Source organism: Ensifer sp. (assembly GCF_035999185.1).
GTDB lineage: Bacteria > Pseudomonadota > Alphaproteobacteria > Rhizobiales > Rhizobiaceae > Ensifer.
The window spans coordinates 114693-171371 of the sequence record NZ_DASYHB010000170.1 but is presented as its reverse complement, the minus strand read 5'-3'; the positions used below and the strand labels follow the sequence as shown (position 1 = coordinate 171371).

Annotated in this window: 53 protein-coding genes (2 of these 53 running past the window's edge); 28 read left to right on the top strand and 25 right to left on the bottom strand. The window is 63.1% G+C overall.

The genetic code is table 11. From position 1 onward, the window contains the following. Together VGO04_RS22250 and VGO04_RS22245 are read left to right on the top strand one after the other, a co-directional pair. Positions 1-492, top strand: the 3' portion of a protein-coding gene (locus VGO04_RS22250; protein ID WP_327498125.1) for a LysR substrate-binding domain-containing protein. It extends 426 nt beyond the left edge of the window; 492 of the gene's 918 nt are visible here — the last part of the coding sequence; its start codon lies beyond the left edge, outside the window; the stop codon is at positions 490-492. 242 nt (positions 493-734) lie between these two features. Further along, positions 735-1028: a hypothetical protein gene (locus tag VGO04_RS22245; RefSeq protein ID WP_327498124.1), complete on the top strand. Its 294-nt coding sequence runs from the start codon at positions 735-737 to the stop codon at positions 1026-1028. A gap of 87 nt (positions 1029-1115) precedes the next feature. Here VGO04_RS22245 and VGO04_RS22240 read toward each other — a convergent pair whose 3' ends face one another. Further along, positions 1116-1814 carry an aspartate/glutamate racemase family protein gene (locus tag VGO04_RS22240; protein WP_327498123.1) on the bottom strand — a complete coding sequence of 233 codons (699 nt, stop codon included), beginning with the start codon at positions 1812-1814 and terminating at the stop codon, positions 1116-1118. 245 nt (positions 1815-2059) lie between these two features. On the opposite strand from VGO04_RS22240, the gene VGO04_RS22235 reads away from it, so the two are divergent. The 5 genes from VGO04_RS22235 (at position 2060) to VGO04_RS22215 (ending at position 7276) form a co-directional block, all read left to right on the top strand. Continuing rightward, entirely contained in the window at positions 2060-3589 is a 1530-nt protein-coding gene (locus tag VGO04_RS22235) for an ABC transporter substrate-binding protein (protein ID WP_327498122.1), read from the top strand. A gap of 123 nt (positions 3590-3712) precedes the next feature. Beyond that, positions 3713-4654 (top strand): ABC transporter permease, encoded by a 942-nt coding sequence (locus VGO04_RS22230; RefSeq protein WP_327498121.1) that lies wholly within the window; start codon positions 3713-3715, stop codon positions 4652-4654. Continuing rightward, positions 4654-5523 (top strand): ABC transporter permease, encoded by an 870-nt coding sequence (locus VGO04_RS22225; RefSeq protein WP_327498120.1) that lies wholly within the window; start codon positions 4654-4656, stop codon positions 5521-5523. The genes VGO04_RS22230 and VGO04_RS22225 overlap by 1 nt, the downstream gene beginning before the upstream one ends. Before the next feature lie 3 nt (positions 5524-5526). Next, positions 5527-6738 (top strand): amidohydrolase/deacetylase family metallohydrolase, encoded by a 1212-nt coding sequence (locus VGO04_RS22220; RefSeq protein WP_327498119.1) that lies wholly within the window; start codon positions 5527-5529, stop codon positions 6736-6738. 46 nt (positions 6739-6784) lie between these two features. Next, positions 6785-7276, top strand: coding sequence for a RidA family protein (locus VGO04_RS22215; protein ID WP_327498288.1), 492 nt, complete (start codon positions 6785-6787; stop codon positions 7274-7276). A gap of 15 nt (positions 7277-7291) precedes the next feature. Here the strand turns inward: VGO04_RS22215 and VGO04_RS22210 are convergent, their stop codons facing one another. Beyond that, positions 7292-8029, bottom strand: a complete 738-nt coding sequence (locus VGO04_RS22210; RefSeq protein WP_327498287.1) for an IclR family transcriptional regulator — start codon at positions 8027-8029, stop codon at positions 7292-7294. A 286-nt stretch (positions 8030-8315) separates the two neighbouring features. Between VGO04_RS22210 and VGO04_RS22205 the strand changes: the two genes are divergently transcribed. Continuing rightward, positions 8316-9515: an aminotransferase class V-fold PLP-dependent enzyme gene (locus VGO04_RS22205; protein WP_327498118.1), complete on the top strand. Its 1200-nt coding sequence runs from the start codon at positions 8316-8318 to the stop codon at positions 9513-9515. A gap of 48 nt (positions 9516-9563) precedes the next feature. Continuing rightward, positions 9564-11399 carry an ABC transporter ATP-binding protein gene (locus VGO04_RS22200; protein WP_327498117.1) on the top strand — a complete coding sequence of 612 codons (1836 nt, stop codon included), beginning with the start codon at positions 9564-9566 and terminating at the stop codon, positions 11397-11399. 92 nt (positions 11400-11491) lie between these two features. Here the strand turns inward: VGO04_RS22200 and VGO04_RS22195 are convergent, their stop codons facing one another. Then, positions 11492-11968: an Lrp/AsnC family transcriptional regulator gene (locus VGO04_RS22195; protein ID WP_327498116.1), complete on the bottom strand. Its 477-nt coding sequence runs from the start codon at positions 11966-11968 to the stop codon at positions 11492-11494. A gap of 142 nt (positions 11969-12110) precedes the next feature. Here VGO04_RS22195 and VGO04_RS22190 point away from each other — a divergent pair, with 142 nt between their 5' ends. From VGO04_RS22190 to VGO04_RS22170, 5 genes are all read left to right on the top strand, one after another. Next, positions 12111-13130: a 1-aminocyclopropane-1-carboxylate deaminase gene (locus VGO04_RS22190; RefSeq protein WP_327498115.1), complete on the top strand. Its 1020-nt coding sequence runs from the start codon at positions 12111-12113 to the stop codon at positions 13128-13130. A 51-nt stretch (positions 13131-13181) separates the two neighbouring features. Further along, entirely contained in the window at positions 13182-15569 is a 2388-nt protein-coding gene (locus VGO04_RS22185; RefSeq protein WP_327498114.1) for a 1-deoxy-D-xylulose-5-phosphate synthase N-terminal domain-containing protein, read from the top strand. A 160-nt stretch (positions 15570-15729) separates the two neighbouring features. After that, complete coding sequence (locus VGO04_RS22180; protein WP_327498113.1) at positions 15730-16485, top strand: alpha/beta hydrolase; 756 nt, start codon at positions 15730-15732, stop codon at positions 16483-16485. A gap of 230 nt (positions 16486-16715) precedes the next feature. Next, positions 16716-17900: a glycoside hydrolase family 5 protein gene (locus tag VGO04_RS22175; RefSeq protein ID WP_327498112.1), complete on the top strand. Its 1185-nt coding sequence runs from the start codon at positions 16716-16718 to the stop codon at positions 17898-17900. Between the two features lie 117 nt (positions 17901-18017). Next, entirely contained in the window at positions 18018-19838 is a 1821-nt protein-coding gene (locus VGO04_RS22170) for an adenylate/guanylate cyclase domain-containing protein (RefSeq protein ID WP_327498111.1), read from the top strand. Between the two features lie 81 nt (positions 19839-19919). Here the strand turns inward: VGO04_RS22170 and VGO04_RS22165 are convergent, their stop codons facing one another. The 10 genes from VGO04_RS22165 to VGO04_RS22120 form a co-directional block, all read right to left on the bottom strand. Further along, positions 19920-20765: a sugar phosphate isomerase/epimerase family protein gene (locus VGO04_RS22165; RefSeq protein WP_327498110.1), complete on the bottom strand. Its 846-nt coding sequence runs from the start codon at positions 20763-20765 to the stop codon at positions 19920-19922. Further along, entirely contained in the window at positions 20762-22072 is a 1311-nt protein-coding gene (locus VGO04_RS22160) for a DUF6005 family protein (protein ID WP_327498109.1), read from the bottom strand. The genes VGO04_RS22165 and VGO04_RS22160 overlap by 4 nt, the downstream gene beginning before the upstream one ends. Then, complete coding sequence (locus VGO04_RS22155; protein ID WP_327498108.1) at positions 22069-23349, bottom strand: AMP-binding protein; 1281 nt, start codon at positions 23347-23349, stop codon at positions 22069-22071. Before VGO04_RS22155 ends, VGO04_RS22160 begins: the two co-directional genes overlap by 4 nt. Continuing rightward, on the bottom strand, positions 23346-25079 hold the full coding sequence (locus VGO04_RS22150) for an IucA/IucC family protein (protein WP_327498107.1): 1734 nt from the start codon (positions 25077-25079) through the stop codon (positions 23346-23348). The genes VGO04_RS22155 and VGO04_RS22150 overlap by 4 nt, the downstream gene beginning before the upstream one ends. Beyond that, a complete protein-coding gene (locus tag VGO04_RS22145; RefSeq protein WP_327498106.1) occupies positions 25063-26847 on the bottom strand; it encodes an IucA/IucC family protein in 1785 nt (594 codons plus the stop codon). Before VGO04_RS22145 ends, VGO04_RS22150 begins: the two co-directional genes overlap by 17 nt. A 105-nt stretch (positions 26848-26952) precedes the next feature. Further along, entirely contained in the window at positions 26953-27243 is a 291-nt protein-coding gene (locus VGO04_RS22140; protein ID WP_327498105.1) for a DUF2218 domain-containing protein, read from the bottom strand. A 111-nt stretch (positions 27244-27354) separates the two neighbouring features. After that, positions 27355-29664 (bottom strand): TonB-dependent receptor, encoded by a 2310-nt coding sequence (locus VGO04_RS22135; protein WP_327498104.1) that lies wholly within the window; start codon positions 29662-29664, stop codon positions 27355-27357. Between the two features lie 116 nt (positions 29665-29780). Then, entirely contained in the window at positions 29781-30782 is a 1002-nt protein-coding gene (locus tag VGO04_RS22130) for a FecR family protein (RefSeq protein ID WP_327498103.1), read from the bottom strand. A 104-nt stretch (positions 30783-30886) separates the two neighbouring features. After that, positions 30887-31411 carry an RNA polymerase sigma factor gene (locus tag VGO04_RS22125; protein ID WP_327498102.1) on the bottom strand — a complete coding sequence of 175 codons (525 nt, stop codon included), beginning with the start codon at positions 31409-31411 and terminating at the stop codon, positions 30887-30889. Positions 31412-31573: 162 nt separating this feature from the next. Continuing rightward, complete coding sequence (locus VGO04_RS22120) at positions 31574-32506, bottom strand: LysR family transcriptional regulator (RefSeq protein WP_327498101.1); 933 nt, start codon at positions 32504-32506, stop codon at positions 31574-31576. 97 nt (positions 32507-32603) lie between these two features. Between VGO04_RS22120 and VGO04_RS22115 the strand changes: the two genes are divergently transcribed. Continuing rightward, positions 32604-34019: an aldehyde dehydrogenase family protein gene (locus VGO04_RS22115; protein WP_327498100.1), complete on the top strand. Its 1416-nt coding sequence runs from the start codon at positions 32604-32606 to the stop codon at positions 34017-34019. A 162-nt stretch (positions 34020-34181) separates the two neighbouring features. On the opposite strand, the gene VGO04_RS22110 is transcribed toward VGO04_RS22115, so the two are convergent. Continuing rightward, positions 34182-35150 carry a TerC family protein gene (locus VGO04_RS22110; protein WP_414650584.1) on the bottom strand — a complete coding sequence of 323 codons (969 nt, stop codon included), beginning with the start codon at positions 35148-35150 and terminating at the stop codon, positions 34182-34184. 269 nt (positions 35151-35419) lie between these two features. Here VGO04_RS22110 and VGO04_RS22105 point away from each other — a divergent pair, with 269 nt between their 5' ends. The 4 genes from VGO04_RS22105 to VGO04_RS22090 all read left to right on the top strand — a co-directional run bounded on the left by VGO04_RS22105 (position 35420) and on the right by VGO04_RS22090 (position 37627). Next, positions 35420-35749 (top strand): hypothetical protein, encoded by a 330-nt coding sequence (locus tag VGO04_RS22105; RefSeq protein WP_327498098.1) that lies wholly within the window; start codon positions 35420-35422, stop codon positions 35747-35749. Positions 35750-35771: 22 nt separating this feature from the next. After that, a complete protein-coding gene (locus VGO04_RS22100; RefSeq protein ID WP_327498097.1) occupies positions 35772-36194 on the top strand; it encodes a GNAT family N-acetyltransferase in 423 nt (140 codons plus the stop codon). A 130-nt stretch (positions 36195-36324) separates the two neighbouring features. Next, positions 36325-37239, top strand: a complete 915-nt coding sequence (gene yghU / locus VGO04_RS22095) for a glutathione-dependent disulfide-bond oxidoreductase (RefSeq protein WP_327498096.1) — start codon at positions 36325-36327, stop codon at positions 37237-37239. A gap of 10 nt (positions 37240-37249) precedes the next feature. After that, complete coding sequence (locus VGO04_RS22090) at positions 37250-37627, top strand: hypothetical protein (RefSeq protein WP_327498095.1); 378 nt, start codon at positions 37250-37252, stop codon at positions 37625-37627. A 72-nt stretch (positions 37628-37699) separates the two neighbouring features. Here the strand turns inward: VGO04_RS22090 and VGO04_RS22085 are convergent, their stop codons facing one another. After that, complete coding sequence (locus VGO04_RS22085) at positions 37700-38431, bottom strand: glutathione S-transferase family protein (protein WP_327498094.1); 732 nt, start codon at positions 38429-38431, stop codon at positions 37700-37702. 132 nt (positions 38432-38563) lie between these two features. Then, on the bottom strand, positions 38564-39334 hold the full coding sequence (locus tag VGO04_RS22080; RefSeq protein ID WP_327498093.1) for an SDR family oxidoreductase: 771 nt from the start codon (positions 39332-39334) through the stop codon (positions 38564-38566). 254 nt (positions 39335-39588) lie between these two features. Here VGO04_RS22080 and VGO04_RS22075 point away from each other — a divergent pair, with 254 nt between their 5' ends. After that, positions 39589-40062, top strand: coding sequence for a VOC family protein (locus VGO04_RS22075; protein ID WP_327498092.1), 474 nt, complete (start codon positions 39589-39591; stop codon positions 40060-40062). Between the two features lie 124 nt (positions 40063-40186). On the opposite strand, the gene VGO04_RS22070 is transcribed toward VGO04_RS22075, so the two are convergent. Further along, complete coding sequence (locus VGO04_RS22070; RefSeq protein WP_414650583.1) at positions 40187-40879, bottom strand: type 1 glutamine amidotransferase domain-containing protein; 693 nt, start codon at positions 40877-40879, stop codon at positions 40187-40189. A 116-nt stretch (positions 40880-40995) separates the two neighbouring features. On the opposite strand from VGO04_RS22070, the gene VGO04_RS22065 reads away from it, so the two are divergent. Continuing rightward, complete coding sequence (locus tag VGO04_RS22065) at positions 40996-41883, top strand: LysR family transcriptional regulator (RefSeq protein WP_327498090.1); 888 nt, start codon at positions 40996-40998, stop codon at positions 41881-41883. Positions 41884-41949: 66 nt separating this feature from the next. Here the strand turns inward: VGO04_RS22065 and VGO04_RS22060 are convergent, their stop codons facing one another. The 6 genes from VGO04_RS22060 to VGO04_RS22035 all read right to left on the bottom strand — a co-directional run bounded on the left by VGO04_RS22060 (position 41950) and on the right by VGO04_RS22035 (position 47568). Beyond that, entirely contained in the window at positions 41950-42177 is a 228-nt protein-coding gene (locus tag VGO04_RS22060) for a hypothetical protein (protein WP_327498089.1), read from the bottom strand. 45 nt (positions 42178-42222) lie between these two features. Then, complete coding sequence (locus VGO04_RS22055) at positions 42223-42633, bottom strand: SRPBCC domain-containing protein (protein WP_327498088.1); 411 nt, start codon at positions 42631-42633, stop codon at positions 42223-42225. After that, on the bottom strand, positions 42630-42953 hold the full coding sequence (locus tag VGO04_RS22050) for a metalloregulator ArsR/SmtB family transcription factor (protein WP_327498087.1): 324 nt from the start codon (positions 42951-42953) through the stop codon (positions 42630-42632). The genes VGO04_RS22055 and VGO04_RS22050 overlap by 4 nt, the downstream gene beginning before the upstream one ends. A 208-nt stretch (positions 42954-43161) precedes the next feature. Further along, a complete protein-coding gene (locus VGO04_RS22045; RefSeq protein WP_327498086.1) occupies positions 43162-43740 on the bottom strand; it encodes a flavin reductase family protein in 579 nt (192 codons plus the stop codon). Positions 43741-43999: 259 nt separating this feature from the next. Next, a complete protein-coding gene (locus tag VGO04_RS22040) occupies positions 44000-44539 on the bottom strand; it encodes an invasion associated locus B family protein (protein ID WP_327498085.1) in 540 nt (179 codons plus the stop codon). Continuing rightward, the gene (locus VGO04_RS22035; RefSeq protein ID WP_327498084.1) at positions 44539-47568 is read right to left on the bottom strand and encodes an autotransporter domain-containing protein; all 3030 of its coding nucleotides are present in this window, start codon (positions 47566-47568) and stop codon (positions 44539-44541) included. Before VGO04_RS22035 ends, VGO04_RS22040 begins: the two co-directional genes overlap by 1 nt. Positions 47569-47830: 262 nt before the next feature. Here VGO04_RS22035 and VGO04_RS22030 point away from each other — a divergent pair, with 262 nt between their 5' ends. From VGO04_RS22030 to VGO04_RS22020, 3 genes are all read left to right on the top strand, one after another. Next, positions 47831-48925: a sensor histidine kinase gene (locus tag VGO04_RS22030; RefSeq protein WP_327498083.1), complete on the top strand. Its 1095-nt coding sequence runs from the start codon at positions 47831-47833 to the stop codon at positions 48923-48925. A 126-nt stretch (positions 48926-49051) separates the two neighbouring features. Beyond that, on the top strand, positions 49052-50146 hold the full coding sequence (locus VGO04_RS22025) for a sensor histidine kinase (protein WP_327498082.1): 1095 nt from the start codon (positions 49052-49054) through the stop codon (positions 50144-50146). Continuing rightward, the gene (locus VGO04_RS22020) at positions 50143-50946 is read left to right on the top strand and encodes a LytTR family DNA-binding domain-containing protein (protein WP_327498081.1); all 804 of its coding nucleotides are present in this window, start codon (positions 50143-50145) and stop codon (positions 50944-50946) included. Before VGO04_RS22025 ends, VGO04_RS22020 begins: the two co-directional genes overlap by 4 nt. A 12-nt stretch (positions 50947-50958) precedes the next feature. On the opposite strand, the gene VGO04_RS22015 is transcribed toward VGO04_RS22020, so the two are convergent. Next, entirely contained in the window at positions 50959-51852 is an 894-nt protein-coding gene (locus VGO04_RS22015; protein WP_327498080.1) for a LysR family transcriptional regulator, read from the bottom strand. Positions 51853-51996: 144 nt separating this feature from the next. Between VGO04_RS22015 and VGO04_RS22010 the strand changes: the two genes are divergently transcribed. From VGO04_RS22010 to VGO04_RS22000, 3 genes are all read left to right on the top strand, one after another. Beyond that, on the top strand, positions 51997-52608 hold the full coding sequence (locus tag VGO04_RS22010) for a glutathione S-transferase (RefSeq protein ID WP_327498079.1): 612 nt from the start codon (positions 51997-51999) through the stop codon (positions 52606-52608). A gap of 60 nt (positions 52609-52668) precedes the next feature. Beyond that, complete coding sequence (locus tag VGO04_RS22005; RefSeq protein WP_327498078.1) at positions 52669-54735, top strand: pyridoxamine 5'-phosphate oxidase family protein; 2067 nt, start codon at positions 52669-52671, stop codon at positions 54733-54735. Positions 54736-54802: 67 nt separating this feature from the next. Next, positions 54803-56023 carry an adenylate/guanylate cyclase domain-containing protein gene (locus VGO04_RS22000; protein ID WP_327498077.1) on the top strand — a complete coding sequence of 407 codons (1221 nt, stop codon included), beginning with the start codon at positions 54803-54805 and terminating at the stop codon, positions 56021-56023. Between the two features lie 4 nt (positions 56024-56027). Here VGO04_RS22000 and VGO04_RS21995 read toward each other — a convergent pair whose 3' ends face one another. Then, entirely contained in the window at positions 56028-56327 is a 300-nt protein-coding gene (locus VGO04_RS21995) for a DUF6074 family protein (RefSeq protein ID WP_327498076.1), read from the bottom strand. Between the two features lie 335 nt (positions 56328-56662). On the opposite strand from VGO04_RS21995, the gene VGO04_RS21990 reads away from it, so the two are divergent. After that, a protein-coding gene (locus VGO04_RS21990) for an ABC transporter ATP-binding protein (RefSeq protein WP_327498075.1) crosses the window boundary here: on the top strand, positions 56663-56679 show its beginning. The gene runs 1702 nt beyond the window's last position; 17 of the gene's 1719 nt are visible here — the first part of the coding sequence; the start codon lies at positions 56663-56665; the stop codon falls past the right edge of the window.

Below are 56679 nucleotides of genomic sequence, written 5' to 3'. Positions count from 1 at the left end.
ATCCGCGTCCGGTTTCCGCCGCTCGAAAAAAGCGATCTCGTCATGCGCAAGCTCGACGACAGTTCGCAGTATCTCGTCGCCCGACCGGGCTTTCTCAAGGAACCGATCCAGTCGCCCGAACAGCTGGCGGGACTGCCAAGCCTTGCCTGGACCTCGGCCACCCACACCTACGAATGGCGCCTCGAATGCTCCAACGGTGAACGGGCGGTCGTCCGCCACGCGCCGCGCTTCCTGACGGACGACATGGCGGCGTTGCGCGAAGCCGCACTCGACGGAGCGGGTATCGTGCAATTGCCGACGATGATGATCTGGAAGGATCTGGCCGCAGGCACCTTGGTCCCGGTGCTGCCCGGGTGGCGGCCGGCATCCGGTGTCGTGCACGCCGTGTTTCCTTCGCGGCGCGGACTGCTTCCCTCCGTTCGCACGTTCATCGACTTCCTCGCGCAGGAATGCGCCGCCGAGCGCCTGGCGATCGACAAGAGCCTCGCCTGAGCCAAGGTATCACGCGAAATTTGCCGGCCGAGCGGAACCCTGCTCAAGTTTGCGCGTTTGCGACCCATGCAGGGGATGCATAGTAGCCATACCTTGCATCCGACGCCTTGCTTGACGATTTATAACTGCAGAAGCCGCGTTCGACGCCGGCTCCCTTCATTGATCCAATCACAGTCGTAGACGTCTTCCCCGGCTTATGGCCGGCGCAGCCGGTTTCGACCTGAACAACAGGGAAGGTAATCATGCAGCATTCAGACAAGACGCTCGACGCCAAGACACTCGAGGCCATGACGCTTCACGAGCGCTCGAACATGATGGCACTGGTCGTGGACGCGCTCGAGGCGACGGCCGAGAAGGCCTACGAGATCGGCGACGACAAGTTCGCCGAGAACTCGATCAGCCTGGCCAATATCATCATCAGCTGTGCCGACGACCTGGTGGTCGGCGACCTGCCGGCGGCCGAGCTGCTTTTGCAGCAGGGCATCGCTCTGCTCAGCCTGTTTCAGGGCGAGCCGCGCGAGTCTACGTTGCACTAGCGCAATCCGGCAACGCGAAACACGCCGCCACGACCGTGGCGGCGTCTTGCCTCTCCGCTTTCGGCGTTGGTCCGGTTTGTCGCGGGATCAGGCCCCCTCAAGCGCGAAATCGACCGCAGCCAGCGCGTGGATCTCCGTCGTGTCGAAGACCGGCACCGGGCTGTCAGCCTGTGAAATCAACAGCATGATTTCGGTGCACCCCATGATCACCGCTTCGGCGCCCTCAGCGACGAGCCTTGAGATGACCGCGCGATAAGCGTCCCTTGATGCGTCCTTCACAATGCCGGCAACAAGTTCGCGGTAGATGATCTCGTGCACCTTGGCGCGATCATCCGCCCCCGGCACGAGCACCTCGAGGCCGAATTTCTCCGTCAGGCGCCCCTTGTAGAAATCCTGCTCCATTGTGAACGCCGTTCCGAGCAGGCCGACTTTTCGAATTCCCGCAACCTTGATCTTCTGCGCCGTCGGGTCGGCGATGTGCAAGAGCGGGATCGACACGGCCGCCGAAACCTCGTCCGCCATCTTGTGCATGGTGTTGGTGCAGATCATCAGGAAATCAGCGCCGCCGGCTTCCAGCCGACGTGCCGCCGCGATCATCTCTTCCGTCAGCGCCGGCCAGTCGCCGTGATGCTGGAGCCGCTCGATCTCGCCGAAGTCCATCGACCACATCAGAGACTTGGCCGAATGCACGCCGCCCAAGCGGTCGCGCACCGTCTCGTTGATGATGCGGTAGTATTCGGCCGAGCTCTCCCAGCTCATGCCGCCAATCAGCCCGATAACCTTCACCTGACGTCTCCTCCTGCAGTCACCCCGAGGTAGCAAATCGGCGCCGATGGCGAAAGCGCCCGCAAGCCGAAAGAACCACACGCCGCGCGGTTGCGGCGGCCACCCCGTCCGCTTGCGTAAGCGGCCCCCTACTAAAGTCCATGACACGACGACGACAAGCGGTTGACATTTTCAGCTTCGTGCCGTTTTATATTCCAAAATAAAGAACGACATAGCATAACTATGGAATATGAGGAGGAGAAAATATGAAACAAGCTAAATTTGCATTGCTTATCGGAACGGCACTTGTGGCATCGGCATCGTTCGCCTTCGCCCAGGAAAAGGGTGGCGTCATCAACGTCGCGACCGTCGGCGAACCGCCGACACTCGACCCGATGGCCTCGACCGCCGATCTCGTCGGTATCGTCTCGCAGCACATCTTCGAGACGCTCTACACCTTCGACAAGGACTGGAAGCCGACGCCGCTTCTGGCGGCGGCACTTCCCGAGATCAGCGCCGACGGCAAGGCCTACACGATCAAGCTGCGTTCCGGCGTCAAGTTCCACGACGGCACCGATCTTGACAGCAAGGACGTCGTCGCCTCGCTCGAGCGCTGGACCAAGGTCGCCTCGCGCGGCAAGCAGACGGCAACGACGATTTCCGGCATCGAGGCGGTCGACCCGCTGACGGTGAAGATCTCGCTCGCCACCCCTTACGCACCGCTCGTGTCGCTCCTCGCCTTCAACAACTCGGCGGCCATCGTGCTTCCTTCGGAGAAGCAGGCCGAGCCGATGACCGACTTCGTCGGCACCGGTCCCTACCAGCTGAAAGAACGCAAGGCGGACCAGTATATCCAGCTGACCCGCTACGACGCCTACAAGTCGCCGGAAGGCGAAGCGAACGGCTATGGCGGCGCCCGCCATCAATACGCCGACGAAATCCGCTTCGTGCCGGTCCCGGACCCGAACACGCGCGTCGAGGCGGCCGTCTCCGGCCAGTATGATTACGTCGACTCGCTGCCAGTCGAATCCTTCGAGCGTGTAAAGGGCTCGAGCGCATCTGATCCCGTGATGCTGCAGCCCTTCGGCTGGCCGGTCTTCGTCTTGAACTCCGGCAACGGCATGACCAAGAACCTCGACCTGCGCAAGGCGATCCGCGCTTCGCTCAGCACGGAAGACATGATGGCCGCCGCCTTCGGCAGCACCGACTTCTATGCGCTCGACGCCGCTCTCTACCCGTCGCAGTTTGCCTGGCGGACCGATGCCGGCACCGAAGGCGCCTACAACATCGCCGACCCGGAAAAGGCTGGCGAACTGTTGAAAGCTGCCGGCTACAAGGGTGAGCCGCTGCGCATCCTGACCAGCCGCCAGTACGAGTTCCACTACAAGATGGCGCAGGTCGCCGCCGAGTACCTGAAGCTTGCCGGTTTCACCGTCGATCTGCAGGTGGTGGACTGGGCAACGCTCACCCAGCGTCGCGCCGACCCGACGCTTTGGGACATCTACATCACCCACAGCCCCTTCCTGCCGGAACCGGCGCTGATCGGCATGATGTCGACCAAGGCCCCCGGCAACTGGGACACACCTGCCCGCGCCAAGGCGGTCGATGCCTTCAACGCCGAATCCGATCCGGCAAAGCGTGTCGCCCTTTGGGCCGATGTTCAGAAGGTGATCTTCGAGGAAGTGCCCTTCATCAAGATCGGCGACTTCAATGCGCTTTCGGCGAAGTCGAAGTCGCTTGACGGCGTCTCGCCGGCGCCGTGGCCGTACTTCTGGAACGCTTCGATCAAGAAGTAAGCTCCCCCCTCCCAAGGGACTTCGGCGGATGCCCGACCTCTGGTCCGGCGTCCGCCTGAAGGGGCGCGTCGCTCCCGCCTCCACCGTCGCGGCGGGGCGCTCAAGGAAAGGTTCGAGGCCACCATGTTACGCTACATTTTCCAGCGACTGATGGGCATGATCGTCGTCATGGCGATCGTCGTGACCATCGTCTTCGTCATCGTCCGCGTAACCCCAGGCGACCCGGCCGCCGTCATGCTCGGCCCGGAAGCGACCCAGGAGGATATTGCGGAACTGCGCACCCGGCTCGGCCTCGACCAGTCGCTTGGCCTGCAATATGTCTACTATGTCGGCCAGCTGCTTCAGGGCGATCTCGGCCAGTCGATCTTCCTTAACCAACCGGTCACGTCAGCGCTCGCCGAGCGCGCCGAACCGACCTTCTTCCTGACACTGTTCTCCATCCTGATCGCCTGTGCGATCGCGCTGCCGATCGGCATCTACGCGGCCTATCGGCGCGGCTCCTTCGTCGATCAGGCGGCAACGACGCTGGCGATGCTGGCTGCGAGCATTCCGAGCTTCTGGCTCGGCCTTATCCTGATCCAGGTGTTTGCCGTGCGTTTCGGCTGGTTCCCGGTCTCCGGCTATGGTGGCCCCGGATCCTCCTTCACCGAGCGCATGTACCACCTCACCCTGCCGGCGATCGCGCTCGGCGTCGTCTCGTCCGCCCTGATCCTGCGCTTTACCCGCGCCTCGATGCTCGACGTGCTCGGCGACGACTTCATCCGCACGGCCCGCGCCAAGGGTCTCGGCGAACGCAAGGTGGTGATGAAACACGCGCTGAAGAACGCGCTGATCCCGATCCTGACGATCATCGGCCTCACCGCCGCTGTGCTGATTTCCGGCGCCGTCGTCACCGAGACGGTCTTTGGCCTTCCGGGCGTCGGCAATCTCGTGGTCTCGGCCGTACTTCGCCGCGACTATCCGGTCATCCAGGGCGCGCTGCTCGTCATTGCCGCGCTGTATGTGCTGATCAATTTCGCGATCGACATGCTCTATCTCCTCGTTGATCCAAGGGTGCGCTACTGATGGCTATTTCCGTATCTGCCCCCGCCGAGAGCGAAGGCCGCAAGTTCGTCCGCCGGCTGTTAAAGCGCAAGACCGTCGCCTTCGGCCTGATCGTTCTCACCGTCTTCGTGCTGCTCGCCGTCTTCGCGCCGCTGATTGCGCCCTATGCGCCGGGCAAGCTGTCGATCGTCAATCGCCTGCAACCGCCGAGCCTGCAATGGTTCTTCGGCACCGACGAATTCGGCCGCGACGTCTTTTCCCGCACCATCTATGCCGGCCGGCTGTCGCTGCTGGTGGGTGCTGCCGTCGTCACACTCGCAACCGTGATCGGGGTCGTGCTCGGCCTGCTTGCCGGCTTCTTTCCGAAGCTCGACACGCCGATCGCCCGCGTCATCGACGCGATGATGGCCTTTCCGGACATTCTGCTCGCGATCGCGCTTGTCGCGGCCCTCGGTCCCTCGCTGACGACCGTTATCATCGCGCTCAGCATCGTCTATGCGCCGCGGCTTGCCCGCGTGGTGCGCGCCTCGACCCTTGTCATCCGCGAGCTTCCCTACGTCGAGGCCGCCCGCGCGCTCGGCATCTCGACGCCGCACATCATGACGCGCCATGTCCTGCGCAACCTGCTGTCGCCGGTTCTCGTGCAGGGCACCTTCCTCTTCGCGCACGCGATGCTGGCTGAGGCCGGGCTCTCCTTCCTCGGCGTCGGCGTCAGCCCGGAAATCCCCACCTGGGGCACGATGATCGCCTCCGGCCGCCAATATATCGGCCAGGCCGATTGGGTGACGCTCTTCCCCGGCATCGCCATCGTTCTCTCGGTGCTGTCGCTGCAGATGGTCGGTGACGGCCTGCGCGACATGCTCGATCCCCGCCTCAGAAAGGACCTGTAAGTCATGACGAACGCAACCAACAGCGCTGGTCCGGTGCTGATCCGGCAGGTGAAGCCCGTCGCCTTCGGCATGGCCGCACCGGCCGAAACCATCGACATCCTCGTTGACGGCGAGGGCCGCATCGCAGCCCTCGGCCCGAACCTCGAAGCATCCGGCAGCGTGCGTCGCATCGAAGGCAACGGCGCCTGGATCTCGCCCGGCTGGATCGACCTGCATGCCCATGTCTGGCATGGCGGCACCGACATTTCCGTGCGTCCGCAGCTTTGCGGCATGGAGCGCGGCGTCACCACCATCGTCGATGCCGGTTCGGCCGGCGAGGCCAATTTTCACGGCTTTCGCGAATACATCATCGAGCCGTCGCGCGAGCGCATCAAGGCGTTCCTCAATCTCGGCTCGATCGGCCTTGTCGCCTGCAACCGCGTCAGCGAGCTCTCCGACATCCGCTCGATCGACATCGACCGCATCATTGCCTGCTACCAGGAAAACCGCGAGCACATCGTCGGTCTCAAGGTGCGCGCCAGCCACGTGATCACCGGTTCCTGGGGCGTCACACCGGTGAAGCTCGGCAAGAAGATCGCCAAGATCCTGAAGATCCCGATGATGGTTCACGTCGGCGAGCCGCCGGCGCTCTATGACGAAGTGCTCGAAATCCTCGGCCCCGGCGACATCGTCACCCATTGTTTCAACGGCAAGGCCGGATCCAGCATTATCGAGGACGAGGACCTGTTCGAGCTTGCCGAACGCTGCGCCGGCGAAGGCATCCGCCTCGACATCGGCCATGGCGGCGCCTCCTTCTCCTTCCGCGTCGCCGAAGTGGCCATCGCCCGCGGGCTCCTGCCCTTCTCGATCTCCACCGATGTGCATCTGCGCAGCATGAACCAGTCGGTCTGGGATCTCGGCACCACCATGTCGAAGCTGCTCAGCGTCGGCATGCCCTTCGAAAAGGTGGTCGAGGCGGTGACCCAAGCGCCGGCTTCCGTGATCCGCCTGGACTTGGACAACCTGCTTACCGTCGGCGCTCGCGCCGAGTTCACCCTCTTCGACCTCGTGGACTCGGAACTTCGGGTCTTCGATTCACTGGGCGCCGAGGCCCATCTCAATCGCCTGTTCGAGCCGCGCTTTGCGGTGATGGGGACTGAGGTCGTTGCCGCCAACCGCTACCAGCCGCAGCATATCGAGTGCCCCGACCACAGCCATGGCTTCAGCTACCGCTAACTCGAGACGACAGAATACAGAAATGACAGGACATCGCGTGACCAGTCTGGATCAGAAGAAGAACACCTCTGCCGCCGTCTCACCCTATGAGCGGCTTCAGGCCCTCGGCATCGATCTGCCGCCCGCGCCGCCGCCAATTGCCAATTTCGTCACGCACGTGCAGGAGGGCAACATCCTCTACCTGTCCGGACAGGGCCCACGCGAAGTCGACGGGCACCTTCATGCCGGCAAGGTGGGGGCCGATGTCGATATCGAAAGCGCCTATGAGCATGCACGGCTGACGGGCATCAACCTGCTTGCGGTGATGCACGATGCGCTCGGCGATCTCGGCCGCGTCAAGCGCATCGTCAAGCTGCTCGGAATGGTCAATGCCGTGCCGGATTTCGAGGAGCACCCGCGCGTCATCAACGGCTGCTCGGACCTGATGGTCGACGTCTTCGGCGAGGCCGGCCAGCATGCCCGCTCGGCGGTGGGTTTCGGGTCCTTGCCCGGAAACATCACCGTCGAGATCGAGGCGATCGTCGCTCTTCACGAGTGACGGCGGGAGGTCGGATCAATGGCTGCGCCAGCCCATCATCTTCTCGATCCGCTCGGCGGAAACCCTGACGTGATCGGCGTAGAACGCCCGGTCGTCGAGGATTTTCTGCTCGGGCAGCACGATCGAGATCGTGGCGGCGCAATTGCCCTTGTCGTCGAGGATCGGCGCGGCAACGCAGGCGACCGCGTAGTCGGACTCGCCCGCCTGGATCGACAGCCTTGCTGCAAGCGCGCTCTCGGCCTGGTCGGAAAGAGCCGCCGGGTCTATGTCGGCGCGGCCGGTCGGCGAAGTGCGGGCACAGCGGCGGAAAAGCTCGAGCCGTTCATCGGCCGGCAGATGGCCAACAAGCAGGCGGCCGGAAGCCGTCCAGTTGAGCGGCACGCGGGTGCCGACGCGCGAGGTCACCTGGAAATGCCCAGGACCGTCAGCCATGGCGAGCACCTGCATGTAGTCGCCGTCACGGCCGCAAAGCTGGATCGTCTCGGACACCTCGCGGCCGAGATCATGCATTTCGCGGGTGGCGACACCCAGGAAATCGAGCGAGCGGGCATAGGCGAGGCCATAGTGATAGAGCCGATCACCCAACCAGACGAGGCCATCGGCATCGCGGCTGAGCAGGTTCTTTTCGACCATGTCGTCGACGATGACATAGGCCGTCGAGAGCGGCGCGCCGACCGCCTTGGCAATCGCGTAGACGCCGCTCGGCGAACCCGTTTCGTAAAGAAAATCGAGCACCTGCAACGCCCGGTCCATGCCGCTCACACGCGAGCGGCGCGGCTTGCCGGTGGTTTCGGTATCATCATGCGGCTCGACGCCGTTCGTCGTGTTGTCCAATGGTCCACTCCAGCGCGGCCCTATCCGCGCATCAACCGGGAAATGCCTGGCTTTGCTCTCGCCAGCCCGCCGGCAGCGGCTGGGCGGCGCGACAGGAAGCCTCACCTGTACTTCATTACTATGGTAGATATTCCGCGAAAACGGAATACTCTATCCGTCTCGACTGCCATAAAATCGCCTGCCAGACAATCACATGGAGACCACTATGCCTGACCGTGACATTCGCGAAGCTCTCGGACTTCGTCCCGTTATCAACGTCTCCGGGACGATGACGGGCCTCGGCGCATCGATCGTGGTCCCGGAAGCGATTGCCGCTATGACTGCCATACTGCCGCAGTTCGTCGAGATCAACGATTTGCAGCGCAAGGTGAGCCCTGTCATTGCGCGACTGACGGGCGCCGAAGCCGGTTTCGTCACGGCCTCCTGCTCGGCGGGCATCAGTCTCGCGATCGCCGGTTGCATGACCGGGGCCGACTTGGCCGCAATCGAGCGCCTGCCCGATACGACGGGCCTCAAGAACGAGGTCCTCATCCAGATGGGCCATGTGGTGAGCTACGGCGCGCCGGTCGATCAGGCAATCCGCATCGCCGGCGCAAAGCCGGTGCTCGTCGGCCAGGCGACCTCGGCCTACCGCTACCACCTGGAAGGTGCGATCAACGAGCGCACGGCCTGCGCCGTCTACGTGATCTCGCATCACGTAGTGCAATACGGGCTTCTCGACCTCAAGGAGTTTGCCGAGGTCTGCCATTCGAAGGGCGTGCCGGTTATCGTCGACGCCGCCTCCGAATACGATCTGCGCATCTTCCTCGAGCACGGCGCAGACATCGTCCTCTATTCCGGCCACAAGTTCTTGGGCGGCCCGACCTCCGGTATCGTCGCCGGTAAAAAGGAGATGGTCCGCAACACCTTCCTCCAGAACCTTGGGCTCGGCCGCGGCATGAAGGTCGGCAAGGAAAGCATGCTCGGCGTGATGGCAGCGCTCGAAGCCTGGGAGAAGCGCGACCACGCCGGCATTCGCGAACGCGAAACCAGCTACCTGAACCTCTGGCACGAAACGCTCGACGGACGCCCGGGCATCAAGCCGGTGATCGAGGCCGATCCGACCAAGAACCCGCTCGACCGGCTGCGCGTCAACATCGACCCGCAGGAGGCACACATCACTGCCTGGGACCTCGCCGACGCGCTCGCCCGCGGCACCCCGCCGATCATCGTGCGCGACCACGAGGCAGAGCACAATTACTTCTACCTGGACCCCTGCAACCTGCATCCGGGGCAGGAGAAGGTGGTCGCAAGCCGGCTTGCCGAGGAACTGGACAAGGCGCGCGCCTCCAACGAGATCATCGCGACCTCGCTCAGCGAGCGCAACGCCCGTCGCTTCGCCGGCCTGCTGCGCTGGCCGGACTAAGCGGACGCCGAGAAGCACAAGACGACAGCAACAGGCGGAGGAGCCGACATGACTGACACCGCAATCGCCAGGGGCCAATCGGCCGCGCCTGTTCTCTCCGTCGAGAACCTGACGACTTCGTTCCTCGTGGACGGCGCCTGGAAACCGGTCGTCCGGGACATCTCGTTTTCCGTCGCGCCCGGAGAAACCGTGGCGATCGTCGGTGAATCTGGCTCGGGCAAAAGCGTCACGTCGCTGTCGATCATGCGGCTCCTGCAGAAGGAGACGAGCCGCATTACGGGCCGGGTGATGATGGGCGGGCGCAACATCCTCGACCTGCCCGAAAGCGAGATGCGCAACGTGCGCGGAAACGACGTGGCGATGATCTTCCAGGAGCCGATGACCAGCCTCAACCCGCTTTTCACGATCGGCGACCAGATTTCGGAAGCGCTGCTCTGCCACAGCCCGATGTCGAAGGCCGACGCGAAGGCGGAGACCATTCGCCTGCTCGAAAAAGTCCGCATCCCCTCCGCTGCCTCGCGCTTCGACGAGTACCCGCACCGGTTCTCCGGCGGCATGCGCCAGCGCGTGATGATCGCCATGGCGCTTGCCAGCCGCCCGAAGCTCCTGATCGCCGACGAGCCGACGACGGCGCTCGACGTCACAATCCAGGGTCAGATCCTCGACCTGATCAAGGTGCTGCAGGAAGAGGAAGGCACCTCGGTGCTGTTCATCACCCACGACATGGGCGTCGTTGCCGAAATCGCGGACCGCACCGTGGTGATGTTCCGCGGTGACGCGGTCGAGACCGGCCCCACGGAAGACATCTTCCTGAGAGCGAAACACCCCTACACCCGCGCGCTTCTTTCCGCCGTGCCAATGCTCGGTTCGATGAAGGGCGAACCCCAGCCGATGCGGTTCCCGGTCATCGATCCCGCCACGGGTCTTCCGAACGCCACGGCCGAAGCAACCGACACAGTGCAAACCGGCCGCAAGCCGATCCTCGAGGTCAAGAACCTCGTCAAGCGCTTCGACATCCACGCCGGCCTGCTCGGCAAACTCAAGGGCCGTGTCCACGCGATCGAAAACGTCTCTTTCAGCCTGCAGCCGGGGGAAACGCTCTCGCTCGTCGGCGAATCCGGTTGCGGCAAGTCGACGACCGGTCGCGCCATCATGCGGTTGATCGAGCCCGAGAGCGGTTCGGTCACGCTCGATGGTCAGGATGTGCTTTCGATGGACCGCAAACGCCTGCGCGACATGCGTCGCACGATGCAGATGATCTTCCAGGATCCCTTTGCAAGCCTCAATCCGCGCATGACCGTGGGTGCTGCGATCGCCGAACCCTATCTCGAACACAAGCTCGGAACGCCGCGCCAGGCACGTGAAAGAGTGGCCGACCTTCTCGAACGTGTCGGTCTTCAGGCAGACATGGCCGCGCGCTATCCGCACGAATTCTCCGGCGGTCAGCGCCAGCGCGTCTGCATCGCCCGGGCGCTGGCGCTCGATCCGAAGGTCATCGTCGCCGACGAGTCGGTCTCTGCTCTCGACGTCTCGATCAAGGCGCAGGTCATCAACTTGCTGCTCGACTTGCAGGCAAGCCTCGGCCTTGCCTACCTGTTCATCTCGCACGACATGGCGGTGGTCGAACGCGTCAGCCACCGCGTCGCGGTCATGCATCTCGGCGAGATCGTCGAGATCGGCTCGCGCGCCCAGGTCTTCGAAAACCCGCAGCATCCCTACACCAAGAAACTGATTGCCGCCGTGCCAGTTGCCGACCCGACCCGCCGGCATGCGCGCCGCGGCGCCACCAGCGACGAGCTCAAGAGCCCCTTGCGCGCACCCGACTATGTGCCAGTCGAACGGCGCTACCACCAGGTCGCAGACGATCATTTCGTCCAGGTCTGACGGGGTTGCACCTGCTGCAGCGCATCCGGCACGCAGACGACGTGCCGGATCCGCGTCCCCTTCGATGCGAAAGACCAATCGTTCGACGACCGTCAGAACGGTAGCCGGGCGTTCTCCTTGACTTCCTTCATCACAAAGAAGGTGCGCGTCTGACGCACCCCCGGTAACGCGATCAGCTTCTGGCCGTGCAGCTTGTTGAAGTCCGCCATGTCGCGCACCCGGATCTTCAAGAGATAGTCGAAGTCGCCGGCCACGAGATTGCAGTCGAGCACTTCCTTCATCTCCAGCACCGCGCCCTCGAAGGCCGCAAAGCTCTCAGGCGTCGAGCGGTCGAGCACCACGCCGACCATCACCAGCGCACCAAGACCGACGGCCGACGGCGCGACCTCGGCCCTCACACCGGTGATATAGCCCTCTTCGAACAACCGCTGTGTCCGCCGATGACAGGTCGCCGGACTGACGCTGACCCGCTCGGCGAGGTCGGCATTCGTCAGCCGTCCCTCGGATTGCAGGGCGCGCAGGATCTTGAGATCGATCCGGTCAAAATCCTCCTCGGAAGAATCTTTCATTTTTTATCCAATACATTGAAGAAAGACGAAACCAGATCGGAATTCTATTCGATCCTGCGAATTTTGGACAGCAACTTAGAGAGCACCTTTCACGCGACTTCGCCTATCCTTCGCCTACAATTTTCACACGGAGGCCTGGATCATGTCACTGCTTGAGAAGTTCGAACGCTACCCCCTCACCTTCGGCCCGACACCGATCGAGCATCTGCCACGGCTGACGGCAGCACTCGGCGGCAAGGTCGAGATTTACGCCAAACGCGACGACTGCAATTCCGGTCTCGCCATGGGCGGCAACAAGCTCCGGAAGCTCGAATACATCGTGCCCGACGCGATCGCGTCTGGCGCCGATACGCTGGTCTCGATCGGCGGCGTCCAGTCGAACCACACGCGCATGGTTGCCGCGACCGCTGCCAAGATCGGCATGAAGTGCGTCGTCATCCAGGAGAAATGGGTGCCACACTATGATGCCGTCTACGACCGTGTCGGCAACATCCTGATGACGCGTCTGATGGGGGCGGACAGCCGGCTCGTCGACGACGGTTTCGACATCGGTATCCGCAAGAGCTGGGAAGATGCCATCCAGTCGGTGAAGGATGCCGGCGGCAAGCCCTACCCGATCCCGGCCGGCGCCTCGGTGCACAAGTATGGCGCACTCGGTTACGTCGGGTTTGCCGAAGAGGTGGCGGCACAGGAGAAGGAGCTCGGCTTCACCTTCGACTACATCGTCGTCTGCGTCGTCACGGGCTCCACCCAGGGCGGCATGATCGTCGGCTTTGCCGCGCAGGATCGCGCCGATCGGGTGATCGGCATCGATGCATCGGGCACGCTTGAGCAGACCCGCTCCCAGGTTCGAAAGATCGTCGACTCGACGGCCGAACTGGTTCGCCTCGGCCGCGCGATCCGCGAAGACGAGATCGTGATCAATCCCGATTACGCCTATCCTGCCTATGGCGTACCATCGGAAGAAACCAACGCGGCGATCCGGCTTGCGGCCCGCACCGAGGCGATGATCACCGATCCGGTCTATGAGGGCAAATCCATGCAAGGCATGATCGACCTCACCCGCAAGGGCTTCTTCCCCGAAGGGTCCCGCGTCCTCTACGCGCATCTCGGCGGTGCGCCGGCCCTCAACGGCTACAGCTACTATTACAAGGACGGCTGAAACGCCGACCGCACCCCGTCACCTTTCGTCTTTCTCCATCGGAACCTGGCGATGATCGACACGAACCATCTGAAGACCCTCGAAAAGCGCCTGCTCTGGCTCTCCCACTGGATGGTCCACCATGCCAACCATATCCGGCCAAAGGTCGACGGCATCAAGATCGGCGGGCACCAGGCAAGTTCCGCCTCGATCGTCTCGATCATGACGGCGCTTTATTTCTCCGCGCTCAGGCCGGAGGATCGTGTCGCCGTCAAGCCGCACGCGGCACCGGTCTTCCACGCGATGCAGTATCTGATGGGCCGGCAGACCCGCGAGAAACTTGAGAACTTCCGCGGCTTTGGCGGGGCGCAGAGCTATCCGAGCCGGACGAAGGATGTCGACGACGTCGATTTCTCGACCGGCTCGGTCGGTCTCGGCGTCGGCATCACCGCGCTCGCCTCGATCGTCCAGGATTTCGTCCGCGCCAAGCAATGGGGTGAAGGCAAGATCGGCCGCATGGTGGCGCTCGTCGGCGATGCCGAGCTTGACGAAGGCAACGTCTACGAGACGCTGCAGGAGGGCTGGAAGAACGACCTCAGGAATTGCTGGTGGATCATCGACTATAACAGGCAGTCGCTCGACGGCATCGTTCGCGAAGGCCTGTTTGAACGCGTCGAGAAAATCTTTGACGCCTTTGGCTGGGACGTGGTGCGGGTCAAGTATGGCGTGCTGCAGCGCGCGGCCTTTGCCGAACCCGGCGGGAGCAAGCTGCGCGACTGGATCGACCGCTGCTCCAACCAGGACTACGCGGCGCTGACCTTCATGGGCGGTGCCGTCTGGCGCAAGCGGCTTGCCGACGATCTCGGCGACCAGGGCGACGTCTCGGCCCTCATCGACCGGCGCAGCGATGCCGAGCTTTCGGCGCTGATGGAAAACCTCGGCGGCAACTGCGTCGAGACCATGGCCGAAACCTTCGCTGCGATCGACCACGACCGGCCGACCTGCTTCCTTGCGTATACGATCAAAGGCTGGAGCACGCCGATCGCCGGTCACAAGGACAATCACGGCGGCCTGATGACGACGACCCAATTCGCCGAATGGCAGGCGCATATGGGTGTCGCGCCCGGCGAGGAATGGGAGCCGTTCGCCGGAGTGGCGGATCGTCAAGCGCTCGAGGCATTCCTCGCCGTGGTCCCTTTCTTTGCCGAAGGCGCACGGCGCCACGCCGACCACCGACTAAAGGTGCCGGCGATCGCCGTCGAGACACAGCGCGAAATTTCAACGCAGATGGCCTTCGGCAAGATCCTCGACGATCTCGCCAAGGGCAGGACGGACCTCGCCGAACGCATCCTCACGACGTCGCCGGATGTGACCGGCACCACCAGCCTTGGCGCCTGGGTCAACCGGCGCAAGCTCTTTGCCCGCCAGCCGCTCGCTGACGCCTTCATCGAGCACCGGATCGCCTCGACGGCCAAGTGGGAGTTCACGCCGGAGGGCCAGCATGTCGAACTCGGCATTGCCGAGATGAATCTGTTCCTCTTGCTAGGTGCCGCCGGTCTCAGCCATTCGCTCTTTGGTAAAAGGCTGATCCCGATCGGCACGGTCTATGACCCCTTCGTCTGCCGGGGCCTCGATGCGCTCAACTATGCCTGCTACCAGGACGCCCGCTTCATGATCGTCGGCACGCCCTCGGGCGTGACGCTGGCGCCGGAGGGCGGCGCGCACCAGTCGATCGGCACGCCGCTGATCGGGATCAGCCAGGATGGCCTCGCGGCCTTCGAACCGGCCTTTGCCGATGAACTCGCCGTCATCATGGAATGGGCCTTCGACTACATGCAGCGCGATGGCGACAACGATCCGGACGAGCGCACCTGGCTGCGCGACGAGACCGGCGGCTCCGTCTATCTGAGGCTCACCACCAAGCCGCTGGAGCAACCGTTGAAACGGGTGGACGATGACTTCCGCCAAGGCGCGATCGACGGCGCCTACTGGCTGCGCAAGCCAGGGCCGAACTGCGATATCGTCATTGCCTACCAGGGTGCGGTGGCGGACGAGGCGATTGCCGCTGCCGGCCTGATAGGCGAGGTCCGCCGCGATATCGGCGTGCTCGCCGTCACCTCGGCCGACCGCCTGAATGCTGGCTGGACAGCCGCGCAGCGTGAACGCGCCCGTGGCAACCCCCGTGCGAAAAGCCATATCGAGCGGCTGCTCGATCCGCTGCCCGGCCACTGCGCGATCGTCACCGTGCTCGATGGCCATCCGGCAACGCTCTCCTGGCTCGGTGCCGTCGCCGGCCACCGCACCATCGCGCACGGCGTCGAGCATTTCGGCCAGACCGGCACGATCGGTGATCTCTACCGCCACTTCCGGCTCGACCGCAACGCGCTCGCGGCATCGGCAATGGCGCTGACGGCAGGCCGGAGAACGGCTGCCGGACAAGAGGCTCTCCTCTTCCCATAGTTCGGCAATCGCCGCCCGAACCATCGAAGGCGAACCATCATGCGCCGCGGGCCCCGCGGCCAGAGCATGTGCGCGCCTTCCAAAAAATCCAGAAGCGTCACCTGAAGAAGACGCCGCTTGTCGGGGAACGACCACTCCGCTCTCAAGAAAGGACCCAAGAATGCGAAAGATAAGAATCCTGGCTGCCACACTCCTGGCTTTGGCGGCGGCCCCGCTTGGACATGCCCTGGCCGAGCCCGTCAAGAATGTCGTCATCGTGCACGGCGCACTCGCCGACGGCTCGGGCTGGCGCAAGGTCTTCGACCTTTTGACCAGCAAGGGCTTCAACGTCATGGTCGTCCAACCGCCGATGACCTCGCTTGGCGACGATGTCGCGGCAACCAAACGCATCCTCGACCTGCAGGACGGCCCGTCGATCCTCGTTGGCCACAGCTACGGCGGCATGATCGTTACGGAAGCCGGGACTTCCGAAAACGTCGCCGGCCTCGTCTATGTCGCAGCCTTCCAGCCGGATGCCGGCGAGACGCTGCTCGACCTTGCGGCCAGAACGCCGGCCGCAACCAAGGGCATCGCGGCAACCAAGGACGGATATCTCTATCTCGATCCGGAGGCCTTCGCCGCGGACTTTGCCGCCGACGTGCCCGAGGAGGAAGCCCGTTTCATGGCCCACTCCCAGGTCTTCCCGTCGAAATCCGCTTTCGAGACGAAGATCACGACACCAGCCTGGAAGGACAAGAAGAGCTGGGCCCTGATTGCGTCCGAAGACCGGGCCATTCATCCGGACCTGATGCGGACGATGGCCAAGCGCGCTGGCAGCGACACGGTCGAGGTCAAGGCGAGCCACGCGGTCTTCCTCTCCCAGCCGGCCGCCGTCGCCGAACTGATCGAGAAGGCGGCGACAGCGCTTTCCGACTGACCGCGCGGATATTTCGGCAAGCAGCTTCGCAGCGAATGGGCCGATCCGCTGCGAAGCCTTTTTCTGGCGAAGCACGAACCAATGGGGCGTCGGTCCCCCAATGGATTTCACAAAATTGCTTTGAACCCAGACGCTGTTCCCCAGGGAACTTCCGCGAAACGATCCGCCGGTAGGTTGGCCGCGCCAAACCAAGAGCCGCGAAGGCCAAGAACTCCAGAAGGACCGACCGAATGCGCCTGATCGCCTCCGCCCTCCTCGCTTGCAGCCTCGCAGGCTCCGCCAGTGCCGCCGATCTCATCACCTTCTGGGACAAACCGCAGCACGGCGGCAACAGCTTCAACCGGTTGCCGCCGGACGATGCCTATTTCAAGGCCCTGGCCGGCTACGGCGCCACCTGGGTGCGCCTGTCCTACGACAAGTGGAAGCCGGCCAAGCGTGACTATCTGATCGGCGACGCCGACAAATACGAGGGCATTCCGGCGGCAGACCTGAAGACGCTGAAGGAGACCCTTGACCGAGCCGACAAGGCGGGCCTCAAGGTGGTGATCGCGCCCCTGTCGCTGCCGGGCATGCGCTGGGCTCAGAACAACGGCAACAAATTCGACGGCCGGCTCTGGAAGGACACGGCCTGGTGGGGCGAGGCGGCCAACTTCTGGCGGGATCTGGCGCGCGCGCTCAAGGATCACCCGGCCGTCGCCGCCTACAATATCGTCAACGAGCCTGCGCCGGAGAAGGGCAACGGCCTTGCCGAACACGCGGACGCCAAGGCGATGCTGGCCTGGTACGGCGGCCGGCAAGACAGCGCCTCCGACCTCAGGGCCTTCTACGAGACGGTGATCGCCGCCATCCGCGAGGTCGACCCGGCAACGCCTGTGATGGCCGACGCCGGCTGGTATGCGGCAGCCGACGCCTTTTCCTATTGGCCCGCTGCCCTGACGGACCAGAAGGTGCTCTACAGCTTCCACATGTACGAGCCATATGCGGCGACGAGCGCGCCCAACATGAAGCGCGACAAGCATTACGCCTATCCGGGCAAGGTGCCCTTCGGCGAGGTCGAAGAGACCTGGGACAAGGCGCGGGTCGAAAACTATCTGACAGCGCCCGTGGAGTGGGCGAAGGACAAGGGCGTTCCGCTCAATCGGCTGGTCGCCGGCGAGTTCGGCTGCATGCGCCTATGGTCCGGCTGCAAGACCTATCTCGAGGACGTGCTGACGGCACTGGACAAGGATGATCTGCACTGGGCGTTCTACAGTTTCCGCGAGGACGCCTGGGACGGCATGGACTACGAGCTCGGATCAAAGAAGGTCGGCTGGAAATACTGGCAGCAGATGGAGGCCAACCAGCGCGACACGACCCCGCGCAAGGCGACACCGGAATTCGCGCCGATCAGCAAGCGACTGCAAGGGACAGATTGACGCACGGCCGCAAAGCGCGGCCCGCACTTGGAAAAAAGCCCAAAACGGCTAGAAGACGGTGCATTCCTTGACGGGGCTGCGCGATTGCGAGCGTCCGCAACAACAAGAGGCATGCTCGTGCAGACGACCAAGGCGGCTGACGCCGGCATACGAAACCGAACCATACGCCTGTCGCGCACGCTCGCGATCGTGATGGCCGCGCTGGTCGCCCTGACGGCTGCCGTCATCCTCTCCGTCGTCTGGTTCATGTCGGCCGGAACGACCCGTGATCTGCTCGTGCAATCGGCCCATCTCGGCCTGGAAGCGGTGCAGACGCAAATCGGCAGCCGCTTTTCGCCGGTCGAGGATCAGCTCGCATTTCTGGCGCGAGAGGTCGGCGCAGGCCGTCTCGATCCGGCAAATACGCTGGAACTCGAGCGCGTGATGACCGGGGCCCTGGCCGGGACCCCACAGGTTCGCGTGCTCTCTTTCGTGAAACCCAACGGCGAGATCCTCGGCGTGACACAAGGCCCCAAGGGCGTCTTTTCCTTCGAAGACAAGGTCATGAGCGCCAACGAACGCGCGGAGATCGAGGAGGCGCGGCGCAGCGGCACGGCCCATTGGGGGCCCGTCTACTTCGTGCCCGATCCGGCGATCCGCACGTCGGTCGCAAACCTGCAACAGCCGGCAAACCATGGGGGCGAATTCGCAGGCATTTTCCGTGCGACGATCACGGTCGACACCATGTCCGACTTCCTGCGTCAGATCGCCGTCGCCAACCCTGGGACAACGCCCTTCGTCCTCTATGGGCGCGACCAGGTCCTTGCCCATCCGCTGATGGCTGCGGGCCATCCGCTCCTGTCGGCGCAACACCGGCTGCCGAAGCTCGACGAACTGGGCGATCCTTTTCTCGCCGCGCTGTGGAACGGGCCGCCCGAGACCTTCGACAATTCCGACATGGAGGTGCGCGCGGTCAAGCTGGGAGACGACGGGCGCGTTATCCTGACGCGCGAAATCCGCGGCTACGCGCCGGCTTCGCTCATCATCGGCGTCGAGGTTCCGATCGAATCGGTGGAGAAGCCGATCTGGGATCTGCTGCGGGCCGGTATCGCCGGTCTCGCAGTCCTGTTCGTCGCGATCATCATCGCATGGATTGTCGGGCGTCTGATCGTTCGCCCCGTCACCAGCATGGCGCGTGAAGTCCGTGCCGTCGGCATGCTCGATTTTGCGGCGCTCCGCCCACTCCCAGGCAGCCTGTTTACCGAACTCAACGAACAGGCCAAGGCGTACAACACGATGCTGACCGGCCTGCGCTGGCTCGAGACCTACGTGCCGAAGAAACTCGTTCGCCACCTGATCGGCAACGAAGACCTGGCATCGACCCAACGGGTCGTCACCATCATGTTCACGGATGTGGTCGATTTCACCGCAACCGCGGAAAAGACCAGTGCCGGCGACGTCGCCGCACTCCTCAATAGCCACTTCGACCTGCTCGGCAATTGCATCGAGAGCGAAGGCGGGACCATCGACAAGTTCATCGGCGATTGTGTCATGGCCTTCTGGGGCGCGCCCGATGCCCAGAACGACCACGCCGACCGCGCCGTCCGCGCGGCGCGCGCCATTTCACTGGCGATCGCAAGAGACAATGCAGAGCGACGTCTGCAAGGCCTGCCGCCGCTCAGGGTTCGCATCGGCATCCATTCCGGGCCGGTCGTCGCCGGCAATATCGGCATGACCGGACGATCGGCCTATACGATCGTCGGCGATACCGTGAATGCCTGCAACCGGCTGGAGCAGCTCGGAAAATCGATTGCACCTGGCGAAGAGGCGGTGATCCTTCTGAGCGGCGAGACCTTCGATCTGGTAGTCGAGGATCGCTCCGATCTCGTCCAGCTCGGCAAGCATTGCCTGGCTGGACGAACCGAAGAGACCGAGATCTACAGGTTTAGGGCGCGCTGACGCCCAATGCTCGCCGACCTCGCGCCGGCGAGCATGACTGTGGTGAGCATCCATTGTGCGTTCGGTTGAACGCACGGCGCTCTAGAGGTTGACGGTCCGGCGGGCAGGTTCGCTCCCCTCGACCGCGAGGCGAACGCGGCTGCAATCACGCTTCAAGGTGTCGAAGCAATCGTTGCCGAACCACTCCAGCGAGGCGTCAACCTGAGGGTCACCGGAAATTTCCGACAGGAACCGATCGTAGTCGACGATCCCGTCGAACAGCGGCGTCATACCGCGTCTGGTGCCGGCGGCGGCGTAGACATTGGCCGGCTCGAAGACGGTAAGGTCGGCGCGGGCGACGATGTTCTTCAAGTGGTAATGGCGGATGTGCGGCTTCATCGTGCGGTGAACCGCAACCGGATCGTCGCCGCCCTCCCAGACATGCAGCGTGTCGAAGTTGACCGCGAAATAGGGATGGTCCACCTCTTCGATGAGCTGCATGGTCGAGGCTGCCGTATCGGCGAGCGTCTTCGGATGGGTCTCGGCAAGCAGATGGATGCCGTAGCTGGCGGTGATGGTGCAGATTTCCTTCAACCGCTCGACGATCTGCTGGCGCTCGTCATCGCTGACCTCGAGGCTACCGCGGCTCCCGGCAAAGGTGCGGATCTTGCGGGTGCGCCACCGGCGCGCCAGCCGGCAAAGCTCCACCGCCTTGTGCCGCAGCGCCTCCACGTCACCGTCGAGCGGCAGGTAATCGCTGATCATCGGCACCGACAGACCGAAGCCGTCGAGCCATTCGGCGTTCCGCTCGGCGCGCGGTGCCAGATTGCGCGCATGCGCACCCCAGAGTTCGATGCCCTGGAAGTCGTTGGCCTGCGCCCAGGCGGCAATCTCGTCGAGCGAGATCAGGTGATGCCGGAAGGTAATGGTGCAGAGCGAAATTCTCATCGTGCAACTCTCTTCAAGGGGAGGATTTCTGCGGGGATGGCAAGGTCGCACCAGAGGTCGAAGACCTCGGCAAGCCTGACCTTCAACTTCGTTTCCAGCCGATCGGCTTCGTCGAGACGCTCAAAGACTAGGCCCGCCTGAGAGCGGTCGCCCGTCTGGGCGAGTTTCATCACCGCGTAGTGCAGGGTCTTCAGCGCCTGAACGAGCGCCTCGATCTCCCCGCACCAGGTCTCGAACTCGGCTGACGGCAGTTTCAGCGCCCGCCAGTAGAAGGCGAAGCCGTGCTCATAGGCATATTTGCGGATGGTGATCACCGGCAGTTCACGCACCGCCGCACCGAGATCCGAAAGCGCGACACCGTCCCGCCCTTCAAGGTGCGCGGCGACGATGTCACGAACGGCGTCAACCAGCGGGTTCCGGTCCCTGACGAAGCACGCCTCGAAATAGGCCTTCAAATCCTCGGCGAATGGCGCGCGCGCTTCCGCATTGTCGAAGACGTAGCCGCCGCCGACGGTTGGCTGCATGATGGCGTGCACGACCTTTTCCCTGGCGATCTCGCCTTCCCAGCGATAGTCGGGATCGTGCACGAACCACGTCTCCGGATCGGCCGTTTCCTGCAGCATCAGATAATGCGGGAACGGGTTCTGGTTGAACTTGTTCTCGCGCTCCGGCAGATGGAACATGTCGAGCATGACCATGACCGATCCGGTTTCGCTGCGCTGCTTGAGAAGACCGGTGAGTACCGCGAGGTTGTCGCTTTTGCTGCGCTCCGGCTCGTACCACTCGACCACAGAGACGCCATAAAGCCGCTCGAACCAGCTGCGGAAGAATTCCTGGGTCACGTCGGGTGCGTGATAGAGAAGCTCGAACCGGTCGCTGACGGCGAATTTCGCATCCCAGACGCCGAAATAGAACGGCCGCTGGTCCAGCCCCTGGCGCTTCAGGCCGTCGGAGACGCAGCTGACGAAGCAATGGACCTTGATGTCGTAATACGCCTCGCCGTGCACGCCCTCGTCGCTCGTCCCGCCGGTCAGCGGAAAGGCCGGCACGATGGCGGCGGTCTGTTTCGGCACGTAGAGCGCGACGAGATCGGCAACGGTTTCGATCTCCTGTTTTGCAATCGCCTCTTCCGGCACCGAAAGCCCGTATTCGAGTTCCAGATTGAGGAAGATTTCAAGGATCAGAACGGAATCGAGATAGAGATCCTCGTTGAGGCGGGCATCGAGGCCAAAGCCTTCCATGTGCCCGTGCGCCATCTTGTCGGTCAGGGCAGTTTCGATCGCTGCCAGGATTTCGTTTTCCGTCATGATGCGGCTCCCGCGATTGGCTTGTTGAATTCGCCCGCCACGTGACGGGCCGCGACGTCGCGACGGCTGATCTTGCCGTTGGCCTGACGCGGAACGGCATCGACCTGCAGGATTTCCATCGGCAGTTGATGCCCGGCGAGATGGCGGCTGCACCATTCGCGCACTGCTTGCGGCGGCACCGGCGCCTCGGCGCTGAAGAGCAGCGCCACACGTTCGCCGGCAAAACGATCCGACTTGCGAAAGGCGACCGCGTCAGTGACGTCGGGCATCGCCATCACGGCATCTTCCACGTCCTTCGGATAGACGTTGAGACCGGAGACGTTGATCATGTCGTCCATGCGCGAGATGAACACCAGCATGCCGTCGGCGCGGCGGTAGCCAAGATCGCGCGTCTGGATCGCTGGGCCGTCGCCGTTCCGGACAACGATTTCACCCGCGTCCTCGACGCTGCCGCCGGTCTCCGTGGACAGATGCGGTAGCACGAACCCCATGTCGCCCGCGGCAGCGACATCCGGGTTGATGGCGATGCAGCCGGATTCGGAGCAGCCATATTGCTGGAACATGAACCGGCTCTTGGCGCGGATGTCGGCAAACCACGGATCGGGCAAAAGCGTGCCCGACGTCATCGTCGCGTGGATCTGTTCGCCCGCGGGCATGAGCCGTGCGAGCGTATGCAGGATCGCAGGGGAAGAGTAGAGCAGCGGCCGCTCGGTTTCGCGCAACACCTTCAGCAGGTATTTTGGATTGGCGGTGTTGACGATGACCGGCGTCTGCCCGCGCTTCAGCGCAACGAGAATGCCACAAATCAGTCCGTAGGAGTGGGTGGTCGGGCAGGCGACGACCGGTGTCATGTCCTCCGGTTCGCGGAAGGTGCGGACATAGCTTTCGATCTCGGCGTCGATCGTATGCCAGCTGCGTGCAATGCACTTCGGTGCGCCGGTCGTGCCAGAACTCATCTGCAGCAGCGTTCCGTCGGTCGAGACAGCCGCCGGCACTTCGAGGACCTCTGCCGTCAAGCTGTTATAGAACAGGCGATCGCAACCGGCGCCGATCGCGAGCTTGCGGGCTGCCGGATAGGGCGTGCCGGGATGGATCGGCAGTACGCTCGCACCCGCCTTGCGGATTGCGAAGAACAGCGCCAGCCAATCGACGGTCTCCGCAAAGCAGACGGCGTACAGCCCGCTATCGTTGGGCAAGAGACCGATCTCGGCGGCAAGCCGCGCCGATCTGTCCTCGAAATAGGCCTCGTCATAGAGCCTGTCATCGATGCGGATCATGACTTTCTCCTTCGTTGAAGCGTGTCAGCGGCCAGGGTGTTCGGCACCGAGTGGTGGTATTCCGGCTTGGCCGCGAGGAGCTTCCTCGTCATCAGGGATTCGGTGAGAATGTGGGGTTGGTCGCAGCCGAGCCTGACCAAGCGTTCAGTCGCGCCGTGTGCGACCTCGTAGGACGCAAGCACGGCTGCGACGCGCTGCCAGAAAAGCGGTTCCGGCATGTTGTAGGCGTGGTCGAGCAGATGAGAGATTTCGCTGAGGTTGAAGACGAACAGCGTATCCATCACCAGTTCGCGCAGCGAATCCAGATTGTCCGTCCAGTAGAACTGGTCCGGCTCGGCATCCGCATAGGCGGGGTTCAGCGCCAGGAACTCCGGCGCCTTTTCCGGCTCGCGCAGGAAGCCCGGCGAAAACTCGATGCTCTCGTGAAAATCGCGCAGGATAAGCCTGACCGGCCAGCCGTCCCGGTGGACGAGCAACATGTTCTGACCGTGTGCCTCGACCGCCAGTCCATGATGGACCAGCAGATGCCAGACGGGCAGGACGGCAACTTCGATCAGCCGATTGATCCACGGCATCAGTCCGAAACGGCTGATCCAGTCGTCAGCGAAAGGACGACCATCCGCCTCGACCATCATCAGGGCATTGAAGGGAACGACCGCCTCGACCGCCAAGAGCGTGGCTTCCGCACTCTCGCGCCATATCGCCGCCACCTGACCCGCGAGGGGACCATCGCGATCGGCAATGACGCCGGCATATTCCTTGAGAATGGTGAGCGGATAGCGCTCATCAAAAACCGGATCGCTTGCGACGATGCCTGCGATCCAGCGCGAGATCACCGGTGCGGTGCAGACCGAATGCGGCTCCAGCGTCCGCCTGGACGAGGTGTTGACGATGTTGAGCGGGAGCTTGAGGCTGGCGGCCAGCGGTCGGTCTCGGTTCAAAAGCGAGCGTACCGACTGTGTCGCCGTATAACGGTCGCCGACCGGGCCGAGATAATGGGCTTCGCCAGCAGCGATCCAGCCAGAGCGCAACGTGTCGCCAAGTTCGCGCCATTGCCAGGGATGCAGCGGAACGAGGCCGAACTCTTCTTTTGACGCCCCAAGTTCCAGCCGCGCCGACATCAGGCCGGGCCAGGCATCGGCGAGCTCCGCCTGCCAGAAGGCATCCTCGTCATTGGCCATTTCGCAAAGCAGGTGCTTGCGCGCGACGAGCAGCCAGACGAGCTGGAACGCATGCCCGACCTCCGGACCGAACGCGGCGTGATCGGCGTGGGAAAAGCCTGTGCGCGCCTTGAAGCAGGGATGGTAGGGGTGCCCTTCGTCAAGCGCGCCTTCGAGCTCGGCGAAGGACATCGCGCGCCTCGGCCGCTCCGGAAGATGACGTTCGTTCCACCGGCAAAAAGCGATGGTCTGCGCCAGCTCGTCCAGCAGCTTCCCACGGGTGGGGCCACTGCCCGGCAGGGCAGCGACCAGTTGCGCGAGCGGCGGGACGATCCAGGTGCCTTGATCATCGCGCATTTCGACGGAGCCCGCCGCCAGGCGGATCCGGCCGAAGGCACCAACGGAGCCACGGCAACGAAAATCCCTGCCGCCGAGCGACCACAGAAACATCGTCGCGCCATCGTCGGCTTGCTGACGGGCCGAAACGATACCTTCGTAAAGCAAGGCTGACACGAGCTGGCGAAGCACCCGTTCGTCCGGTCGCCCCTTCAGATCAAGAGGCAATGGCATGGTCGGTCCTCGGCATCGTCAGGACGGCCGGCGCCCGCAGCGGATTGGGCACCGGGCGATAGAGCGTCGGCGCATTGTTGGATTGCAGCTCGTCCACGTCATAAAGGCGCGTGGTCAAATTGGCCTTGGAGATGATCGTCGGCAGATCGAGCACGTGGCGTGCGAAATCGCGGCCAGCCCCGGTCATATCTGCGGCATGGCGCTCAAGATGGACGCGCAGTTCGCGCAAGAGCAGGCTTTCGTCGCACAACCCGTCATGGCCCAGACGGCTGATGACCGAGAAGACCTGGTTGACGATCAGGTAGTAGGCAAAGCGATCGCGAATTTCACTGTCGGCAAAAAAGAGCGAGGCGATCGTCTGCGTCTCGGGGACATGGCCGACGATCAGGCTGCGGTACCGCTCGGACAGATAGAAGCCCTGATTGTCGCGATAGTAGCTGACCGACGGATAGCCGTTGCCGATGTCGAGCAGGCTGTTTTGCTGGTGCGCCTCCAGCGCGATGCCAACGTCGTCGTAAAGACGGATCAGCGGCTCGACGGCGCAGGCGAGATAATGCCTGAACCAGGCGAGCGACGCCTCCTGCAGCCCGCTTCCGTCGCGCGCGGCTAAAGCCCGAACAATTCTTTCAAGCCGGGACAGCTGACCGGGCAGCGGATCGGCGGTAAGGGCGGCGACCGTCACGACGCCGTTGCCGGTCCCGCCCACAAATGGGTTTTCGCGCAGGATGACCTCAAAGCCGCTTTCGCTCCGACCCGGCAGGTTGAGGGTGATATAGGCCGGATCCTGGATGATGCGGAAATTCCGGGACCGGTCGGCAAAGCCGATCCGATCGATCAGCTTGGCCATCGCCACGCCGGCCTCCAGTTCCTGTCGCCGGTTGAGGCGCACGGAATTGGTGATCCGCACAGGAAGCGAAAACTTGAGCATCCAGTCGACGTCGGGCGCGTAGACCGTGCGCACCGACGAGGTCGCGGTGAAGGTCGGACCGAGCGGACCGATGTGGCGCAGCGTCCCTTCCCGCATCATGGCCTCGATCTCGGGCGCGAGAAGCAGGGCTTCCGCCTGCAGAGGATGCATCGGCAACAGCTGTTCGTCGTCACCGAGCGCAAGGCCGCCGGCGTCCGGCCCGACCAGGGAGCGCACGATCTCATGCGCCTCGATCGTGCGGGCGCACGCATGCCTGACGCAACTCGCCTTCGCCGCGAAATAGTGCAGCTTGAACTGGCCGCGCAGCTCCGGCGCATAGCTCTCTTGCTGCCAGTAGGTCATGCCCTGCCGGCTCTTCGGCGTCGGGTGCTGCCAGTGGCCGAAGACGAGCGACTGTTCTGCCTCGATGAAGTGACCGCCGTTTGCCGGCTCGGGCCCCGCCCTGTCGATGTAGAGGGCTGTCTGCTGGTAGCTTTCCAGCACGCGCGTCAGGAGCTCGAGCTCGAAACCGCGAAGCACGTCGGCCTGGGCCTCGTCGGCCTGTCGATAGCACTCGTGGATGAGGATATGCAGCGCCGAGATCAATTCGATCTGGCGCCATGTGACGTCCGAAACGCCCCTGCCCCAGACCCTGCCGAAGTGATGAGGGCCGCAAAGGGACGGAGACGTCACTTCGACGCGCACGATCATGTGCTGCCTCGGGAGCGACCACTCCACGCAGTCGAAAGCGCCACTGGCATTTCGATGCATCACCCGGATGCCGGGGTTCACTTCGTGCAGATAGCAGTTTGCGAAGCTCTGGAAGGTTGCGATTTCTGCGACTTGCCTAGACGATTGCATGCTGTCGATCCTCGGCACGCGACACGCATAGCCGCGCATTTGCGTTGGGCGTCTTGCGACCAACACATTGAATTTTCTAATCAGGAGTGTTTTCAGTCCGAGCGCTTAGCCGGCTGCTTGCCAGTGGAGCGGTCCCGGCTCTTCGCGGAACGCGAAGCGCAGCAGGTGGCTTTCGATGACCGATTTCGTGTCGGCGAGTTCGGCATCGTCGGGCGAGCGTGCCCGGATGCTCAGACCGTCCGGCGTGGCGTGCAGATAGCCGGTCCCGCAGGAGAACCGGAGTTCGCCGCGATCGCCCGCCTGCTCGACATCGATCTTGTGGGCGAAATGCTTGCAAAGCTGCGTCAGGTATTTCTGGCCGTCTTCCGTCGCAAAGTGAGTGGTCGCTTCTTGCATCTGGAACTTCCTGTCTTTCGGCTTACGCTGCTCGGGCGGCCGGGACGGCCGCCGTTGCTTTTTGAGGCGGCGGCCGCTTGGAGGACGCGGCCGTCGCAGTCGCGACCTCGGCTAGAAGGCCGCTCGGGCGGTCAGGATGAAGGAGCGGCCCGGCTCGTAGAGCGGCGTCACGGCTCCGAACTCCTGGCCATAGGTCGCCCGGTCCGAATAGGTCTCGTCGAAGATGTTCTTGAGTTCGGCACGCAGCGTCAGATTGGAATGCTGCGGCGGAACGTATTCGACGAATGCATTGAAGACCTCGTAGCCTTCAAGGGGTTTGTAGCCGGCAGCGACGTCATCGTAGTCGAGCGCGATCTCTGCGTCGGCGCCGAAGGTCACGCCCCAGTCCGTCAGCGTGTGGACCGCCTGCAAGGTGATGATCTGGCCGGCCGGCGTCGCGAGATACGTGCCAAGATCGGAATCGGCGGGCTTCCCGTCGATCTCGACGTCGATATTGGCATACTTCACCTTGAAGTAACCGTCGCCCCAGTTGTAGCCGCCGCCGATTTCGAAGCCCCGCGAGCGGACGTCATGCGCTTCGATCCCGCGCGCGACCGCGTAGCGCGGCGTCCGCGCGTCATCGAGATCCGTCTGGAAGATACTGCCTTCAACGGTGAAGCCGTTGTAGTTTGCCTCCAGGCCGAGGACGACGTTATCCGCCGTCACCGGCTTCGGACCCTGGCCGTAGTCCCATTTGGGATTGATGATGAAGTTCTCGGCGAGCGGGACGCCAGCCCAGACGTGCGAGTAGCCGGCCTTCGCCGTCAGCAGATCCTCGATCAGGTCGTATTCGCCCGAAACGTTGCCGCTGAAGCCGGAATTGGTCCACTCCTGGCCGGTGGTCCCGGTAAAGTGCTGATTGTCGCCCCTGGCGCCAAAGGAGAGGCGGGTCCGCTCGAAGGGCTCAAGCCTTGCCTGGGCATAGACGCCGATGTTGCGCGCCTTCTCGGAGCCGGAATCGAAGAGATCCCTGAGCTTGGCTTCGTCGTTGTAGAAATCGACGCCGGCGATCACGTTGCCGATGTCGAAGGAGAACTTGTTCTCGAACTTGCCGTTGAAGCTGTCCGACGCGCCAGTCCCCTGGTAGCTGACGGGAAGGCCCGGCGTCGGCTTCGGGTAGACCGGCACTTCGACTTCGGTCTTGCTGTAGGCGAGCAGCACCGTCGGGTCCCACCAGCCCTCCGGCGTGCTGTCGGTGTAGGTAAAGACGGTGTTGCCGCGTTCGAGCGTGTAATCGCGGATCAGTGGCTCCCACGGCTTGCTGCCGGTCGTCGAGCCCATATTGGCGCGGAACGGACGCGGGGCATCGTCGCGGATGCTGTCGTGGCTGATCTCGAAGCGGTCGCCGCTGTCGAACTCATAGGCGAGCTTTCCGAGCCCGCTCAGAAGATCGGTCGTCGTACCCGCCACATCCTGGCCGTTACCGGCCGTGAAATCATTGCCCTTGCCGAAGTTGAGATAACCGAGAAACTCAAACCCGTCCCGCATGCCATAGGCAGAGACGCCGGTCGTCACCGTGTCGCTGTTGAAGTTGTAGCTGGACGTCGCGAAACCGCCAAAGCCGTCGCCAGCCAGCAGGTCGCGCGCATCAATGGTCTCATACGCAATGGCGCCGGCAAGCGCGCCCGGACCGGCATCGGCCGGCGCGACACCGGCGTCGACACTCACGGCCTTGAGCAGGCCCGGATCGATGAGGTTGGTGCCGTTGTGGTGGAAGACCTTGTTGTTCTGGCGGCCTCCGTCCATGGTCACGGCAAGGCTGGTTTCCTCGATGCCATGGACATAGACCTTCTGCGACATCGGCAGCGAACTGCCGACGGAAATACCGGGCTCGCCGGAAAACACATCGGCAATGTTGGCTGGGTTCTTGCGCTTCAGGTCTTCTGACGAGATGACGATCTCACCGGCACCGAGCCCGCCGCCGGTGAAGGCGGAGATCGGATCGAGCGCGGTTGCGCCAGGGACACCCACGGCCGCGCCGCCGACGGTTGGTTCTGCCGAACCGACCAAGGCCGTGCCTCCGTTTATGCTGTAGGAAATCCCGGTTCCCGACAGCAGTTGCGCGAGCGCCTGCTCGGGATTGAGCGTCCCGTTGACGGCGGTCGAGCGAAGGCCCTGCGACGTGGCTGCGGCCAAGGTGACCTGCAAACCGGACTGCCGGCCGAAAGCATTGAGAGCACTGGCAAGTGGCTGCGACGGAATGCTGAACGTGCGCGCGCTGCTGACGCGCGACGTCGTTTCCTGCGCAAAGGCGGTGGAAATTGGCATCAGGGCAAGGGACGAAAGTCCGACGATTGCCGTCGTTGCGAGCAGGCGCCGCCCTCTAAGGCGATGATCTGCGGTGATTAAAGGCTGTCCCTTGCGGCATTTCGGCGAACTCATACGACCCCCGTCCCGGTGTTCCGCGCCGCCCTCAGGCGTGCGCTTCCAACCAAAGACGACCGGCTCTCGATTTTTTTTCACCGGGCGGCGATTTTTTCCTGATTTTTTGACTCCAATTAAAATTGGGTCAGAACACGACCATAGGACGTCACCTCACGCACCTTGCCTCCGAACGGCTGAACGAGGGCCTCGAGCGCGTGATCGGGGTCCTTCAAGTCGTAGACGCCTGTCACCCGTCGCGCGGCGAGCGCCGCTTGCGGAACGGCAATCCAGGCGGAGTGATAGCGCTGCAGCCGCTCGGCGGCATCAGCAACCGTCACGTTGTTGACGAACATCTTTCCGCTTCGCCAGGCGCCGATCTCGTCGGGCGCGATTGCGCTGCGCGTAACGGCACCGGTCGCGTGGGCGACCGTCGCCATTTCACCCGGTGCGAGCTCGAAGTTCTGGTTGTGGTCCATTGCGCTGTAGGACACGGCCACAGTGCCGTGCGCCAGCTCGACCGTCGTCTCGGCGCGCGCCAGCTGAACGTCGAACGCCGTGCCAAGCACCGAAACCTCGACACCACCGGCATCGACGACGAATGGCCGGGACGGGTCGCGCGCGACGGTGAAAAAGGCCTCGCCCTTGAGAAGCCTGACGTGCCGCGCGACAGCGCTGATGTCGGTGGCGATCGCACTGTCGCCGCCCATTTCGATGATGGACCCATCCTCGAGCGCAATGGTCCTTGTTTGCGCCGTGTCGGTCACATGATCGGCCTGCCACCACAAAAGCAGCGCGGGAAGCGACACGAACAGGACGAGGCAGGCGGCGAGCGCAAGGACAGCCGCACCCACTGCAAGGCGGGTCTCCGCCCGGCCCTGGCGCCGGCGGGATGGTGGTTCAGCCAAGGAGAGCGGCCTTGCCCCGCGCCAAAGGCGCTCATGAACCGGCGGCACCTCGCCCAGGAGTTGCCACGTCTTCAGCGCCATTTCCCGGGAACGGACATGGAGCTCCGACCGGCCGATCCACGCCTGGAACGCGGCTTCCGTATCCCGACAGTTCGGGCGCGCCTTAAGCTCGAGGAACCAGTCCATCGCCTCTTCCAGCAACGCTTCCGGAATGTTGTTGTCCTTGGTCAAAGCTCGGCCTGATGGTTGCGTGATCGGCGAAACACTAACGGATTCGCTGGGTTTGTCACAAAGACGAATAACGCAGGATTTTTTTTCACATTGCCCCCGAAATTTTAGGAGGCATCGCTCGCCAGAGTTGTCGCGACGCGCATCATGGCAGTGCGCACGTGGCGATGCGCTGTCGCAACCGAGATGTCGAGGTGAAGAGCGATCTCTTCCAGAGTGTAGCCGCCGAAGCGGTGCATCTCGAGCGCCACCCGAACCTCCTCGGGAAGATCCGAAAGGATACTGGAAACGTGCCGGATCTCGTCAGTCACGACAATGATGTCCTCCGGCGTCGGCACCTCCATCGGCATTGACCAGTAAGGCGGCTCGCTTTGCTCTTGCCGGGCTTCGATCTTGCGGCGTTTGATGAGATCGAGGCAAAGGTTACGGACAATCCGGTAGAGATAGGCGAGCGACAGGCCAGACACCGACCCGGTCGATCCATTGCCGCCGTTCGCGGGCGCGAATCGCAGGAACGCCTCCTGCACGATGTCTTCGGCCGTTTCACGCGATCCGACGATTCGCGCGGCATAGGCCACCAGAGCGGTTCGATTGGCGAAATAGACCTGATGGCGCGTTTCCATGTCGACCATGGTGTCTGATCCGATCCAACAACTTCGTTTTGGCATTCGGCGCCGCCCGCGCTGCCTGCCGAGATACGATCCGTCGGCCAGCCGGCCGCACGAACGGCGTGTCTCTTAGCACGCATGAATAAACTTGTCTTTAATACTCATGTTATTTTTTCTAGGCGCCTGCTAGCCAGCGGACGGCGTGGGTCCGGTCTCCACGCGGGCGCGTTCAGAACGCATCTCCCGCGCCAGGTTGATCAACGCACGGAGCTTTGCCGGGACATGACGGCGGCCGGAAAAATAGAGGCACAGTCCGTCATAGGGCGGCGTCCAGTCGTCGAGCACTTGCAACAGCCGCCCGGCAGCGACGTGCTCCAGCACCGCATGTTCGGAAAGATAGGCCAGTCCCGCGCCGCACAGCGCCGCTTCGAGCATCAGCTCGCTGTCGTCAAGGATGAGCGACCCCGGCACGTCGATCGCCAGGCTCTCTCCGCGGCGGCTGAATTCCCAGTGGTAGATCCTGCCGCTTGCCATGCGGGCGCGAATGCAGGCGTGCTGCAGGAGGTCGCCCGGCCGCTGTGGTGCAGCTCGTTGCCGGAAATAGTCCGGCGACCCCACCACGACCATGCGCGACTGGTTAAACACCGGAACCGCGATCATGTCCGGCGGCACCGCCTCGGCTAGCCGGAAGCCGGCGTCGAAGCCGAGCGCGACGATATCGACCAGCGCATTGTCGGTCGCAACCTCCAGCGTCATCTCCGGATAGCGCTTCAGGTACTCGACAAGCAAGGGCCGGAGCACCATCCTGGCTGCGCCCGGCGATGTATTGAGCCTGAGCGTGCCGGACGGTCGCGCCTGGTATTCCGTCACCCGTTCGACAGCGCTGTCGATCGCCGCGAGCGCCGGCAGGATCTGTGAGACGAAGGCCTCGCCCGCATCCGTCAGCGCTACCGATCGTGTTGTGCGGTTGAACAGGCGCACGCCGAGGCGTTCCTCCAGGGACAGAACGGCATGGCTCAGCGACGACGACGAAACGCCGAGCTCCCGTGCGGCGGCGCGAAAGCCGCCGAGCCGAGCGATCGCCGTTACAGCTTCGAGTTCGGAGAGGCTGGCCCTCATTGCGCGATTTTCCTCATCACGGCGTCTGTGATTGATGATCTTATCCTGACGATGCTTTGCATGCATATCCCTGATCATCGCAACAGGAACCCGCACGATGAAGATCATTGAGCATATGTATGTCGATGGCGCCTTCGTTGCGCCGCACGGCAACGAACGCTTCGAGCTTTTCAATCCCGCCACCGAGGTAAGGATCGGTGAAGTCCGCCTTGGCGATGCGGACGACGCGCGCATGGCCGTCGCGGCTGCCAAACTTGCCTTCCCGGCCATGCGGCGGACGTCACCTGCCGAACGCGTGGCCATGCTGCATGCGCTGCGCGATGCGGTTAGCGCCCGGGCAGAGGCCCTTCGCGAGGCCATGGCCACCGAATACGGCGCGCCGCAATCTTTCCTCGCCTTCTCCGTACCGCATGCCTCCAGGGTATTCGAGGTGGCGGCAAAGACCGTCGCCGACTATGCCTTTACCCGCCAGGTCGGCACCGCCGAAGTGGTGATGGAGCCGGTCGGCGTTGCCGCGGCCATCACGCCCTGGAACAGCAATATCGGTTTCATCTGCACCAAACTCGCCACAGCGATTGCGGCCGGCACCACCATCGTGATCAAACCCTCGGAGATGAGCGCGATCCAGACCCAGACTTTGCTGGAAGCGCTCCATCAAGCCGGGCTGCCGCGCGGCGTCCTCAACGTCGTCAACGGCTATGGCCATGTCGTCGGCGCGGAACTCAGCCAAAATCCGGATATCGCGAAGATCACGTTCACCGGCTCGACCACCACGGGACGAACGATCCTGCGTTCGGCGGCCGAAACCTTCAAACGCGTGACGCTGGAGCTCGGCGGCAAGGGACCGCAGATCCTTCTTGATGACGCTGACCTTGATCGTGCCATCCCGCACATTCTCGCCTCGGCCTTTCGCAACAGCGGGCAGGCATGCATCGCCGGAACCCGGCTGCTGGTCCCCAAACGGCGATACGCGGAAGTCAACGCGCGTCTCGCGGAGGCTGTCGCAGCACTCAAGGTCGGTCCTTCCGCCGATCCCACCTCCGACATCGGTCCGATGGTGAGCGCCAGGCAGTGGGAACGGGTGCAGTCCTATATCCGCCTCGGGAGCCAGGAGGGCGCGACCCTTCTTGTTGGCGGCGAAGGCCGGCCTGGGGGGCTGAACCGGGGCTGGTTCGTCCGCCCGACGGTTTTCACCAACGTCACAAACGACATGCGGATAGCACGCGAGGAAATCTTCGGTCCGGTGCTCAGTGTGCTGCCCTATGATACCGAGGACGAAGCCATCGCGATCGCCAACACGACCGACTACGGACTGCAGTCCTATGTTCTCGGCACCGACGTCGAGCACATGCGCAGCATCGCGCGCCAGTTGGAGGCCGGGCGGGTGGTGATCAACGAAGCGCCGGCCGATGCCCAGGCACCCTTCGGCGGCTTCAAGCATTCCGGGATCGGACGCGAGTTCGGGCCCTTCGGCCTCGAAGCCTTCCTCGAGCCGAAAGCGATCATTGGATAGCCAACAAGCGGTCGTCTCGGATGGCGCGGGGTCCAGTGTTTCGCCTCGCAAACATCTGGCCTCAAGTTCTGTCGTGAGGAAGCCGCAGACGAAAAGAACGAACGCGGCGGCCCTGTTCAAAGGCCGCCGCGTTTTTTTGATCTCAGTCCTTCGGGAAGGGTGTTACGCGGGCTGCTGCTCCTCGCGCGTCTTCACCAGGCTCCAGACCACGCCAGTCGCGATGATCGCGAAGGTTACACCGAGCGAAAGGGCAGCGGGGAACTTCTCAAGGCCCAGGAGGTCGGCGACGAAGATCTTCGAGCCGATGAAGATCAGGACGACGGCAAGGGCCGGCTTCAGGTAGCGGAAGCGGTGGATCATCGCAGCAAGCGCAAAGTAGAGAGCGCGCAGGCCGAGGATAGCGAAGATGTTCGACGTGTAGACGATGAACGGGTCGGTGGTGATCGCGAAGATTGCCGGTACCGAGTCGACGGCGAAGATCACGTCTGCCACCTCGACCATGACCAGCGCCATGAAGAGCGGCGTGATGAACCAGGTCATCCGGCCCGTCTTGGGGTTTACCTGCTTCACGAAGAAGCGCTCGCCATGATGTTCTTCGGTGACGTTGAAGCGGCGGCGCATGAAGCGGACCAGCGCATTGTCGGACACGTCAGGCTCGGCCTCTTTCATGACAAGCATCTTGATGCCGGTGAAGACGAGGAAGGCCGCGAAGATGTAGAGAATCCAGGCGAACTCGGCGACGAGCGTCGCGCCGACGCCGATCATGATCGCGCGCAGCACGATGACGCCGAGGATACCCCAGAACAGGACGCGGTGCTGATAGAGGCGCGGGACGGCGAAGAAGGAGAAGATCAGCGCGATGACGAAGACGTTGTCGAGCGCCAGGGTCTTTTCGACGACGAAGCCGGTCATGTAGGCAAGACCGGATTCCGAACCGAGGTACCACCATACCCAGCCGCCGAAGGTAAGGCCCAGGGCGATATAGAAGGCCGAAAGCTTGACGCTTTCGGCAACGCCGATCTCCTTGTTCTCCTTATGGAGAATGCCAAGGTCGAACGAAAGGATAGCGATGACGAGGGCGAAAAAGCTCGCCCACATCCAGAGTGGCGTTCCCAGCCACACTACAGACATGAAGGAAAAGTCCACAGACGGGTCCCCAATCGGCACATGTTGTCGGAATAAGGTCCGACATCGCAAGAGTGCCGAAGCTCTCGCCAGAGGGGCCCGGACCAGCGGGTTGAGCGGCAAATAGGCGTTCGGATTTGCAAGATCAAGAGCGGCGTTACGAATTTTTTTTAGTATCCAGGGCCTATGCAGGTGCCCTGCCCGCGCAATGATGCGCCTGGCCGAAAGTCGGCCGCGGCGCGTCGCTTGTGCCAGCCAACCAACCGGGAGACCCAATGATATCCAGACTGTTGTGCGTCGCGGCCGCCATGTCGCTTACCGCCGGCACTCCGGCGCTCGCCGACCTTGCGACAAGCATTAAAACTGGAAAGACGGTCTGCACTCGGGCGACTTATGTCGACAAGGACCGCATCTCTTGCAAGGTTCTGGCTGCCAAGAAGATCATTCTTCTCGCGATGCAAAGCAATTACGAGGACAATCGGAAGGGCTGCGCGAGCCTGGCCCGCCTGCTGCTTCATCCGGATCTCAAGCTCGATCCGGGCTGGAGCCTCGTGTTGAAGAACACCGTCATCGACAGGGACAAGGTCGTGTCCTGCCGTTTTTGAAGTCGGACGAGAGAAGGACTGCATGATGACGACGGAAAGCAGTCTCTCCTCTCCCGTCCTTGAGTGGAGAGGAGCGTTCGAGAACCGGGAACTGAACGCTCTTCACGCCGAGTGCTTCGAGCACGCGCCGAATGATGCCGACTGGTGGGCGCGGGTCAACCGTTTCAGCCTCGGATGGGTCTCGATGCGCAGCTCAGGCGCGCTTACCGGCTTCGTCAACGTCGCTTGGGATGGCGGCGTTCACGCCTTCCTGCTCGACACGATGGTCACCCCGTCCCTGCAGCGCCGCGGTCACGCCTCGCGGCTCGTCGCTACAGCGGTGGTTCATGCTAAGGCTTCGGGCTGCGAGTGGCTGCATGTCGACTTCGAGCCGCATCTTCGCGATTTTTACGTCGGCAGCTGTGGCTTCGTCGCGACGGACGCAGGTCTCATCCGTCTTCGATAAAAAAATCCTCCTGCACCCCGCCATTGAGAATGGTCGTCCTCGCCGCTCAGCCGATGTGGTGGCTTGATGAACTTCCTATATAAAGCAAACCCGAGCGTTCGACGTTTGCGCCAAGACAAGGACAGATTTGATGACCGAAAAATCCTCCGCTGACAATTTTCCTGCCGGCTACGAAGTTCCGAAGGTCTGGACCTGGGACACGAGCAACGGCGGCGCGTTTGCCAGCATCAATCGCCCGATCGCCGGGCCGACGAAGGACAAGGATCTGCCGGTCGGCAAGCATCCGCTGCAGCTCTATTCGCTGGCAACGCCGAACGGCGTGAAGGTCACGATCATGTTGGAGGAGCTTCTGGCCGCCGGCCACAAGAACGCCGAATATGATGCCTGGCCGATCCGCATCGGGGACGGCGACCAGTTCGGTTCCGGCTTTGTCGACGTCAATCCGAATTCCAAGATCCCGGCACTGGCGGACCACGCACCCAAGGGCGGTGGCGCGCCGGTTCGTGTCTTCGAATCGGCGTCGATCCTGCTCTATCTCGCTGAAAAATTCGGCGCCTTCCTGCCGAACGAGCTTCGTGCCCGAACCGAGACCTTCAACTGGCTGTTCTGGCAGATGGGCTCCGCCCCGTTCCTCGGCGGCGGCTTCGGCCATTTCTATGCCTATGCCCCGATGAAGATCAAATACGCGATCGACCGCTACGCCATGGAAGTGAAGCGCCAGCTCGACGTCCTCGACCGCCATCTCGCCAACAACCGCTACCTCGCCGGCAGCGAATACACGATCGCCGACATGGCCACCTGGCCGTGGTATGGCAATCTGTCGCTCGGCCAGGCCTATGGTGACGCCGGCACCTTCCTTGAGGTACAGAGCTACGAGCACGTCCAGCGCTGGACGGCAGAGATCGCCGCGCGGCCGGCCGTCAAGCGCGGCCGTATGGTCAATCGCTTGAGCGGCGATCCGGCCGAGCAATTGCATGAGCGTCACGACGCCTCCGACTTCGAGACGAAGACGCAGGACAAGATCGTCGAGAAGCAGACCGCGTAAGGAGAATAGAATGGCAAAGCTGGCTGATATGACGAAACACCGGGGTTTTCCCTATGCCATGCCGGGCACGGGCATCCAGTTCGTCATACGTCGGGCCAATCCCAAGGGAGCGACGCCGATCAAGGCATTGCCTCGCCATGCCCGGCCCGGCTCTGGGGCGCACCGCATCGACGCAGCCTTCCTCCACGCCCTCTGGCATCACTTCGGCGCGGAACCATTCGAGCGCGGCAATCTCGATGCCGCCCGGCTGAACCTCCTGTTCGGACGCGAGGTGTTGCCGGTCGACAAGGATTTCGATCCCATGTCCTATGAGGCAATGCTCATCATCAACGAGAAGGTTGCCCGCCAGAGCTTCCCGGAATCGTTCGAAGACGTATTCGAAGTGTAATCTTTCCGGCAGCTTGGCCGCCGTAACGTTTTACGGAGGCGCACCGCTCGCCGGTGCGCCTCCTCATTTCATTTACGCGTCGAGCGCGCCCGCCATCCGCAGGACGTCCTTGAGCGGGACGAGGCCCTTCATCGCGCCATTGCCCTCGGCCGGTTCGCCGTCCTCGATCGCAAGCGCAAATCGGAATGCCGGGTCGGCTTCGATACGCTTGCGCAAGGCGTGGATGCGCGGATAGTCGCGCGCGTAGTCCTTGGGATCGATCGCCTCGTGGAAATCGACCCAGCGGGCGACGCCGGCAAAAACGGCATCGGCAAGCGTCGGACGATCACCGATGAGATAATCGCTGTCGCCCATCATCGCCTCGAGTTGGCCGTGGCGCTTGGCGACAAACTCACGACCGAAGGCGCGCAGCGTCTCTCGATATTCCTCGGTGGCGTCCTCGGACTCCAGCGCAACCCACATCGAGAAGAAGGCGCCGGTGAAGCCGGTGTTGAGGAAGGCGATAAACTGGTGCATGCGGTCCGCCTCGAACGTGCCGGGGGCAAAACTGATGCGGCGCTCGTGATCGCGCGCCTCCAGCCAAAGGGCGATCGCCATCGTTTCGGTCAGCACGCGGCCTTCTTCGGTCACCAGAACGGGCGTTTCCACCCGGCCGTTGAAGCGCTCATAGGCGTCGGTGCGCATGTCGCCGAGCATGTCGACACGGGTCAGGCGATAGGGCTGGCCGAGCCATTCGAAGGCGGTGACCAGGCCGGCCGAACTGCCGAGCGGAAAGCCTGAGGTGAAGATCGGGGTGTCGTGCATGTCGTTTCTCCATGGTTGATGCCATGGATATATCCGCGTGGACTTTGGCCCTGTAGTCTGTCACGAATGGACTTATCGTCTACGCGGGTGGACGATAAGTCCCCTTCCTCCCGGCAAGGCAAATCGCATGCGCTAGGGACCGGGACGAACGCTCTCCGCCGGGTAGAGGCCGCCCTCGTCGGCATCGACCGTAATCGACAGGGTCACGTGGCGTGGACGTGTCAGCGAAAACAGCACCGCCTCGGCAATGTCTCGGTTCGTCGCAGTCTCACCCTTCCGGCGTTCGCTTGTCGCTCCCCACGCAGCCTCAAGCGGCGAAACGTCTTCGAGGTAAGGCGGATGCACGACGATCGATCGCACCGGCGTTCCCGCAAGCTTCTGGCGAAGCCCGTCCGCCAATGCCGCTTGCGCTCTCTTGGCCGCATAGAACGGTACGGATGCGGTCTGAAGCGCTGCGTTGGGCAGGCCGCTGATCGAGCCGATGGTGACGATATCGGGACGAGGTGAACGCTCAAGCAAAGGCATCAGCCCTTGGGTGAACAGGAAGGTGCCGGTGATCGCAGCGTTGACGACGCCGAGCACCTCAGCGGCCGAATGATCTTCGTTGCTGTCCTCAAGCCACATCGCGCCGTTGTTGACGAGGATGTCGACATGGGTGTTTGCGGCTTTGATGCTGTCGGTCGCTGCCGCAATGCCGCCGGCGTCCGCCAGATCAAGCGCGACAGTCTGAACCTGCCGTCCAAACGTGCCGGTGATCGTTTCCGCAACGCCGCCCAGCGCATTGGCACTGCGCCCGCACAGGATAAGGTCGCATCCGGCCTCCGCCAAGACATAGGCCAACGCCGCGCCGAGGCCGCGGCCCGCGCCGGTGACCACGGCGACAGTTCCATCCAGTTGCTTCATTTGTGTCCTCTGATTTGCGCACCAAGGTCCCTCGGGCGCGGGTATCGAAGCCGCACAGTTAGGTGTCATCGGTTGCATTTCCAACAGACACACACGGGTTATGATCGGAAAAATCCCGAAGCCCTGGCAAACAACGGCGCGGCATCTCAAATGCGGGGGAGGCAATTGGGGGTGGAGAAACGGGATCGCCGACCTATCTCGCAGGTCAGGTTAAGAAAACAGGACCGAACAACGCCAAGCGAAAGGAACACGCAATGGCAAAGAACACGATTTGCGTCTGGTACGACAAGGATGCCGAAGCCGCCGCTCGCTTCTATGCCGAGGTCTTTCCCGACAGCAAGGTCAGTGCCGTGCACCGCGCACCGAGCGATTATCCGTCCGGCAAGGAAGGCGACGTGCTGACCGTCGAGTTCACCGTTGCCGGCATTCCTTGCCTCGGCCTCAACGGCGGTCCGATGTTCAAGCACAGCGAGGCCTTCTCGTTCCAGATCGCCACCGACGACCAGGAAGAGACCGACCGCTACTGGAACGCCATCGTCGGGAACGGTGGACAGGAGAGCGCCTGCGGCTGGTGTAAGGACAAATGGGGCATTTCCTGGCAGATCACACCGCGCGTATTGACCGAGGCGATGGCGGCTGGCGGCGCCGAGGCAAAACGCGCCTTCGATGCGATGATGGACATGGGCAAGATCGATGTCGCCGCCATCGAGGCAGCGCGACGCGGCTGACCATTTCGCCACATGCCGTGCGCCCGTTGTCGGCGGAGCGCATGGCTGCAAGGCAAGCCTCTCGTCGGCCACCCTCAATGCATCCGTCGCCAAGTGGCGACGGATTGCGCCGCGCGTTGCGACTTTAGGCGGCGAGCACGTCGCGCAGAGCTTCGCCGACTCGGGCTGCAGACTGCGGGTTCTGCCCGGTGATCAAGCGACCGTCGACGACCACCTTTGCCGTCCAGTCGGGGGCGGGGTGATGGGTTGCGCCGCGCTCGACCAGCGTGCTCGCCAGCAGGAACGGCACCGTCTCATCGAGACCGACGGCACGTTCTTCCGAATCGGTGAACGCGCTGACATTGCGCCCGGACACGAGATAGCGGCCATCCGAGAGCTTAACGTTCACCAGCGCAGCCGGTCCGTGGCAGACGGCGGCGACCGCACCGCCGGCCTCGAAGACCGAGCGGGTCACGCGGTCGACCTCGGCACTTTGCGGCATGTCCCACATGGCACCGTGGCCTCCGGCAAAGAAGACGGCCGCGTAACGCGCGGGATCGACGTCGTCTAGCTTGGCCGTCGAACCGATTGCGGCGCGAAACGCCGCGTCGCTCCAATAGCGCGCGTTGGTCGCATCCGTCAGATCAAGGCCGTCGACCGGCGGTTCGCCGCCCTTGGTCGAGGCAAACTCCACGGCAATGCCGGCAGCTTCGAGTACCGCCAGGGGATGGGTGACCTCTCCGAGATAGAAGCCGGTCGGTTGACCGCCATCTCCCTTGGTGCCGTGGCTGGTGAGGACGAAAAGCACCGGTTTCCGGGTCGTTGTATTCGACATCATTTTCTCCTGTTGAAGGGCTCGATATTGCGGCCGTCGATGGGTGCTGCTTATCTATTGCCTCAATCTGCGGCGATAAATGCGCCGTGCAGGAAATGATTTGGTCCCGAGAGGCAACAATGCGGCGTTTCGATCATCTTGCCGACGTCGAAGCTTTCATCACTGTCATGGACAAGGGCTCGATGACGGCCGGAGCCGTGGCACTTGCCACGACGCCATCCGTGCTCAGCCGGGCAATCACCAGGCTTGAGACGAAGCTCGGCACGCAATTGCTCAGGCGGACGACACGGCGCATCAGCCTCACGGAGGCCGGACGCGCCTATCTCGAACAGGTTCGCGCCGCCTTCGAAACCATCGACCAGGCGGAGCGCGCCGTTCAGGGCGAAGGGGTTCTGGCTGGCCGGGTTCGTCTCAGTGTTTCGACGACCTACGGCCATTACCAGCTGCCGGAAAAGCTGACGTGTTTTGCGCTGAAGCATCCGTCGGTCAGTGTCGAACTGTCGGTGACGAACCGTAATGTCGACCTCGTCGCGGAAGGTTTCGACCTGGCCATACGCCTTGGTCAACTCCCCGACAGCGGGATGATCGGGAGAAAGCTCGAAGACGCGCCGTTAAGGCTGGTTGCCTCCCCCGGCTATATCGTGCGACGCGGCATGCCTCGATCGATCGAGGACCTTGCGACCCACACGTGCCTGCCCTTCATCATGCCGAGCAGCGGTCGCCCAGCCCCCTGGCTGTTTCGGGTCGACGGGAAGGATCTCGACTGGATCCCGCAGGGTCCAGTTCATTTGGAAGATGATGTGCTTGGCACGGTCTCGCTTGCGGAGGCCGGCCTCGGGATTTGCCAGACCTACGACTTCGTCGCACGTGATCGCCTGGCACGAGGCACCCTGACCGAACTCCTGCCGGAGGCCGGTGGGCGGTCGCGATCCTTCTCCCTGATTTATCCGCCGCATCGCCACCTCTCGGCCGCGACGCGCGCGTTGATCGACAGCCTTCTCGAATAGGCGCGCCACGGTATCGTCGGCCTGCGCTTTACCGTGGCGGACTACTAGCCCTGTCGCGACTTGACGTCAGGCGTGGCCCCTCGGCACCGGATGACCTCGATCGTCCTGCCTGTTCAGATAGGGCAGAACGAAGAGATACACGCCCGTCGGCAGGAGCACGGCGAGTGGCGGCAGCGGCAGATAGTAGACCCATTCGGGAAGCGCCACCAACGGCATGCCGGCAAAGATGCCAGCGACGGCCAGGGTGAAAAGCAGTGACGTCCAGCGATGGATTGTTCGGATGGTGGAAATCATTCTGGCACCTCTAGATGGAGTGATTGCCCGCAAGCCGAGCGTTGATCAATCGAGCTTCGCGACGACCTCGGCCAATTGGTCGATGAAGCGTGGCCACCCGACGGTTGCGCCGTGGTAGTAGGCCTTCTGTTCCGCCTTGAAGCCCCGCTGCTCCATGCGCAGATTTGTGCCGGTATTCGTCGGGGCGAGGGTCCAGGTGACGACGCTCAAGAGATCCTTGGTGTCCCAACGATAGGCGAGAGAGCGGTGTTGTTCGATTGTCTGGACCTCGCAGTCGACCTGTCCCCAATCGGCCGAGAGCGTGAACCGACGCCCGGCTTCGGGCACGAAGTCGTTTTTCATCAGCCATTCGGCGATCAGATGAGGCTGGGTCAGCGCACGCCAGATCTTTTCCGGCGGGTAGGGGAAATCGCGTTCGACGACGACGGAGCGTGTCGTTTCCATTGTTGCAGTCATTGGTCCATCCTCTTGAGCAAATTATCGAGATCATCGAAGCGGTCCTGCCAGAAGCCGGCCATTTCGGTCGTCCAGTCGACCAGGGTGGCCAGGGCCTCGCGGCGGGCGCTGTAAAAGGTGTAGCGGCCTTCGTGCCGGTCGTGCACAAGCCCCGCAGCTTTCAGTATCTTGAGGTGCTTGGAGACGACCGGCTGCGAAACCCCGGCGTCCGCCAACAGACCGACAACCGTCGTATCCCCCTCACGGCAGAGATGCTCGAAGAGCCCACGGCGCGTGGGATCGGCCAGAGCTCGAAACATCGCGTCTTGCAATTCAGACATAACTCATACCCGTTTGGCTATATGTAGACGTATAGCCAAACGGGTATGAGTCTGTCAACACCGACAGCAGCGTGCGTTTGCAAGAACGTCGAAGAGAACTCTTGCAGCCTGGTGCGCCTGACGGATGCCGGTGATTCACCTGGAGGAAGCGGGACCTGCCGAAACCGCTCGATTATTCGGCGACACGGCGCCCACGGTATTGATGTGACTATTCGGACGCCACGTCGATCGCCTCTCCGATCGTATAGAAGTGACCGCCTGCCACGTAGTGCAGGCTACGCAGCGACGGATCGGCGCTTTCGAACATCCAGCGCCCGTCGCGAAAGACGCGATCGTCGGCCCAGGCCGCGACCACTTCGCCAACGAAAAGATCGTAGCGGTTCTGGATCGAGGGTTCCGGCATCAGCCTGCAGGCGAGCCACGCGGAGCATCCGGCAACGAAGGGCAGGTCGTGCTCCGGCATTTCGAAGAGTTCGACACCGGCATCGCGCAGCTTGTGCGGATGGTCGTGAAGGCTCCTGGTGCCCACGGCATGCGTCAGCACGGCTTGCGCGGCGGTCGGCACCTGGATGACAAACACGCCCGCGTCTTGAGCCAGATCACGGGTGCGGGTCGCGCTATCGAGCACGACCGTCAGCTTCGGCGGATCATAGTCGAGCGCGCAGGCCCAGGCCGCCGCCATCACGTCCTCAGCGCCGCCATGGCGGGCGGAAACCAGCACCGTCGGGCCATGGTTCAGCAGACGGTAAGCCTTTTCGAGCGGTACGGGACGAATATGCGCAGCCATCAGCTTCCCCTTGCCGTCTCCGCGGCGGTCGCTGCGGCAGCCTGTTTTCTATAGGTACGGCGCGCAGCACCAACAAGAGCGGGCTATCGACAGGGCGCGTATTTTGCGGAACCTTTGGGAAAAACAGCGCGGCGATCTCGCGCTCGCCGCCTATGAGTGCCGCTGCCAAGCCAGCCGTGAATGGCCCGCTCAGCTTGACGCCGACGATCGCATCGCGATGCCGGACCCCGGTCGGCCGCGGTTTCAAAGCGGCTAGGCTTTAGGATTTTTCGTTGAGTGCGAGCACCCGATCAAACGCCGCGGCAAAGCCTTTGAGGGAGACGGAGAATTGAACTTCCTTGTCCGTGTCGCTTGCAAAAGCGCCAATCTTCAGCGCCTGGCCATTCCTCAACAACTCGACCGTCGCCGCGGTGAAGGCCAGCGGCACGACACAGCCAAACGGCAGGCAGGTGCGGAACCGCGCAGGCTTGCCGCCGGTTGCCTCGTCGACGCCAAGGGTGACGCCTTTGTCGAGATGGAGACCGAAGGGGAGCGCCAGGCTCCCTTCCAGGCCGGCATTCTCGGCCGGCCGAAGTTCGAGTGTCAGCACATGCTGCCCGTTTTTGTGGAACTGGCGCTGCGACAGAAGACACCGTTTGCTGCCGTCGCGTTCAATGCACGCCACGCTCCAATCCTCGTAGGTCTCCGACAGCTGAGACGGCGCGGTGGACGTCCCAGCGGCAGCCCCTTCTCCGTAGACCGGCGTGATGGCGACAAATGTCGCCATCAGCATTGTGCAGATCCAGACCAGTTCGCGCATCAGAACCGCACGTCGAGCTTGGCATCGACAGCGTTCTGCGTCGTGCCCGAGCCGAACTGGCCGGTGTAGGTGATGCCGAGGCTCGCATTGCCGGTCAAAGCGAAGTCGACACCGGCTTCGATGATCGCCGCATCCTCGGCGATCGGCGTGCCGGCGACCGAAAACGCGCTGCCCGTACCGAAGGCGAGCGTCGAGAATGGCGTGGTGTCGCCAAAGGCGTGCTGCCAGCCGAGCATGCCGCGCAACTTTGCTTCCGTTGTGCCGAGGCTGAGGGGGGCCGAGGCGCGAAGACCGAGCGTCGTGAACGTCGTGTCGGTCGTCCTGCCCTGGCTCGAAAGCGCCGCCGCTGCCCCGCGCTCGGTGAAACCGTCGGTGTGCAGGCTGACATAGGCGAGGTTTGCGAAGGGTTCGAGCGCGACACTCGGCAGGTCGATGCGGTAGCCAACTTCGCCGAAAGCCTGGAAGGTGCCGGCGTCGTACTCGGCCTTCAGCTGGTCCGAAAAGCCGGGGAATGCGACGGTGCGCGACGTGTTGATCGAATGCCAGGTATAGGCAAGGCCGGAGCGCAACGCGACGTCGCCCCAACGGCCGCCGCTATAGACGCCGAGGTGGTAGTTGTCGCTGTCGCCACTGGCGGCGCGCTTGTCGACGTCGAAATTGGTCCGGCTGTAACCGGCCATGATGCCGACGAGCGCATTGTCCGAAACCGCGGCATCGAAGCCGGTGACGAAGCCGCCGGTCGACTGGTCAAGGCCTGCCGCATTGCCGTTGCTGTCGGTGTTGGTCCAGGAGCCGAACACCTGGCCCCAGCCGACCATTGCAGGCGGCGCCACGGGAACCGCGTTGACGGCGGCGACGGCACCGGTCGTGAGCTTGTCCTCGGGGCCGTAGGCAAGAACCGGGACGTTTGCGGCCCCGACGTCGTCGAAAGCGTCGCGGATACGGCCGTTCGCCGCATTGCGCAGCAGGCTGCTGTCGTTGATCAGCGCCGTCTGTGCCGAGGCGTGGACCTCGCCGGACAGAAGTTCGAAGGCCCGGCGTGCCGCAGCGCCGTCGAGGATCGTCAGCGCATTGTAGAGCCCGAGCGAAGGGCCGCTCTGGGCAAGCGTGTTGAGTGCAAGCGCCGTCTGCCGCTGGTTGCCGGTAGCCGCTTCGCCTTCGAAGACGCCCGGCGTCGGCTTGCCAGGCTTTGGCTCCTCACCCGGCTTCGGCTCTTCACCGGGTTTCGGTTCCTCACCCGGCTTCGTACCGCCGTTCTTGACCTTGATCGTGAGATCGACCTGTTTCTCCTTCTGATTGAGCGAGAGCTCAAGGAAGGCGGACTTCGAGATCGCCTCGGCGAACTTGCCTTCGATGGCGCGGTCTGCGGTGAGGATCGTGTAAGTCTGTCCGGTCTGATAGCTGGTGTTGGCGTCAAGTGCCGTGACCTGCACATTGGTGCCGCTGCCGATCTTGGCGATGCCCGTATTGTCGTTTGTGCCGATGCTCTTGACGACAATGCGGTCGGAGCGACCGTCACCGGCGATATCGGCCTCATAGATCGAACCGCCAGCCATATCCAGCCGACCCATGATCGTCAGTGTGCCGATCGAATTGTTGCCGGGCGAAATGATCGCGTTTTTATCGATGAAGGTTTCGCCGACCGTACCGGAGCCACCCAGGCGTCCGAACGAGGTCGAGTTCGGATCGCGGATGCGGTTCAGCTCGCCGAGCACATTCACCGCGTTTGTATAGAAGCGATCTCCCTCAACCCGTCCCGTCTCACCATCGACGATCAACGTGCCGCCGCTCACTTCGAAGCGGGTCTCGCTGAAATCCACGGGTCCGTTATCCGGGTCGTTGTCGATCGTGTCGAGGTTGCTCTTCAGCACCAGCTTGCCACCGGAAACATTCACCTTGCCGTAGAATTTGTTCAGATCGCCGCTGACGATCGTCTCGCCGGAGAAATTGGTGATCGTGCCTTTGCCGTGCATGGCATTGGCGAACTCGTAACCGGTGTTGGTATGGTTGAAATTGACGTAGCCCCTGCGCGGTCCGAAATCGATCGTCGCTGCGCTATCGACGGTGCCCGCCGCCAGCGCCTGCCGCGCAACCGGTTCGGCAATGTTGTTCAGGTGAACCTGGCCGCCGATCGTCAGGCTGCCCATGCCCTCGTTGTTGATGCCGCCGATACCGGAAAGCACGATGCCGCCGCCCGCCGAAAGCTTGCCGCCATTGGCGACCGAAAGATTGGCCCTTCCTGCCGCGCCGATCGTCAGCTTGTCGGCAACCCTAAGCTCGCTGCCGGCGCCATCGATCTGGGCCTGGATGGTGCCGACGCTCTCATCCTCACGCAGAATGGCGGTGCTGGTCGTGACCACGGCACCCTTCTCGACCGTGAAACTGTCGCCGATCGTCAGCTCGCCCGTGTTGACCCAACGCGAATTCTGGCCGGTGACCAGAACCGAGCCGTTTTCGAGGGTGGCCATTTTGGAGTTGACGATGCCGCCATCCTCGATCCTGACGGCACCCGTGTTGAGCGTCAGTGCGCCGAAGGCGACGCCCAGAAACTCGGTGTTCAGCATGGAGCCGGCACCCCGCACCACAAGCGTTCCGTCGCCCTCCTGCAGCGAGCCGACATAGGTTTCCTTGGCGGACACCTTGCCGCCGTTCTCGACGATCAACGTTCCCTTTCCGCCATAGATGCCGTTCTCGAAACCGCCGACGAAGAGTGCGCGGTAGCCGTTCGGATTGGCGTCAACGATATCCCAGGACGAGCCTGGTCCCGAGACAACGACCGTGCCAATTGAACCGCGGCTGTCGGCGATATAGCCGTTCACGCTTTCGACCTTGGCGCCATTGTTGATCGTCAGCGTGGCGCCGCCCGCGCCGCCGCGGATCACGAGATTGCCGTTGATCGTATGGTCGCTGGACCATGTCGTGTCGTTCGGAACGAGCAATCCGGCCGCCTTGGCCGACGATGGGGCAAGCGGTGCAGCCGCCAGCATCATCGAGACAAGGCCGGCCCGACCAAGCGCGGTAGAACTCAACAGGTTGATCCTCAAAACGTCCGCCTTCGCACAGCTTTTCAATGTCTGCCCCTTTTCACTTGCATTCGTCGGCGCGCGGCATCCGGCCAAGCCGGCAGCGCACGTGTCATGGGCCGGCTATAGCAAGCTCGCGAAAGGGGAGAATTCGGCTTTCTGCAAACGGCAAATTGCAGCGCCGAAGGGCTGCGGCTTTCTGCAAACCGCTCGTTTTCGCCGACGAACGGCGGTCGACAACGGTCGGGACTTGAACGATAAAACCCGCATGGCGCGAGATAAGGGCACGGTTTCACCCGAAGAAGCGGAGTACGCCGCAGGCGTTCGCCGGGCGACACTCCTGCTCGGCCTGCTCTACCAGTTCATGCAGTTCGTCATCAGCAACACGCTCTGGGCATTCCTCGGATACGACCCCATAGCAATCGCGCCGATCACCCTGATCCTGATGCTGAGCGGCACGCTGATGTCCTATGCGATGGCCGCCGCCCTCTTCCGCTATCGGGAACGGTCCATTCTCTTCAAGCTGCTGCTCGGATCCGTTCTGTCGCTTGCTGCCGCCGCGACCAACACCGGCATCGACTTCCTCTGTCACGGGTTGATCGAGCACGGCGACCCGGGCGAGATCAACTGGACCAATGTCGGCTACACCATCATCTACTGCATGGCGCTGTTTCACGGATGGGCGTTTCTCTATATCGCGCTGCTTGCGAATTTCGAGTTACGCGAGCGCGAACGCCGTCTCGCGATCATAAGGGAGGAGGCTCTCGCAGCGCAGATGCGGGCGCTGTGCTATCAGGTCAATCCGCACTTCCTGTTCAACACTTTGAACTCGATCGCCGGCCTGATCGAGGAAGGCTCTTCGACCGCGGCCGGCCGCATGGTGCTGTCCCTCTCTTCTTTTCTGCGCACCACGCTCGAACTGGACCCCATGCAGGATGTCTGCCTTGCCGACGAACTGGCCCTGCAGCTCGGCTACCTGAACATCGAAGGTGAACGATTCTGCGACCGCTTGCGCGTCAAGCTCGACATCGCGCCGGGTCTCGAGCACGCACTCGTGCCAAGCCTTATCCTTCAGCCCCTGATCGAGAATGCGGTGAAGCACGGCGTCGGCTGCTCGCTTGGCGCAGTCGAGATATTGATCAGAGCGGCGAGACAGGACGGGATCCTCGAGCTTTCGGTCGAAAACGATCTGGCAGGCGAGACTGGGCATGCGGCGAGAAGGCCCCTGGGGACCGGGACGGGCCTGAAAAACGTCGCCGATCGCATCCACGCGCGGTTCCCTGATGTCGGCGCCTTCATTTCCGGTCTCGTCACGCCGCATCGTTTTCGGGCGTCGATCATCATGCCCCTGCGGCTCGCTTGAAGCCGAGACCCGCTGCCGGCCGACAGCAGATGGCTCCAGCCGAAAGTCCGGCGCTTTCTGCGAACCGCTTGATTTGACCGACGAACGGCAATCGACATCGGCGACCGGTTGAACGATAAAAATGGGATGAAACCCAAGGACGAAGCGACATCAGTGGACGAAAGCGCCTATATCGGCAGCGTGCGGCGCACGACGCTCTGGCTCGGATTTCTCTACTGGTTCGTGGAGTTCCTGATCAGCAGCATCCTCTGGGGTATCCTCGGGATTGACCCAATCGTCTCGGCGCCCGGAAAATTGCTGCTGATGACCTGCGGCATGGCCCTTTCCTATGGCATCGCTGCCGCCATGTTTCGCGTTCGCCATCAACACATCGCGATCAAGATCGTCGTCGGCTTTGCAACCTCGCTCATCGCCGCCTTCGCCAACACCGGCGTCGACTTCCTGCTCTACGTCTTGTTCGTGCGCCCCGCCCCCATCGTGGTCGATTGGACCAGCGTCGGCTACACGCTCGTCTACAGCATGGCGACCTTCGTCGGCTGGTCGTTCTTCTTCGTCGCATTGCTCTACAGTTTTGAGCTGCGCGAGCGCGAGCGGCGGCTGGCAGTCACTCGCGAAGAGGCTCTGGCCGCGCAGATGCGGGCACTGCGCTACCAGGTCAATCCGCACTTTCTGTTCAATACGCTGAACTCCATCACCGGCCTGATCGAGGAAGGACAGACCGTCGCCGCGACGCGCATGGTGATGTCGCTGTCGAACTTTCTGCGCACGACCCTGGAACTCGATCCGCTGCACGACGTGCGGCTTGCCGACGAACTGGCGCTGCAAACCGGCTACCTGCATATCGAACGCGAGCGCTATTCCGACCGAATGAACCTGAGGATGGATATCGGCAATGGCCTTGAAGAGGCGCTGGTGCCAAGCCTGATCCTGCAGCCGCTAATCGAAAACGCCGTAAAACACGGGGTCGGCCGCTCAGCCGATCAGGTTGAGATCGTCATCAGCGCCGCCAAGGTCGGCCAGACGCTCGAGATCGCCGTCGAAAACGACATAGCCGCGGAAACGACAGCCGGGTGGCGCCATACATCCGGCACCGGCATCGGGCTGAAGAACGTGACCGATCGCGTCCAGGCGCGCTTTCCGGGCGTTGGCGCCTGTGTTGCCGGCCTCGTCACACCCGGGCGCTTCAGAGCCGCCATCACCATGCCGCTGAGGCTTGCATGAACGATATCCAGACCGCCCCTCTTTCCGTCCTTGTCATCGACGACGAGCCGCTCGCCAGACGCCGCCTCCTGCGCCTGCTTGGAACGATGCCTGGCGTCGAGGTGGTGGGGGTCGCCGGCAACGTGCAGCAGGCCTGTGGCCTTATTTCCCAACTCCTGCCGGATATGATCCTTCTCGATATCCAGATGCCGGGCGGCACCGGCTTCGACATTCTGGAGCGACTGGGCGACAATGCGCCCGCAGTCGTCTTCGTGACGGCCTTCGACCATTATGCCCTTCGCGCCTTCGAAGCCGCAGCCATAGACTACGTTACCAAGCCGATCGAAGTCATCCGCCTGCGCACCGCGGTCGAGCGGGCGCGCGTGGCGATTGCGGCACGCACCAGCACCGAGCGCGTGCTGGAACTCAACGAAACCGTGCTGGCGCTCCGGCAGGCGCTGCGCAAGCACGAAACGCAGACGGCCGATCTCTGGATCAAGTCGCGCGGTGAGTTCGTTCGGATCGCGCTCGACCGGGTCGTGCGTTTCCAGGCGGAGCGCGACTATGTCCGCATCCACGTCGAGGGCCGGTCCTATCTGCATCACGAGAGTCTGACCTCGCTCGAACGGCGCCTCGACCCGGCGGAGTTCCTGAGGCTCCACCGCAGCTCGATCGTGCGCCGCGACTGCATCGTGGGGCTCAAACAGGCCCCCTTCGCCGCCCTGATCGCCCTTCTGTCCGACGGCAGCGAAATCCGCGTTGGGCGCACCTATTCGCGCCACATTCGACCGATGACCGGAGAGCGTCCGCAGCTGGACTGAGGCGATCCTCGCCTACCGCAGGACCGCGCGCAGCCTTGGCGCCGCAAAATCAACGAAGGCGCGCAGCTTCATCGGCACGAGCCCTTGCGGAAGATAGACCAGTTGCACCGGAAGGGAGGGATGCTCGAACGTCTCCAGCAACGGAACGAGCAAGCCTTCGGCAACGGGCTTTGCCACCTGGTAGGAAAGCACGCGCGTCAAACCGAGGCCTGCAATGGCGGCATCGACCGCCGCCTCCGCCGTATTGACGATCAATCGCGAGCGGATCGGCGCCGTCAGCTCGCGCCCGTCTTCCAGAAAGCGCCAGACATGGGCGGCCGTGACATTTTCGAACGTGATGCAATCGTGGTCGGCAAGTTGGTGCGGATGTGTCAGCGCACCATGCCTGGCGACGTAGTCGGGGCTCGCATAGACGACCCGGCGAACCGCGCCGATCTTCGTCGCCACCAGATTGCTGTCTGGCAGATGGCCGATGCGAAGCGCCAGGTCGATGTGATCATCGACGAGATTGGAAAACCGGTCGCCGAGCGCCAACCGCATATCGACCTCGGGATGGACCTTGAGGAAGTCGACAATGACGGGCAACACATGCAGGCGCCCGAAGACGATCGGCGCCGCCACCGTAAGGTCGCCCTTCACCGCGCTGTACTCACCGGCTGCGACCCTCTCGGCCTCCTCGACGCGCGACAGGATTTCCTTGGCGGCTTCCACGTAGGATCGGCCGGTTTCCGTCAAGAGGATCTTCCGGTTCGTCCTTGTGATGAGCTGGGCGCCCAGATGCGCTTCAAGCTCCGAGACCTTCCGGCTGATGGTGGCAAGCGGCATCTTGAGTTGACGTGAGGCGGCAGACAAGCTGCCGTTTTCGACAACGGCGAGCAGAATGCCCATTGCGTCGAGGCGATCCATCTTTCTTTCCAAAAAATGAGAATCAAGCTATCATATAGACACTCTACTGCCAAAAAATGGAAAGTCATAGATTGTTCTCGAAGGCGGCTCATCCCGGACCGTCTGAGACCGCGACGGTTCTCACACTTCTCGAGGCAATCTCCCATGAAGCTCTATCGCCATCCGCTGTCCGGCCACTCGCACCGCGCACAACTCTTCCTGTCGCTGCTCGGCGTGCCGCACGAACTGGTCGACGTCGATCTCAAGGCTCGCGCCCACAAGGCGCCGGAATTCCTGGCGCTCAATTCCTTCGGCCAGGTTCCGGTCCTCGACGACGACGGTACCGTCGTTTCCGACAGCAACGCCATCCTCGTCTATGTCGCCAAGAAGCTTGGCCGCATCGACTGGCTGCCGGAAGACCCGGCGTCCGCCGCCAAGGTGCAGAAATGGCTGTCGGTCGCCGCCGGCGATATCGCCTTCGGACCGGCCGCAGCAAGACTCGTGACTGTTTTCGGCGCCAATCTCCACGCAGAAGACGCGATCGCCCGGGCCCATCGCGTCCTGGCCCTGATCGATGCCGAACTGGCGACGCACGAGTTCCTGCTGGGGGCACGGCCGACCATCGCCGATGTTGCCCTCTACAGCTACGTTTCGGCAGCACCGGAAGGCAATGTCGATCTCTCCGGCTATGCCCACGTCCGGGCCTGGCTTGCCCGCATCGAGCGCCTGCCCGGCTTCGTCGGCTTCCAGAAGACGGCCGTCGGCCTCGCCGCCTGATCCTCTGCTCCGGGGCAGACCGCCTGCCCCGGCGCTTCGCACCATTGAGGGCTCACAATCATGCCGGACAATGCACAAGCAAATCAGCCGGGCTCACCCTGGCACGAGGGCGAACTGACCATCCAGCGTAGCCTCGGCGTCGTCGAGCGCATGGACGCGACCGGGCGCAACTTCGTCCGTCGCTACATGCCCGAGCAGCACCAGCAGTTCTTCCCCATGCTGCCCTTCGCGATGTTCGGCACCGTCGACGCCAAAGGTGATGTCTGGGCGACGATGCGCGCGGCGGAACCCGGCTTCATGCAGGCGCCCGATGCCTTCAACCTCGACGTCCGGCTGCCGCGCGACCCGGATGATCCGGCGGACGCCGGAATGGACGACGCGGACGCGATCGGCATGCTCGGCATCCAGCTCGAGACGCGCCGCAGGAACCGGATGAACGGCGCGATCCGCCGCGAAAGCGACGATGGCTTCACCATCCGCGTGCGCCAGAGCTTTGGCAATTGCCCGCAATACATCCAGCTTCGCCAATTCACCTTCGCGCGGGATCCGCGCCAGCCGGCGTCAGTGCGCCCGGTTCGTTATACTGTCCTGGATGATCGCGCCCGGGCGATCATCGCCAATGCCGACACCTTCTTCGTCGCCTCCTATGTCGATCTCGATACGGGCGAACGGCAGGTCGATGTCTCCCATCGCGGCGGCAAGGCCGGCTTCGTGCAAATCGGCGAAGACGGGGTCCTGACCATCCCGGACTTTTCCGGCAATCTGTTCTTCAACACGCTTGGCAACATCATGGTCAATCCGAGAGCCGGATTGCTGTTCGTCGACTTTGCGACCGGCGATGTGCTGCAGATGAGCGGCAGCGCCGAGGTCATTCTGTCGTCACCAGAAGTCGCCGCTTTCCAGGGCGCCGAGCGCCTGTGGCGCTTCCGGCCCGAACAGGTCGTCTATCGTGCCGACGGCATGCCGCTGCGCTGGGCGTTCCAAGAGAACGGCTGGTCGCCCAGCCTCACCTCCACCGGCGACTGGGACGAGGCGAAGGTGCGCCTGCAGGCCGCCTCGCTTGCCGACGCCTGGCGGCCGTTTCGGGTTGCCCGTGTCGAAGACGAAAGCGCGACGATAAGGTCGCTCTACCTCGAGCCGGACGATGGCGTCGGCCTGATGGCCCATCGGGCCGGTCAACACCTGCCGATCCGGTTGGCAGCGGCAACGGACGGCAAACCGCTCGTCAGGAGCTACACCCTCACGTCAGCTCCGACGGACGCCTTTTACCGCATCAGCGTCAAGCGCGACGGCCTCGCCTCGCAACTTCTGCATGGGCTGAAGCCGGGCGACCGGATCGAGGCGCGGGCACCGGCAGGTAGCTTCACCATCGACGGAACGGAGCGGCGGCCGGCCGTGCTGATTGGCGCCGGCGTCGGCATCACGCCGATGGTTGCCATGCTCAAGCACATCGCCGCGGAAGGCCGTCGCAAGCGTCGTTTGCGCCCGACCTGGCTCTTCCAGGCCGCCCGCACCCTGGAGGAGCGCGCCTTCGACCAGGAAATTGCTGCCCTGGTCGAGGAAGGTCAGGGCACCATCCGCCTCGTGCGCGCCCTCAGCCAACTCGAGAACGCAGCCGAGGGACAGGACTACGATGTCGCCGGCCGCATCGACATCAGCCATCTCAAGGCCACCCTGCCCTTCGACGACTACGATTTCTACCTCTGTGGCCCGGCGTCCTTCACCCAGTCGCTCTACGACAGCCTGCGCACGCTCAACATTGCCGACGCCCGTATCCACACGGAAGCCTTCGGGCTGTCGTCGCTGACGCGCCGGCCGGACGGCGGCTCTGCACCCGTGATGGCTCCTCCCGCCAGCGCTCCCGTTCATATCGTCTTTGCGAAATCCGCCAAGGAAGCCCGCTGGCAACCGGGCGAAGGCAGCCTGCTTGATCTTGCCGAGGCGCGGGGGCTGACACCGGAGTACGGCTGTCGCAACGGCAGCTGCGGCACATGCAGGACGCCCGTGCTCGAAGGCAGCGTGACCTATCCCTCGCAGCCCTCATTCCCCGTTGCCGACGGCGAAGCGCTCATCTGCTGCGCCGTGCCGGCGGAGAGTGAGGAGCGCAAACTGCATCTTTCGCTCTGAGCCCTGGTTCGGCTAATGATGATGCACCACATCATCATTAGCCGACGTCGGCCGAGCGGGATACGCCATGAACGACCAACAGCTACGCGATATCGTGCTCTGGCTTTCCGAACAGGGCCTGAAGGGGCTGGACGAGCCGGAGCTGTTTGCCGGCTTCTGCGAGCAGTGTCGCGCGGCCGGTCTCGACCTTGCCCGCGCGCTCGGGCTGATTGACACGCTGCATCCGGAATTCGAGGGCCGCGCCTTCCAGTGGAACGATGAAAGCGACATCACGCCGGAGGTCATCCAGTATGCCTCGACGACGACGGGCGAAGCGCTGCTGAACTGGCAGAACTCGATCTTCTACCACATGCTCCGCGACCGGACGGCGGAGCGCCGTATCCGGCTCTCGGCCGACGAAGGGACCACCTACAACATTCTGGACAAGCTGAAAGGTGAGGGTCACACCGACTGCGTCAGCATGATCCACCATTTCACCGACCAGGGCCGCATCGGCGAAATGGACTGCTTCTATTCCTATTGGACCACGCGGAGAGAAAACGGCTTCAGTGAGGAAGATGTTGCTGCGCTCCGAATCCTGCTGCCGACCCTTGCGCTTGCGGTCAAGGCGGGCTCATGCGTGCGCATCATCGGGACGCTGGCAGACGTCTATCTCGGCGCCGACGCCGGCCAGCGCGTGGTCAAGGGCAGCATTGCCCGCGGAGAGGCGGAGCGCATCGAAACGGTCATGTGGTTCTCGGACCTGCGCGGCTATACGCGCATCTCCGACACTGCCGCCCCGGACGAGATCATCCCGCTCCTCAACGACTATTCGGGAACGGTGATCACAGCCGTTCACGACCACGGCGGCAGCGTGCTGAAGCTGATCGGCGATGGCGTGCTGGCGATCTTCAATGCCGCCGACCCGGCCCGGGCCTGCGCCAACGCGATCGGCGCGGAACGGCAATTGCGGCGAATGCTGGCGGAACTCAACGCGCGCCGGCGCGAGGCCGGCAAACCGGTCACCGATGTCTATCTGGGTCTGCACATTGGCGAAGTCTTCTACGGCAACATCGGCAGCCAGACGCGCCTCGATTTCACAGTCGTCGGTCCTGCTGTCAACGAGGTCAGCCGCATCTCGTCGATGTGCCGGTCCGTCGAACGGCACATGATCATGTCGTCGGATTTCGTCGAGGCATGCCCGCCCGAAGAGCAGGCCCATGCGGTCTCTCTTGGGCGCTTCGCCCTGCGCGGCATCGCCCGGGCAAAGGAGCTCTTCACCTGGGATCCGGAACTGCCCGTGAGCTGACGGATTACTGGCTCATCACGCCGGCGGAAAGGCGCGAGAGGTGGCGGTGCTGCAGTTCTGTCTGCACCTCGTCCTGGAAGACCAGCACCTGATGGCGCACTTCGTCTTCCGAGCATCCGCAGGCGAAAAGCTCGTCCGCCAGGGCGCGGCACCGGCGGCGCCAGAATTGCAGCGCTTCGGCCCCGTGCAGGTCTTCAAGCTCGGCAGCGGCGCTGCGGATGGCATGCAATCTCCTCACCACCGGAAACGGAACGATGGTGCTCGCGTTGGTTTCCGTTGCTTCCACTGACTGATTGCCTGCCATCGTCTCGTTTGCCCCCTGGACTTCGTGCATTGACGCGAACGCACAAAGACGCCCCACGCGTATCGATCTCGAGCGTATGTGCCGCTCCCGGTGTCCCCAACCGAGGGCGATTTGCTCTACTGATTCCATTTCTACGAAGCCTATGGTTAACGTTTCCTTCCCTTCGGTACCGAAGTGAAGCGATTGGGCCTGACGGCGTGCGGGAGACCGACGGCGTCGCGCGCAAGACACTCTTTTTAAGCTTTTCCGGGTTGGTTTCGATCTGAAAACATGACATTGAAAATCATCTTTCTATGCGCGCCCCATGGCGCCCCGCCCCCAGTGAGTGTACGTGCATGCTGAAGCGCTTCTT

Excerpts from the sequence above, each read along its gene's own strand:
- VGO04_RS22245 (WP_327498124.1), top strand. The coding sequence starts at position 735 with ATGCAGCATTCAGACAAGACGCTCGACGCCAAGACACTCGAGGCCATG.
- VGO04_RS22235 (WP_327498122.1), top strand. The coding sequence starts at position 2,060 with ATGAAACAAGCTAAATTTGCATTGCTTATCGGAACGGCACTTGTGGCA.
- VGO04_RS22230 (WP_327498121.1), top strand. The coding sequence starts at position 3,713 with ATGTTACGCTACATTTTCCAGCGACTGATGGGCATGATCGTCGTCATG.
- VGO04_RS22225 (WP_327498120.1), top strand. The coding sequence starts at position 4,654 with ATGGCTATTTCCGTATCTGCCCCCGCCGAGAGCGAAGGCCGCAAGTTC.
- VGO04_RS22220 (WP_327498119.1), top strand. The coding sequence starts at position 5,527 with ATGACGAACGCAACCAACAGCGCTGGTCCGGTGCTGATCCGGCAGGTG.
- VGO04_RS22210 (WP_327498287.1), bottom strand. The coding sequence starts at position 8,029 with ATGGACCGGGCGTTGCAGGTGCTCGATTTTCTTTACGAAACGGGTTCG.
- VGO04_RS22205 (WP_327498118.1), top strand. The coding sequence starts at position 8,316 with ATGCCTGACCGTGACATTCGCGAAGCTCTCGGACTTCGTCCCGTTATC.
- VGO04_RS22200 (WP_327498117.1), top strand. The coding sequence starts at position 9,564 with ATGACTGACACCGCAATCGCCAGGGGCCAATCGGCCGCGCCTGTTCTC.
- VGO04_RS22195 (WP_327498116.1), bottom strand. The coding sequence starts at position 11,968 with ATGAAAGATTCTTCCGAGGAGGATTTTGACCGGATCGATCTCAAGATC.
- VGO04_RS22190 (WP_327498115.1), top strand. The coding sequence starts at position 12,111 with ATGTCACTGCTTGAGAAGTTCGAACGCTACCCCCTCACCTTCGGCCCG.
- VGO04_RS22185 (WP_327498114.1), top strand. The coding sequence starts at position 13,182 with ATGATCGACACGAACCATCTGAAGACCCTCGAAAAGCGCCTGCTCTGG.
- VGO04_RS22180 (WP_327498113.1), top strand. The coding sequence starts at position 15,730 with ATGCGAAAGATAAGAATCCTGGCTGCCACACTCCTGGCTTTGGCGGCG.
- VGO04_RS22175 (WP_327498112.1), top strand. The coding sequence starts at position 16,716 with ATGCGCCTGATCGCCTCCGCCCTCCTCGCTTGCAGCCTCGCAGGCTCC.
- VGO04_RS22165 (WP_327498110.1), bottom strand. The coding sequence starts at position 20,765 with ATGAGAATTTCGCTCTGCACCATTACCTTCCGGCATCACCTGATCTCG.
- VGO04_RS22160 (WP_327498109.1), bottom strand. The coding sequence starts at position 22,072 with ATGACGGAAAACGAAATCCTGGCAGCGATCGAAACTGCCCTGACCGAC.
- VGO04_RS22155 (WP_327498108.1), bottom strand. The coding sequence starts at position 23,349 with ATGATCCGCATCGATGACAGGCTCTATGACGAGGCCTATTTCGAGGAC.
- VGO04_RS22150 (WP_327498107.1), bottom strand. The coding sequence starts at position 25,079 with ATGCCATTGCCTCTTGATCTGAAGGGGCGACCGGACGAACGGGTGCTT.
- VGO04_RS22145 (WP_327498106.1), bottom strand. The coding sequence starts at position 26,847 with ATGCAATCGTCTAGGCAAGTCGCAGAAATCGCAACCTTCCAGAGCTTC.
- VGO04_RS22140 (WP_327498105.1), bottom strand. The coding sequence starts at position 27,243 with ATGCAAGAAGCGACCACTCACTTTGCGACGGAAGACGGCCAGAAATAC.
- VGO04_RS22135 (WP_327498104.1), bottom strand. The coding sequence starts at position 29,664 with ATGAGTTCGCCGAAATGCCGCAAGGGACAGCCTTTAATCACCGCAGAT.
- VGO04_RS22125 (WP_327498102.1), bottom strand. The coding sequence starts at position 31,411 with ATGGTCGACATGGAAACGCGCCATCAGGTCTATTTCGCCAATCGAACC.
- VGO04_RS22120 (WP_327498101.1), bottom strand. The coding sequence starts at position 32,506 with ATGAGGGCCAGCCTCTCCGAACTCGAAGCTGTAACGGCGATCGCTCGG.
- VGO04_RS22115 (WP_327498100.1), top strand. The coding sequence starts at position 32,604 with ATGAAGATCATTGAGCATATGTATGTCGATGGCGCCTTCGTTGCGCCG.
- VGO04_RS22110 (WP_414650584.1), bottom strand. The coding sequence starts at position 35,150 with ATGTCTGTAGTGTGGCTGGGAACGCCACTCTGGATGTGGGCGAGCTTT.
- VGO04_RS22105 (WP_327498098.1), top strand. The coding sequence starts at position 35,420 with ATGATATCCAGACTGTTGTGCGTCGCGGCCGCCATGTCGCTTACCGCC.
- VGO04_RS22100 (WP_327498097.1), top strand. The coding sequence starts at position 35,772 with ATGATGACGACGGAAAGCAGTCTCTCCTCTCCCGTCCTTGAGTGGAGA.
- yghU (WP_327498096.1), top strand. The coding sequence starts at position 36,325 with ATGACCGAAAAATCCTCCGCTGACAATTTTCCTGCCGGCTACGAAGTT.
- VGO04_RS22090 (WP_327498095.1), top strand. The coding sequence starts at position 37,250 with ATGGCAAAGCTGGCTGATATGACGAAACACCGGGGTTTTCCCTATGCC.
- VGO04_RS22085 (WP_327498094.1), bottom strand. The coding sequence starts at position 38,431 with ATGCACGACACCCCGATCTTCACCTCAGGCTTTCCGCTCGGCAGTTCG.
- VGO04_RS22080 (WP_327498093.1), bottom strand. The coding sequence starts at position 39,334 with ATGAAGCAACTGGATGGAACTGTCGCCGTGGTCACCGGCGCGGGCCGC.
- VGO04_RS22075 (WP_327498092.1), top strand. The coding sequence starts at position 39,589 with ATGGCAAAGAACACGATTTGCGTCTGGTACGACAAGGATGCCGAAGCC.
- VGO04_RS22070 (WP_414650583.1), bottom strand. The coding sequence starts at position 40,879 with ATGATGTCGAATACAACGACCCGGAAACCGGTGCTTTTCGTCCTCACC.
- VGO04_RS22065 (WP_327498090.1), top strand. The coding sequence starts at position 40,996 with ATGCGGCGTTTCGATCATCTTGCCGACGTCGAAGCTTTCATCACTGTC.
- VGO04_RS22060 (WP_327498089.1), bottom strand. The coding sequence starts at position 42,177 with ATGATTTCCACCATCCGAACAATCCATCGCTGGACGTCACTGCTTTTC.
- VGO04_RS22055 (WP_327498088.1), bottom strand. The coding sequence starts at position 42,633 with ATGACTGCAACAATGGAAACGACACGCTCCGTCGTCGTCGAACGCGAT.
- VGO04_RS22050 (WP_327498087.1), bottom strand. The coding sequence starts at position 42,953 with ATGTCTGAATTGCAAGACGCGATGTTTCGAGCTCTGGCCGATCCCACG.
- VGO04_RS22045 (WP_327498086.1), bottom strand. The coding sequence starts at position 43,740 with ATGGCTGCGCATATTCGTCCCGTACCGCTCGAAAAGGCTTACCGTCTG.
- VGO04_RS22040 (WP_327498085.1), bottom strand. The coding sequence starts at position 44,539 with ATGCGCGAACTGGTCTGGATCTGCACAATGCTGATGGCGACATTTGTC.
- VGO04_RS22030 (WP_327498083.1), top strand. The coding sequence starts at position 47,831 with ATGGCGCGAGATAAGGGCACGGTTTCACCCGAAGAAGCGGAGTACGCC.
- VGO04_RS22025 (WP_327498082.1), top strand. The coding sequence starts at position 49,052 with ATGAAACCCAAGGACGAAGCGACATCAGTGGACGAAAGCGCCTATATC.
- VGO04_RS22020 (WP_327498081.1), top strand. The coding sequence starts at position 50,143 with ATGAACGATATCCAGACCGCCCCTCTTTCCGTCCTTGTCATCGACGAC.
- VGO04_RS22015 (WP_327498080.1), bottom strand. The coding sequence starts at position 51,852 with ATGGATCGCCTCGACGCAATGGGCATTCTGCTCGCCGTTGTCGAAAAC.
- VGO04_RS22010 (WP_327498079.1), top strand. The coding sequence starts at position 51,997 with ATGAAGCTCTATCGCCATCCGCTGTCCGGCCACTCGCACCGCGCACAA.
- VGO04_RS22005 (WP_327498078.1), top strand. The coding sequence starts at position 52,669 with ATGCCGGACAATGCACAAGCAAATCAGCCGGGCTCACCCTGGCACGAG.
- VGO04_RS22000 (WP_327498077.1), top strand. The coding sequence starts at position 54,803 with ATGAACGACCAACAGCTACGCGATATCGTGCTCTGGCTTTCCGAACAG.
- VGO04_RS21995 (WP_327498076.1), bottom strand. The coding sequence starts at position 56,327 with ATGGCAGGCAATCAGTCAGTGGAAGCAACGGAAACCAACGCGAGCACC.